This window comes from Cryobacterium sp. Hh11 (genome assembly GCF_004404045.1).
Classification (GTDB): Bacteria; Actinomycetota; Actinomycetes; order Actinomycetales; family Microbacteriaceae; genus Cryobacterium; species Cryobacterium levicorallinum.
In genome coordinates this window covers 1-40,951 of sequence record NZ_SOHF01000032.1, presented here as the reverse complement: position 1 = coordinate 40,951, position 40,951 = coordinate 1, and the positions used below count along the sequence as shown (strand labels likewise).

Annotated in this window: 40 protein-coding genes and 2 tRNA genes; 27 read left to right on the top strand and 15 right to left on the bottom strand. The window is 62.9% G+C overall.

Annotated features, from left to right (window positions below):
* The coding region (locus tag E3T46_RS15230; RefSeq protein WP_166790298.1) for an MFS transporter at nt 1-1,342 on the bottom strand (1,342 nt) is incomplete at its 3' end.
* A complete protein-coding gene (locus E3T46_RS15225; RefSeq protein WP_241980821.1) occupies nt 1,339-1,842 on the bottom strand; it encodes a MarR family transcriptional regulator in 504 nt (167 codons plus the stop codon). The genes E3T46_RS15225 and E3T46_RS15230, both read right to left, overlap by 4 nt.
* Before the next feature lie 72 nt (nt 1,843-1,914).
* Here E3T46_RS15225 and E3T46_RS15220 point away from each other — a divergent pair, with 72 nt between their 5' ends.
* Entirely contained in the window at nt 1,915-2,757 is an 843-nt protein-coding gene (locus tag E3T46_RS15220) for an alpha/beta fold hydrolase (RefSeq protein WP_134579203.1), read from the top strand.
* A gap of 9 nt (nt 2,758-2,766) precedes the next feature.
* Nucleotides 2,767-3,819 carry a biotin/lipoate A/B protein ligase family protein gene (locus tag E3T46_RS15215; protein WP_134579202.1) on the top strand — a complete coding sequence of 351 codons (1,053 nt, stop codon included), beginning with the start codon at nt 2,767-2,769 and terminating at the stop codon, nt 3,817-3,819.
* A 36-nt stretch (nt 3,820-3,855) separates the two neighbouring features.
* On the opposite strand, the gene E3T46_RS15210 is transcribed toward E3T46_RS15215, so the two are convergent.
* Nucleotides 3,856-4,194 (bottom strand): GNAT family N-acetyltransferase, encoded by a 339-nt coding sequence (locus E3T46_RS15210; RefSeq protein ID WP_134579201.1) that lies wholly within the window; start codon nt 4,192-4,194, stop codon nt 3,856-3,858.
* A 49-nt stretch (nt 4,195-4,243) separates the two neighbouring features.
* Here E3T46_RS15210 and E3T46_RS15205 point away from each other — a divergent pair, with 49 nt between their 5' ends.
* Nucleotides 4,244-5,140, top strand: coding sequence for a site-specific DNA-methyltransferase (locus E3T46_RS15205; RefSeq protein ID WP_134579200.1), 897 nt, complete (start codon nt 4,244-4,246; stop codon nt 5,138-5,140).
* Nucleotides 5,137-6,060 (top strand): LLM class F420-dependent oxidoreductase, encoded by a 924-nt coding sequence (locus tag E3T46_RS15200; protein WP_134579199.1) that lies wholly within the window; start codon nt 5,137-5,139, stop codon nt 6,058-6,060. Before E3T46_RS15205 ends, E3T46_RS15200 begins: the two co-directional genes overlap by 4 nt.
* A 123-nt stretch (nt 6,061-6,183) precedes the next feature.
* On the opposite strand, the gene E3T46_RS15195 is transcribed toward E3T46_RS15200, so the two are convergent.
* On the bottom strand, nt 6,184-7,599 hold the full coding sequence (locus E3T46_RS15195) for a GH1 family beta-glucosidase (RefSeq protein WP_134579198.1): 1,416 nt from the start codon (nt 7,597-7,599) through the stop codon (nt 6,184-6,186).
* A 172-nt stretch (nt 7,600-7,771) separates the two neighbouring features.
* On the opposite strand from E3T46_RS15195, the gene E3T46_RS18070 reads away from it, so the two are divergent.
* Nucleotides 7,772-7,909, top strand: a complete 138-nt coding sequence (locus tag E3T46_RS18070) for a hypothetical protein (protein ID WP_158251572.1) — start codon at nt 7,772-7,774, stop codon at nt 7,907-7,909.
* Nucleotides 7,910-7,930: 21 nt separating this feature from the next.
* The gene (locus E3T46_RS15190; RefSeq protein ID WP_166790297.1) at nt 7,931-8,641 is read left to right on the top strand and encodes an amidase domain-containing protein; all 711 of its coding nucleotides are present in this window, start codon (nt 7,931-7,933) and stop codon (nt 8,639-8,641) included.
* On the opposite strand, the gene pgm is transcribed toward E3T46_RS15190, so the two are convergent.
* Entirely contained in the window at nt 8,638-10,254 is a 1,617-nt protein-coding gene (pgm, locus tag E3T46_RS15185) for a phosphoglucomutase (alpha-D-glucose-1,6-bisphosphate-dependent) (protein ID WP_134579196.1), read from the bottom strand. The two genes, E3T46_RS15190 and pgm, sit on opposite strands and share 4 nt — an antisense overlap.
* A gap of 35 nt (nt 10,255-10,289) precedes the next feature.
* Here pgm and pheA point away from each other — a divergent pair, with 35 nt between their 5' ends.
* Entirely contained in the window at nt 10,290-11,246 is a 957-nt protein-coding gene (gene pheA, locus E3T46_RS15180; protein WP_134579195.1) for a prephenate dehydratase, read from the top strand.
* A 105-nt stretch (nt 11,247-11,351) separates the two neighbouring features.
* Here pheA and E3T46_RS15175 read toward each other — a convergent pair whose 3' ends face one another.
* Entirely contained in the window at nt 11,352-12,338 is a 987-nt protein-coding gene (locus tag E3T46_RS15175) for a diacylglycerol kinase family protein (RefSeq protein ID WP_134579194.1), read from the bottom strand.
* Between the two features lie 63 nt (nt 12,339-12,401).
* On the opposite strand from E3T46_RS15175, the gene serS reads away from it, so the two are divergent.
* From serS to E3T46_RS15150, 5 genes are all read left to right on the top strand, one after another.
* Nucleotides 12,402-13,682, top strand: coding sequence for a serine--tRNA ligase (serS, locus tag E3T46_RS15170; RefSeq protein WP_134579193.1), 1,281 nt, complete (start codon nt 12,402-12,404; stop codon nt 13,680-13,682).
* Nucleotides 13,679-14,494: an HAD family hydrolase gene (locus tag E3T46_RS15165; protein WP_255452965.1), complete on the top strand. Its 816-nt coding sequence runs from the start codon at nt 13,679-13,681 to the stop codon at nt 14,492-14,494. The genes serS and E3T46_RS15165 overlap by 4 nt, the downstream gene beginning before the upstream one ends.
* A gap of 122 nt (nt 14,495-14,616) precedes the next feature.
* Nucleotides 14,617-14,701 (top strand) — tRNA-Ser (locus E3T46_RS15160).
* Between the two features lie 86 nt (nt 14,702-14,787).
* Nucleotides 14,788-16,092 (top strand): LCP family protein, encoded by a 1,305-nt coding sequence (locus E3T46_RS15155; protein WP_134579192.1) that lies wholly within the window; start codon nt 14,788-14,790, stop codon nt 16,090-16,092.
* A 103-nt stretch (nt 16,093-16,195) separates the two neighbouring features.
* Nucleotides 16,196-16,284 (top strand) — tRNA-Ser (locus E3T46_RS15150).
* Nucleotides 16,285-16,515: 231 nt separating this feature from the next.
* Here the strand turns inward: E3T46_RS15150 and E3T46_RS15145 are convergent.
* Nucleotides 16,516-18,324, bottom strand: coding sequence for a hypothetical protein (locus E3T46_RS15145; RefSeq protein ID WP_134579191.1), 1,809 nt, complete (start codon nt 18,322-18,324; stop codon nt 16,516-16,518).
* Nucleotides 18,321-19,364: a site-specific integrase gene (locus E3T46_RS15140; protein ID WP_134579190.1), complete on the bottom strand. Its 1,044-nt coding sequence runs from the start codon at nt 19,362-19,364 to the stop codon at nt 18,321-18,323. The genes E3T46_RS15145 and E3T46_RS15140 overlap by 4 nt, the downstream gene beginning before the upstream one ends.
* A gap of 329 nt (nt 19,365-19,693) precedes the next feature.
* On the opposite strand from E3T46_RS15140, the gene E3T46_RS15135 reads away from it, so the two are divergent.
* The gene (locus tag E3T46_RS15135) at nt 19,694-20,080 is read left to right on the top strand and encodes a hypothetical protein (protein WP_134579189.1); all 387 of its coding nucleotides are present in this window, start codon (nt 19,694-19,696) and stop codon (nt 20,078-20,080) included.
* 2 nt (nt 20,081-20,082) lie between these two features.
* Here E3T46_RS15135 and E3T46_RS15130 read toward each other — a convergent pair whose 3' ends face one another.
* Entirely contained in the window at nt 20,083-20,406 is a 324-nt protein-coding gene (locus E3T46_RS15130; protein ID WP_134579188.1) for a hypothetical protein, read from the bottom strand.
* A 165-nt stretch (nt 20,407-20,571) separates the two neighbouring features.
* Here E3T46_RS15130 and E3T46_RS15125 point away from each other — a divergent pair, with 165 nt between their 5' ends.
* From E3T46_RS15125 to E3T46_RS18065, 11 genes are all read left to right on the top strand, one after another.
* Nucleotides 20,572-21,168, top strand: a complete 597-nt coding sequence (locus E3T46_RS15125; RefSeq protein ID WP_166790296.1) for a helicase associated domain-containing protein — start codon at nt 20,572-20,574, stop codon at nt 21,166-21,168.
* Between the two features lie 157 nt (nt 21,169-21,325).
* The gene (locus E3T46_RS15120) at nt 21,326-21,832 is read left to right on the top strand and encodes a helix-turn-helix domain-containing protein (protein ID WP_134579186.1); all 507 of its coding nucleotides are present in this window, start codon (nt 21,326-21,328) and stop codon (nt 21,830-21,832) included.
* Nucleotides 21,833-21,883: 51 nt separating this feature from the next.
* A complete protein-coding gene (locus E3T46_RS15115) occupies nt 21,884-22,279 on the top strand; it encodes a hypothetical protein (RefSeq protein ID WP_134579185.1) in 396 nt (131 codons plus the stop codon).
* A gap of 319 nt (nt 22,280-22,598) precedes the next feature.
* A complete protein-coding gene (locus E3T46_RS15110; protein ID WP_134579184.1) occupies nt 22,599-23,786 on the top strand; it encodes a Fic/DOC family N-terminal domain-containing protein in 1,188 nt (395 codons plus the stop codon).
* Nucleotides 23,787-23,891: 105 nt separating this feature from the next.
* Nucleotides 23,892-24,167: a hypothetical protein gene (locus E3T46_RS15105; RefSeq protein ID WP_134579183.1), complete on the top strand. Its 276-nt coding sequence runs from the start codon at nt 23,892-23,894 to the stop codon at nt 24,165-24,167.
* 19 nt (nt 24,168-24,186) lie between these two features.
* Nucleotides 24,187-24,402 (top strand): hypothetical protein, encoded by a 216-nt coding sequence (locus E3T46_RS15100; RefSeq protein WP_134579182.1) that lies wholly within the window; start codon nt 24,187-24,189, stop codon nt 24,400-24,402.
* Between the two features lie 219 nt (nt 24,403-24,621).
* On the top strand, nt 24,622-26,142 hold the full coding sequence (locus tag E3T46_RS15095; protein WP_134579181.1) for a class I SAM-dependent DNA methyltransferase: 1,521 nt from the start codon (nt 24,622-24,624) through the stop codon (nt 26,140-26,142).
* Nucleotides 26,139-27,338: a restriction endonuclease subunit S gene (locus E3T46_RS15090; protein WP_134579180.1), complete on the top strand. Its 1,200-nt coding sequence runs from the start codon at nt 26,139-26,141 to the stop codon at nt 27,336-27,338. The genes E3T46_RS15095 and E3T46_RS15090 overlap by 4 nt, the downstream gene beginning before the upstream one ends.
* Complete coding sequence (locus E3T46_RS15085; RefSeq protein ID WP_241980819.1) at nt 27,338-28,294, top strand: restriction endonuclease; 957 nt, start codon at nt 27,338-27,340, stop codon at nt 28,292-28,294. The genes E3T46_RS15090 and E3T46_RS15085 overlap by 1 nt, the downstream gene beginning before the upstream one ends.
* A gap of 75 nt (nt 28,295-28,369) precedes the next feature.
* Entirely contained in the window at nt 28,370-31,813 is a 3,444-nt protein-coding gene (locus E3T46_RS15080; RefSeq protein ID WP_134579179.1) for a DEAD/DEAH box helicase family protein, read from the top strand.
* Between the two features lie 213 nt (nt 31,814-32,026).
* Nucleotides 32,027-32,182 (top strand): hypothetical protein, encoded by a 156-nt coding sequence (locus E3T46_RS18065; protein ID WP_166790295.1) that lies wholly within the window; start codon nt 32,027-32,029, stop codon nt 32,180-32,182.
* A 173-nt stretch (nt 32,183-32,355) separates the two neighbouring features.
* Here the strand turns inward: E3T46_RS18065 and E3T46_RS15075 are convergent, their stop codons facing one another.
* Nucleotides 32,356-32,640: a hypothetical protein gene (locus E3T46_RS15075; RefSeq protein WP_134579178.1), complete on the bottom strand. Its 285-nt coding sequence runs from the start codon at nt 32,638-32,640 to the stop codon at nt 32,356-32,358.
* 190 nt (nt 32,641-32,830) lie between these two features.
* Here E3T46_RS15075 and E3T46_RS15070 point away from each other — a divergent pair, with 190 nt between their 5' ends.
* On the top strand, nt 32,831-33,049 hold the full coding sequence (locus E3T46_RS15070) for a hypothetical protein (RefSeq protein WP_134579177.1): 219 nt from the start codon (nt 32,831-32,833) through the stop codon (nt 33,047-33,049).
* A gap of 184 nt (nt 33,050-33,233) precedes the next feature.
* On the opposite strand, the gene E3T46_RS15065 is transcribed toward E3T46_RS15070, so the two are convergent.
* Together E3T46_RS15065 and E3T46_RS15060 are read right to left on the bottom strand one after the other, a co-directional pair.
* Nucleotides 33,234-33,482 carry a hypothetical protein gene (locus E3T46_RS15065; RefSeq protein ID WP_134579176.1) on the bottom strand — a complete coding sequence of 83 codons (249 nt, stop codon included), beginning with the start codon at nt 33,480-33,482 and terminating at the stop codon, nt 33,234-33,236.
* A gap of 381 nt (nt 33,483-33,863) precedes the next feature.
* Entirely contained in the window at nt 33,864-34,919 is a 1,056-nt protein-coding gene (locus tag E3T46_RS15060) for a DUF262 domain-containing protein (RefSeq protein WP_166790294.1), read from the bottom strand.
* A 183-nt stretch (nt 34,920-35,102) separates the two neighbouring features.
* Here E3T46_RS15060 and E3T46_RS15055 point away from each other — a divergent pair, with 183 nt between their 5' ends.
* Nucleotides 35,103-36,614, top strand: a complete 1,512-nt coding sequence (locus E3T46_RS15055) for a pentapeptide repeat-containing protein (protein ID WP_134579174.1) — start codon at nt 35,103-35,105, stop codon at nt 36,612-36,614.
* A 258-nt stretch (nt 36,615-36,872) separates the two neighbouring features.
* On the opposite strand, the gene E3T46_RS15050 is transcribed toward E3T46_RS15055, so the two are convergent.
* From E3T46_RS15050 to E3T46_RS18760, 3 genes are all read right to left on the bottom strand, one after another.
* Complete coding sequence (locus E3T46_RS15050; RefSeq protein WP_241980817.1) at nt 36,873-37,493, bottom strand: aconitase family protein; 621 nt, start codon at nt 37,491-37,493, stop codon at nt 36,873-36,875.
* Nucleotides 37,494-37,994: 501 nt separating this feature from the next.
* The gene (locus E3T46_RS15045; protein ID WP_134579173.1) at nt 37,995-38,690 is read right to left on the bottom strand and encodes a hypothetical protein; all 696 of its coding nucleotides are present in this window, start codon (nt 38,688-38,690) and stop codon (nt 37,995-37,997) included.
* 984 nt (nt 38,691-39,674) lie between these two features.
* Nucleotides 39,675-39,797: a hypothetical protein gene (locus tag E3T46_RS18760; protein WP_255411816.1), complete on the bottom strand. Its 123-nt coding sequence runs from the start codon at nt 39,795-39,797 to the stop codon at nt 39,675-39,677.
* A gap of 165 nt (nt 39,798-39,962) precedes the next feature.
* Here E3T46_RS18760 and E3T46_RS15030 point away from each other — a divergent pair.
* On the top strand, nt 39,963-40,951 hold a 989-nt coding region (locus E3T46_RS15030; protein WP_241980816.1), incomplete at its 3' end, for a multicopper oxidase domain-containing protein.

The following is a 40,951-nucleotide window of genomic DNA, read 5'->3' as shown; positions in this document are numbered from 1 at the left end:
CGGGCGCGGCCGGCGCCTGCTCCCGCTCCAGCACGGCGGACCGGCCTCGGCGCCTCGGCCGCACCGGCGGCGCCTCGCGCCCGTCGCCGGCGTGCAGAACGCGCACCCGGGGCGCCGAGAACGGATGCACCTGGACCCGAAGTCGGCGATAGCGCACCATCCAAAACAGCACGACCAGTGCGGCCAACAGGCCGGAGACCCCGGCGAGGCCGAGCGCCCAGCGGGGGCCGAAGGCATCCGCTACCCAGCCGACCAGCGGAGCGCCGAGGGGAGTGCCGCCGACGAAGATGGCCATGTAGAGCGCCATCACGCGGCCGCGCATCTCGGGGGCGGTCGTCGTTTGCACGTAGGCGTTCGCGGTCGTCATGAGCGTGAGTGAGGACACTCCCACCAGAACCAGAGATATGGCGAAACCGGTGTACGTCGGCATGATCGCCGACAGGGCGCAGGCCAGGCCGAACAGGGCGGCGCCGAGCACGATGAGCCGAAGTCGGGCGCGGCTGCGCCGGGCGGCCAGCAGGGCGCCGACGACCGCGCCGATGGCCATGATCGAGCTGAGCAGGCCGAACTCTGCAGCTCCCCGGCCGAACTCGATTGTGGCCATGGTGGAGGTGAAGATGGCGAAGTTGAGGCCGAAGGTGCCGATCAGAAAGACCGCGATCATGACGACGATGATGTCTGAACGGCCGCGCACATAGTGAAAACCGGCCAGGAGCTGCCCGCGCTCGCGGGAGATCTTCGGTTGGCGGCGCAGCTGCTGGGTGCGCAGCAGGGTCATCGCGAAGACGGTCGCGGCGAAGGTGACCGCGTTGATCATGAACACCCAGCCGGCACCGACGGCGACCGTGAGCAGGCCGGCGGCGGCCGGACCGATCAGGCGTGCACCGTGGAATGACGCTGAGTTGAGCGCGACCGCGTTCGACAGCTGGTCTTCGGCGACGAGCTCGGAGACGAAGGTCTGACGGGCGGGCGCGTCGATCGCTGCGACGACGCCGAGGCCGAGGGCGAACAGGTACACGTGCCAGAGCTGGGCCACCTCGAGCACGGTCAGAATGCCGAGGCCGAGCGCGAGCAGGCCCATCAGGGTCTGGGTGAGAATGAGCAGCTTGCGCCGGTTGAACCGGTCGGCGATAAGGCCGGACCACGGCATCAGCACGAGCTGGGGGCCGAGCTGCAGTGCCATGGTGATGCCGACCGCTGTCGCGTCGTAGTTGGTGAGCTGGGTGAGAACGATCCAGTCCTGGGCGGTGCGCTGCATCCAGGTTCCGATGTTCGACACCAAAGCCCCGGCGAACCAGATGCGGTAATTGACGACGCTCAGCGAGCGAAACATGGCACTCAACTGTCGGCGAGCTCCTTCATGATGATGGTCGCGTCGGCGAGGGTGCTGCGCTGGGCGGGACTGAGCTGGGCGACGCGTTGCACCAGCCAGGCATCTCGACGCTTGCGGGTCTCGGTCATCATCTCGCTCGCGGCATCCGTTGTGCGCAGCACAATCTTGCGGCCGTCGAGGGTGGAATCGGTGCGGGCGACGAGGCCGGCATCGACGAGGCATTTGACCGTGCGGGTCATTGACGGCGGGGTGACGCGCTCGAACTCGCTGAGTTCGGTGAGCGTTAGCGGGCCGTGCACGTAGAGCACGCCGAGGGCTGAGAACTGGCCGCTGCCGAGTTCGTTCTCGGCCTTCTCCTGGCGCAGGCGGCGGGCGAGGCGGCCGTTGGCCAGACGAAATTCGTGGCTGAGCTCGGCGGTGTTGTTCGCCGCGGCGGGCTCGCTGTTCAGGGGCGGCTGCGCCTTGATGACGCCGAGGGCCGCGGTCTTGGGGTGCATTCGTGATTCCATATATCCTTAGCATAGCAAATTAGCTATGCTAAGTATATTGGCAGCAGGCCCGGAACAGGGCAGACTATCCTCGTGCCCACATATACGGATGCCTCTGGCCTGGTCGTCACCTACTACGTCTGGCCGATCGACGCCCCCAAAGCCGTGATCCAGCTCGCCCACGGCGTCGGCGAACACGCCCAGCGCTACGCGGCGCTCGCCGCGGACCTGAACCGAGCCGGCTACAGCGTCTACGCCGACGACCACCTGGGCCACGGCCAGACCGGGCTAGCCCAGCATGGCGGTGACCACACGAAACTTGGTCGGCTCGGCGCCGGCGGGCTGCGCGCGGCCGTGGCCAGCGTGCATCAGCTGAGTGGAATCATCCGCTCAGAAAACCCGACACTGCCCCTCGTGCTGCTCGGACACAGCTGGGGATCGTTCATGGCCCAAATGATCGTGAACGCGCACGCCGCCGAGTACGACGCGATCGTGCTTTCGGGCAGCGCCTACCGCTGGCCGGGCTATCTCGACGGCGGCGACCTCAACCGCAAGCACAAAACACTCGGCACGACCGGAGTCGAGTGGCTCAGCCGGGACCCGGCCGTAGCTCAGGCGTTCGTGGCCGACCCGCTGACCACGGCGACGCCGCTCGCCAAGCTATTCGGCCTGCGTGAGGCTGCCCGACTGTTCGGCCGGCCAGCGAAAAATCTGCCCAGCGACCTGCCGATGCTTGTTCTGGTCGGCGGGGACGACACCGTCGGTGGCGAACGCAGCGCGCTCAAACTGGTGAACGCCTACGTCAAGCGGTCGGGGCTGCGCGATGTGCGTCTGATCGTGTACCCGGGTGCGCGCCACGAGGTCTTCAACGAGACCAACCGCGACGAGGTCATCGGCGACCTCGTCGCCTGGCTCGACGAACGATTCACGTCGTAGGCTGAAACCATGCATGGTGAATATAAGGTTCCGGGCGGCAAGCTGGTCGTCGTTGATCTCGATGTCGTCGACGATGTCATTGCCAATTTTCGTCTGGCCGGGGACTTCTTTCTCGAACCCGACGATGCCCTCGAGGACATCAACGCGGCGGTGACCGGCCTGCCCGCCGGCAGTACGGCCGCTGCGATCGCGGACGCCGTGCGTGGCGCGCTGCCGGCCGGCGCGATTCTGCTCGGCTTCTCGCCGGAGGCCGTCGCGGTCGCCATTCGTCGGTCGCTCGCGCAGGCGAGCACCTGGCGCGACTACGACTGGCAGATCATCCACTCGCAGACGCCGGTCGCGCCCGTGCTGCAGCTGGCCCTCGACGAGGTGCTCGCCATCGAGGTCGGCGAGGGCCGCCGCCAACCCACCCTACGCATCTGGGAGTGGAACGAACCGGCCGTGGTCATCGGCAGTTTTCAGTCGCTCAAAAACGAGGTCGACCCCGAGAACGCCGCGAAGTACGGCTTCACCGTGGTTCGGCGCATCAGCGGAGGCGGCGCCATGTTCATGGAGGCCGGCTCGGTCATCACCTATTCGATCTACGCGCCGACCGACCTCGTGCAGGGCATGAGCTTCGCCGACTCCTACGCCTTTCTGGACGAGTGGGTCATCACCGCGCTCAAATCGCTCGGCATCGACGCGCACTACCAGCCGCTCAACGACATCACGAGCCCGACCGGCAAGATCGGCGGGGCCGCCCAGAAGCGACTCGGAAGCGGCGCCGTACTGCACCACGTCACCATGAGCTACGACATGGACGGCGAAAAAATGGTGCAGGTGCTGCGCATTGGCCGCGAAAAACTCAGCGACAAGGGCATTACGAGTGCCGCCAAGCGCGTCGATCCGTTGCGCAACCAAACCGGCCTGAGCCGTGCCGAGATCATCGAACGCATGAAGGAGACCTTCACCGGCCTCTACGGCGCCTCCGAGGGCGACGTCACCGCCGAGGAATACGCCAAGGCCACCGAGCTCGTCGCGAACAAGTTCAGCACCGAGGAATGGCTGACCCGGGTTCCCTAGATGAGCGGATGCCGGCATCCGCTCACCCAGAATCGGCTATCGGCCGCGGGTCAGCAGGTCCTGGTACTCCGCGTTCGTGTCGATCCAATGCGCCACATACGAGCAGTCGGCCACCACGGCCAGGTCGGTGCGCACGCGCACGTCGTCGAGCGCCTGCTCGACCAGGATGCTCGCCAAACCGTGGGCGCGCCGGGTCGGGTCGACCTCGGTGTGCGTGAAATGCACCGCCGATTGCGTGGTGACGTAGTCGGCCAGGCCGACGCAGTCGTCGCCGAGCCAGACCGTGTACCGGTTCTGCTCGGGGTTGTGGTGCACCTGCAGAGTGCCGGCTTCAGCCAGATCCTGCGAGTGGATGGTAGCCGATTCAGCAGTCATCCCGACAGACTAAGCCGATAGACGGCGCGGAGGCTGAAAGAATAGACAAATGCCTTTCTCGTGGACACCGACCAGTCCGAGCCGTGTCATCCACGCCAACAACCTCAAGGTGTTGCCGAGCCTGCCGGACGGTGCCTTCACCCTGATCTATCTCGACCCGCCGTTCAACACCGGCCGGTCCCAGAAACGCCAGACCACCACGTCGGTGCGTTCGGTCGCCACCGATGGATCCCACGCGACCGGAACGATCACCGGATTCAAGGGCCAGCGCTACGAGCGCATCAAGGGCGACCTGCTCGGCTACGACGACCAGTTTGAGGACTATTGGGCTTTTCTGGAGCCGCGCCTGATCGAGGCCTGGCGGCTGCTGGCCAACGACGGCACGCTCTACCTGCACCTCGATTACCGCGAAGCGCACTACGCCAAGGTGCTGCTCGACGCCCTGTTCGGCCGGGAATGCTTTCTCAACGAGCTCATCTGGGCTTACGACTACGGTGCCAAATCGAAGAACAAGTGGCCGACCAAACACGACACGATTCTGGTCTACGTGAAGAATCCGGCCAGCTACTACTTCGATTCCACGACCGTGGACCGGGAACCGTATATGGCTCCTGGTCTGGTCACGCCCGAAAAAGTCGCCAAGGGCAAACTGCCGACGGATGTCTGGTGGCACACCATCGTCTCGCCCACCGGTAAGGAGAAAACCGGCTACCCCACCCAGAAACCGGTCGGAATCCTGCGGCGCATCATCCAGGCGTCCAGTCGAGAGGGCGACTGGGTGCTCGACTTCTTCGCTGGCAGCGGCACCACCGGAGTCGTCGCGGCCGCCCTCGGCCGTCGCTTCGTACTGATCGACCAGAACCCCGAAGCGCTCGTCGTGATGCGTGCCCGGTTCGAGCCGGTGCCAGGCGTCGAATTTCTAGAACTAACTCAGGAGAACCCATGAAATTTCGCATTTTCACCGAGCCCCAGCAGGGTGCCAGCTACGACGACGTCCTGGCCGTCGCGCAGGCCACCGAGCGGCTCGGCTTCGACGCATTCTTCCGCAGCGACCATTACCAGGTCATGGGTGACGGTGATGGCCTGCCCGGCCCGACGGATGCCTGGACCACCCTCGCCGGGTTGGCGCGGGAGACAAAACGCATCCGTTTGGGTACCCTGGTTTCCTCGGTGACCTACCGGCCGCCGGGAATTCTGGCCATCCAGGTCGCGCAGGTCGACCAGATGTCGGGTGGGCGCGTCGAGCTCGGCCTCGGCACCGGCTGGTTCGAGCAGGAGCACCTCGCCTACGGCATCCCGTTTCCGGACAAGCGGTTCGGCCTGCTCGAGGAACAGCTCGAGATCATCACCGGGCTGTGGAACACCCCGGTCGGGGCCCGCTACGACTTCGCTGGCGAGCACTACACCCTCGTCGATTCGCCGGCGCTGCCGAAGCCCACACAGGCGCGAGTGCCGGTGATCGTGGGTGGTGGCGGTGCCAAGCGCACCCCGAAACTCGCGGCTCGCTTCGCGACCGAGTTCAACCTGCCGTTTCCCGACTTCGCCGACATTGCGGGCAAGTTCGACGGCGTGCGGGCGGCCTGTGAGGCCATCGACCGCGACCCGGTCGAGCTCACCTACTCGGCGGCGCTGATCGCCGTCGGCGGATCGGATGAGACGGAGTTCGCCCGCCGGGCGGCCTCAGTCGGTCGCGAGCCGGCCGAGCTGCGTGAGCACGGCCTTGCCGGCACCGCCTCCGAGATCGTCGACCGGCTGGGCACCCTCGCCGATTCCGGCGTCGAGTGCGTCTACCTGCAGATCATGGATCTGTCCGACCTCGAGCACCTGGAGTTTTTGGCCGCCGAGGTGGTTCCGCAGCTGCGCTGAGGCGCGCCGAGCGGATGCCGCGGCGCCGGCATCCGCCGGTGGCACGCGTTGGGGGAGCTCGCACGTGTTCAAACCAGTGCCAACGTCCCAAACACGTGCCGCGAGGCCCGGGCGGCGCCCGGCTCAGCCCCCGTGTACCGCCCGAATGTGCGCCGCGTACATGCGCCCGCTGTCTTTCACCGTGCGTTCGAGCGTCTTGTAGTCGACCCGCACGATGCCAAACCGTTTCTCGTAGCCGTACGACCACTCAAAGTTGTCGAGCAGCGACCAGACGAAGTACCCGCGCACGTCAGCGCCGGCCGCGATAGCCTCGCCCACCTTGTTGATGTGCGCCGCGATGTACTCCGTGCGTTCCACGTCGTGCACGGCGCCGTCGGCGCTCACCCTGTCGTCGTAGGCGGCGCCGTTCTCGGTGACGTAGAGCGGCGGCAGCCGGTCGTACTCCTGACCGAGCCGCACCAGCAGCAGACGCAGGCCGTCGGGGTTGACCTCCCAGTCCATCGCGGTGCGCGGCAGTCCGCGACTGGGGAAGGTGATGTACTCCGATCCGACCCACGGCGAACCGACGGGCCGGTCGGCGCCACCGGCGTGACCATCGGTAGCCGAGGCATCCGCATGACCGCTCACGAGGTCGTCGTGATAGTGGTTGACCCCCAGAAAATCGAGGGGGGCCGCGATGATCTCAAGATCGTCGGCGTGGATGACCTCGGCGAGTCCAAACGGCTCGAGGTCGAGCAGGGTGTCCTCCGGGTAGGAGCCACGCAGCAGCGGGTCTAGAAAGATGCGGTTGGCGAGCGAGTCGAGTCGACGGGCCGCTTCAATGTCGATCGGGTCGGCGGCATCGCGCGGTACGGCATTTGTGAGATTAAGGGTGATCCCGAGGTTCTGCGCCCCGGCCGAGCGCAGCGCGTTCACCGCGAGCCCGTGCGCGAGGTGCTGGTGATGCACCGCAGCGACCGCAGCCCGGCCATCTTGCCGGCCCGGCGCGTGGGCGCCCGATCCGTAGCCGAGCAGTGAGGAGCAGAACGGCTCGTTGAAGGTGGTCCAGTGGGTGACCCGGTCGCCCAGCGCGGAGTAGACATCCCCTGCGTAGTCGACGAACCGGTAGGCGGTGTCGCGGTTCGCCCAGCCGCCTTCCTCCTCGAGGGCCTGCGGCAGGTCCCAGTGGTACAGGGTGAGCCAGGGCAGAATGCCGGCGCCGAGCAGCTCGTCGACCAGGCGGGAATAGAAGTCCAGCCCCTCGGGGTTCATCGCTCGATCGCCCGGGCGCACGCGGGCCCAGCTGGTCGAGAACCGGTAGGCGTCGAGGCCGAGCGAGGACATGAGCCGCACATCGGCCGGCATCCGGTGGTAGTGATCGACCGCTGTCTCGAGGTCGTCGTCGCCCGCGATGGCGCCCTTCACCCGCGCGAACGCATCCCAGATCGAATCTTCCTTGCCACCGGCGTGGCCGGCGCCCTCGATCTGCGCGGCGGCCGTCGCCGACCCCCAGAGAAATCCGTGCGGCCAGGTGAACGGTGTGGGCAGGGTCTGCGACATGACGTCACGCTACCCTGCGGCGAGGAATTCGACCAGTGACGAGGGCGTAACCGCGGACATCCGGTCGAACCGTCCCCGCAATCGGCTGCGAACCGGCCATCGTGTCGGAGATCTCCGCAGTTATGCACGCGGCACTCGGGGCTCTCAGATTCGGCGCAGCTAAGCTCGAAACATGTTGCAGAACAACGAACCCACCGAGGCCGATCAGCGGCGCACCCGGCGCCGGTTTTTGATCGGGGTTCTCATCGTTGGAGTGGTCGTCGCGCTCGCGGCGATTGGCCTTTATCTGAGCGCCGCGCTCAGCGTTTAAATAATCAGAAGTGAGTACAACGTGCAGTTGACAAGGTGGCAGCGACTCGGCCTGACGACGGCCGTGGGGGCCGTGCTCGCGGTCGGCGCGACGGCGCTCGTCGTGCAGGCCCTCGAAGGACCGGCCGACCCCACGAAGACGGCGCAGACACCGGATGCCGCCACCCCCGCCACAACGCAGGAACCGGTTCGCGCCACCCCCACCGACACGGCCGCTGTGGCCCCGGTCGAGGCGGAGCCTGCCCTCAGCGCCCCCGTCGCCGCGCAGATCGATTACCTCCTCGCGCACTGGAGCCTGGAGAACTACAACACAGCCGAGTGGGGCGTGCTCGGCGAGAACGACTGCGTCAACTTCGCCAGCCAGGCCATGATCGCCCGCGGCTGGACCATGGACAGCGTCTGGTCGAGCCCGAAGAACGGCAACGCCTACGACGCCTCGGCCGCCTGGCGCAGTTCCACAGCATTCATGAACTACATCGCGCAGACCGGCAAGGCCACCGCCCTGACCGATCAGCAACGTGACCAGGTCAAGGTCGGCGACATTGTGCAGTTCGACTGGGACAACTCCGGCGACCGCGACCACACCGGCATTGTCACCAGGGTCGAGAAGGTCGGCGACACGATCGAGATCTCGTTCGCCGGGCACACCCTCGATTCCGACTTCCGCTCGGTCGACACGGCAATCACCGTGGATCACCCGGGCGGCACGGCGTACTACTGGAGTGTTCCTTAGGCGATCGCGGCGTCGACGATCGCCTTGGCCTCGAGCTGAACCTGCGCCAGGTGGTCGTCACCCAGAAATGACTCGGCGTAGATCTTGTAGACGTCTTCTGTGCCACTCGGCCGGGCCGCAAACCAGGCGTTCTCGGTGGTGACCTTCACGCCGCCGATCGCGGCGCCGTTGCCGGGGGCAACGCGGAACTTGCCGGTGATCTTCTCGCCGGCCAACTCCGTGGCCGTGATCATCGAGCCGTCGAGCTTGGCCAGGGCGGCCTTCTGCGCGGGCGTGGCCGCGGCATCCACTCTCGCATAGGACGGTGCGCCGAAGTGCTCGGTCAGTTCCGCATACCGCTGCGAGGGCGTCTTGCCGGTGACCGCGAGAATCTCGGCGGCCAGCAGGGCCAACAGTATGCCGTCCTTGTCGGTGGTCCAGACGGTGCCGTCGAAGCGCACGAAGCTCGCGCCGGCGCTCTCCTCGCCGCCGAACGCCACCGAGCCGTCGATGAGGCCGGGCACGAACCACTTGAAGCCCACCGGCACCTCCCACAGGTCGCGGCCGAGAAAGCCGGTGACCCGGTCGATCATGGTCGACGAGACGAGAGTCTTGCCGACCGCGGCGTCGATCTTCCAGCCTTCGCGGTGGCTGTACAGGTAGTCGATCGCGACGGCCAGAAAGTGGTTCGGGTTCATCAGCCCAGCGTCGGGCGTGACGATGCCGTGCCGGTCGGCGTCGGCGTCGTTGCCGGTCAGAATGTCGTACTCGTCTTTGTGCGCGACAACGGATGCCATCACCGACGCGCTCGACGGATCCATCCGGATCTTCTCGTCCCAGTCCAGCGTCATGAATCGCCAGGTCGGGTCGACCTTCGGGTTGACCACGACGAGGTCGATTTCGTAGCGGTCGCGGATGGCGCCCCAGTAGCCGACGCTCGCGCCGCCGAGCGGGTCGGCGCCGATGCGGATTCCGCTGGTGCGGATGGCCTGCATGTCGATGATGTTTTCGAGGTCGTTCACGTAGTTGCCGCGAAAGTCGTAGGTTTCCACGGCGCTCGGCTCGCTCCGTAGCACGCCGTCGAGGCCGCCCGAGATGAGTTCGTTGGCGCGGCCCGCGATCCACGAGGTCGCGTCGCTGTCGGCCGGGCCGCCGTGCGGCGGGTTGTACTTGAAGCCGCCGTCCATTGGCGGGTTGTGGCTCGGGGTGACGACGATGCCGTCGGCCAGGTCGCCGTGTTCGGCGCGGTTGTAGGCCAAAATGGCGTGCGACAGCGACGGGGTGGGCACGTAGTCGTCGAACTCGTCGACCAGCACCCGCACGCCGTTGGCGACGAGCACCTCGAGGGCGGTCGTGTAAGCTGGCCCGCTCAGGGCGTGCGGATCGGTGCCGATGAACAGGGGCCCTGTAATGCCCTGGCCCGCGCGATATTCCACGATGGCCTGGGTGGTGGCGCTGATGTGGTCCTCGTTGAACGCGGTGTTCAGCGAACTCCCGCGATGCCCGGAGGTGCCGAAGACGACCCTCTGGGCTGGGACCCGGGCATCCGGTTTCAAATCGTAATAGGCCTTGACCAGCCCATCAACGTCGATCAGGTCAGATTCCAGGGCTCGGGTGCCCGCGCGTTCGCTCATGAGCACAGTCTGGCACCACCGGTAGGCTGTCAGCCATGCCCGACGCGCCGAATCCAGTCCAGACCCGCACCTACAGCTATCTGGGCCCGGCCGGAACCTTTACCGAAGCGGCCCTCGCGCAGGTGCCCGAGGCGCGCGGCCAGATCTGGCGCCCGGTCAACAACGTGGGCGAGGCCTTCGCTGATGTCGTCTCCGGCCGCAGCTTCGCGGCCATGATCGCCATCGAGAATTCCGTCGACGGCGGCGTCACCGCCACGCAGGACGCCCTGGCCAGCGTGCCAAACCTGCGCATTATCGGCGAATATCTGGTGCCGGTGAATTTCGTGCTCGTCGCCCGCCCAGGCGCGACTCTGGCCGACGTGCGGGTCGTTAATGCGCATCCGGTCGCCTACGGGCAGTGCCGCATCTGGCTCGAACAGACCCTGCCGAGCCACGGCCACATCCCCGCATCGAGCAACGTCGCCGCTGCCTCCGCCCTCTTAAACACCGATCAAGCGGATGCCGCGATCGCCCCGCCCGGAATCGACAAACACCACGACCTCGTCGTTCTCGCCTCGAATATCGGGGACAACCCCAACGCCGTCACTCGGTTCGTGCTGGTCGGCCGCACAGCCGAACTCACCGCACCGACCGGTGCCGACAAGACCAGCCTCATCATCGAGCTGCCAAGTGACCGCTCCGGTGCCCTGCTCGAAATGCTCGAGCAGTTCGCCACCCGCGGCGTGAACCTCAGCCTCATCCAGTCCCGGCCGATCGGCGATTCCCTCGGTCGCTACCGCTTTGTCGTCGATGCCGAGGGGCACATCCTCGATGAACGCGTCGCCGACGCCCTGCTCGGGCTGCGCCGATTCAGCCCCAAGGTGATCTTTCTCGGGTCGTATCCGCGGGCCGACAAGCGCCCGATCGAGTTCACCTCGCGCTACGACGACGGCATCTTCATCGAGGCCCGCGACTGGTTGCGCGGACTGATCGCCGGGGAGCCCGCCGAATAGGCGCAGCCAGCGGGGAACCCGTCGCTCAGCGGCGTGAGGGGTCGCGAATCGTCCTCAAACCGGCCGCGGGGGAGGAAATATTTACGACCCCTCACAGCCGACGTGCTATTCGGCCGGCACGCGCACAATCAACGCGCCGGCATCGGCGTTCAGCCGCACCTTGCACACCAGCCCGAACTCGTCGCCGTCGAGCTCGAAATCCTGCGGGTGCTCGAGCACGATGCGAATATCGGCCCCGCGCAGCGTCGTCATGACGCGTTCATTGGTGGATTCCGTGGTCTGAATCATGCGGCGACCCACCGCTGAACGGCGCAGCACGCCGTTCTCCCAGGTCACCCGTCGCCAGATGGTGAGCCAGCCGAGCACACCCTTGGGCTGCAGTACGGCAATGTCGAGAATCCCGTCGTCGAGGCGAGCGTGAGGCAGAAACTGAATATTTCCCGGCAGCAGTCCGCAGTTGGCGACGAGAATGGCGCTCACCTGCGCCGGGCGGTCGGTGCGTCCGGCAACGCTGTAGCGGATGCGAAATGGCCGCGCCTTCGGCAGCGCCCGCGCAACCCCGTCCACGTAGGCGAGCCAGCCCACCTGCTTCTTCAGGTCGTCGCGGGTGTGGGCGATCATCTGCGCGTCGAGGCCGACACCGGCCATGACCAGAAATACGTGTTCCTCGACCGCCCCGGCCTCGGTGGTGACACTGGCTACGCCGAGGTCGATGGACTTGTCCTCGCCACTGAAGGCGATCGCGGTGGCCGCGTCGATGCTGCCGAGCGGCAGATCGAGGTTGCGGGCGAGCAGGTTGCCGGTGCCCGACGGCACGATGGCCATGCGCACGCCGGAATCACGCAGCGCCTCGGCCACGGCGCGAACGGTGCCGTCGCCGCCGGCCGAGACGACCATCGAGGCTCCGCCGTCGAGTGCCTGTTTGGTGGCGGCCTGGCCGACGTCATCCTTGCTCGTTTCAAACCACTGCGTTTCGCCCCAGCCGGCAGACTGCTCGGCCGCGGCCACGCTCGCCCGCAGCTTGGCGAGGTCAACTTTCACCGGGTTGTAGACGACGGCGGCGTGCTGGTTGCGGCGTTCGGAGGCGGTCACGAGGCCTAGGCTACTGGGTTGACTCCGCGTTTGCCCGTCAGTGCGCACTTGTAGACTGGCCGGGTGATTGATCCGGTGCTGTTACGCGAAAACCCTGACCTCTTCAAGCGTTCGCAGGGGGCCCGTGGTGACTCCGTCGAAGCGGTGGATGCCGCGCTCGCCGCCGACGCCGAACGGCGTTCCACGATCACAGCCTTCGAAGACCTGCGGGCAGCCCAGAACCTGTTCGGGAAGCGTGTCGCGGCCGCGCCCGGTGCGCAGAAGAAGGCCCTCGTCGCCGAAGCGCAGAGTCTTGCCGCCGAGGTGAAGGCAGCCGGGGTCATCGCCGGCGAGGCCGATGCCCGCTTCACGGCAATCGTGAAAACCATCGCCAACCCCATCATCGACGGCGTTCCGGCCGGTGACGAGGCCAACTTCGTGACCCTGCGCACCCACGGCGAGGCCCCCGTGTTCGACTTCGAACCGCGCGACCACCTAGAACTCGGCGAATTGCTCGGTGCCATCGATATGCCCCGCGGCGCCAAGGTCTCCGGCACCCGCTTCTACTTTCTCAAAGGCATCGGCGCCCGCCTCGAAATCGCGCTCATGAACATGGCCCTCGACCGGGCGCTCGAAGCCGGCTTCGTGCCGCTCATCACGCCCACCCTCGTGCGCCCCGAAATCATGGACGGTACCGGTTTTCTCGGCGAGCACAACGATGAGGTCTACTACCTGCCCGCCGACGACCTGTACCTCACCGGCACGAGCGAGGTCGCTCTTGCCGGTTACCACAAAGACGAGATCCTCGACCTGTCCGAGGAGCCGCTGCGCTACGCCGGCTGGAGCACCTGCTACCGCCGCGAGGCCGGTTCGGGCGGAAAAGACACCCGCGGCATCATTCGCGTGCACCAGTTCAACAAGCTCGAAATGTTCACCTATGTGCTGCCCGAAAATGCCGAGGCCGAGCACGATCGCCTCGTGGCCTTGCAGGAGGGCATGCTGCAGTCCCTCGGCCTGAGCTACCGCGTGATCGACGTCGCCGCCGGCGACCTCGGGTCGAGCGCCGCCCGCAAGTTCGACATCGAGGCGTGGGTGCCCACCCAGAACGCGTTCCGCGAGTTGACCAGCACGAGTAACTGCACCACCTACCAGGCGCGTCGGCTGGACATCCGTTATCGCACCGAATCGGGCAAGACTGCACCGGTCGCGACCCTCAACGGCACGCTCGCCACCACCCGCTGGCTCGTCGCCATGCTCGAAACGCACCAGCAAGCGGATGGCTCGGTGCGCGTCCCCGAGGCGCTGCGCCCTTACCTCGGCGGCCTCGAGGTGCTCACGCCCCTCCCGGTGAAGGGTGCGAAGTGACCTCCGTGGTGACGACCGAGCCGTGGCTCGTCGCCCTCGACATCGACGGCACCACGATGCACGAAGACGGCTCGATCAGCCAATCCGTGATCGACGAGGTCGCCCGGCTCGCCTTGCAGGGCCACGAGGTCATGCTCGCCACCGGGCGCTCGGCCGCGGCCGCCCTGCCGGTGCTCGACCGGCTCGGAATCTCGCCGCGTTACGTGGTCTGCTCCAACGGGGCCATCACGATGCACCGCGACGCCACCGCCCCGCTCGGCTACCGCCGAGAATGGGTGGAAACCTTCGACCCGAGCGATGTGCTCACCTCGATTCGGGCGCACCTCGGCTCGGCCCGTTTTGCGGTCGAAGACGAGCATGGCTTCTACCGCTACACCGAACCGATTCCCGATGCCACGATCGGCATGGACAGTGAACGGGTCGACTTTGACGAGCTGCTGAAACATCAGGCGACCCGCGTGGTCGTCATCTCGCCCGACCACGACATGGAGGATTTTCTCCAGGTGGTCGAGCGCATGGGGCTGAACCGGGTGAGCTATGCGATCGGGTGGACCGCCTGGCTCGATATCGCCCCCGACGGCGTCAACAAGTCAACGGCGATGGAGCGGGTGCGCGTGGCCATGGGTGTGCCGCGCGAGCGCGTGATGGCCGTCGGCGACGGACGCAACGACATTGACATGCTGCAATGGGCCGCCGAATTCGGTCGCGGCGTGGCCATGGGCGAGTCGCCCGACGACGTTCTCGCCGCCGGGTCGGAGATCACCGGCAACGTGACCAGCGATGGCCTGGCCACGGTGTTGCGCACGCTCTGACTCGCGTCCAGCCGTTTTTCAGGCACCTCTGTCAGCCTGAGCAGTCTGCCATCGGCTAGAATCGGGCCAGTTCGCCCAATTCTTCCCGGCAGGGCATTTTCGTGCTGGGAATGGGCAAACCGGGAGGGCTGTCCGAGCGGCCGATGGAGCCAGTCTTGAAAACTGGTGGGCAGAAATGTCTCGTGGGTTCGAATCCCACGCCCTCCGCAGCACCAGTGAAACGCACCACCACCGGCGCACAATGATTGTCGCCTCAGGCTGACCCAAGCCCACAACCCGATGAGAGGACATGAGTGAGCGACCAACTTCGCCCCCGCAGTGCCGGTTCCAAGAACCTCAAAACTGTTGCCCGTCACGGCCGGCTCAAAAAGCCGAACGCTGCGGTTGCCGTTGCGAAATTCATTGCGGGCAGCGTGGCCGTCGTTCTGGTCAGCGGATTCTCCGTGGCCGCCATTGCCACCTACGACGTCGTGCAGAGCGCGTCACCGAGCGTGCACCTGGCCAATGAGGGCAACGGTCCGGTTCCGTCGATCGGCGCCATCGACGGGGGCGTGAACATGCTCGTCGTCGGCAGCGACAGTCGCGTCGGCCAGGAGGCCAGGTTCGGCCCGGAGGATTCCACCGGCGACCTCAACGACGTGACCATGCTGCTGCACATCTCCGAAGACCACAGCAACGCCTCGGTCATCAGCTTTCCCCGCGACATGTTCGTCGCCATCCCCTCCTGCCCAAAGGAAGACGGCAGCGGGTCGCACAGCGCAATGAGCAGCCAGAAGATCAACACCACGCTCACCTACGGCGGACTCGCCTGCACCGTGCTGACCGTCGAGAAACTCACCGGCCTCTCCATCCCGTTTGCGGCCGAGGTGCAGTTCAGCGGCGTCATGGCCATGTCCTCCGCCGTTGGCGGCGTTCCGGTCTGTGTGGCCACCCGCATCGAAGACGAGTACACCGGGACCTTCCTCGACCCGGGGGAGCACACGCTCGAGGGCTACGAGGCTCTGCAGTTTCTGCGCACCCGCCACGGCCTCGGCGATGGTGGCGACCTCACCCGCATCAACAACCAGCAGTTGTTCATGTCGTCGCTCGTGCGCACGATCAAGAGCGCTGACACGCTCTCTGACCCGACCAAGGTGTACGCCCTGGCCAAGGCGGTCACGGCCAACATGCGCCTCTCCGACAGCCTGAGCAGTGTGACGACCCTCGCGTCCATTGCTATCGCGCTCAAGGACATCGACCTCAACCAGGTTGTCTTCGCGCAGGTGCCCACCGGCAGTAGGACCGGCGGGGTGAAAGCCGTGCAGCCGGCGTTCGACAACCTGTTCGAGGCGGTTGCCGCCGACGAGCCGCTGACCCTGAGCGGAACCACCGGGCGCGGCACCGAGGCCGATCCGAACGCTCCCGTTGAAGCCGAGCCGGAACCGTCCGCGACCACCGATCCCGCGGCAACGGCCGATCCTTCGGCGACCGCCGATCCGACTGCGACCGAGGCTCCTGTCGCCACCGAAGACCCGGGCGTGGTGCTGTCGGAGTCGGTGACCGGCCAAACCGCTGGCGACTACACCTGCACCAGGGGCCGTACGCTCGAGAACCAGTAGCCGGGCCTGGGCATCCGTTTTCGGCCCGTGATTTTTCATGGTCAAAGCGGATGCTCGGGGTACGGCTAAGATGGGGGAGTGTGTTTGCGCAAGCGGACACCAAGGAGACGTCGCATAGTTCGGCTTAGTGCACCACCCTGCTAAGGTGGAGTACCCGCAAGGGTACCGAGGGTTCAAATCCCTCCGTCTCCGCAGTGAGGAATTCACGTAATTCCAGCGATTAGTTCATGAAATTCTTGCGGCAACAAAAAACCGGCGATCGTATCGCCGGTTTTCTGCGTTAAGGCGCCGATTTCGAGAGTGCTAGCCCCAAGAAACGCTGTGATCGGCGCGCGGTCGGTGGTTAAACGCCGAATCGCCCTGTTTTGGGCAGGGCGAAGCGACTTTTACTGCAGGTAACGGAATTGTTGACGACCGGGTGGCTTAGCTCGGTGGTGGTGACGGCGCCGTATCGGTGGGTGCCGTCGCCGAAGTGATGTCAGCGCTCGAGTAGTACGTGCTCGCGAAGGACTTGTTCTTCGTGGTGAGGGGCACTCGGGCCAGCTCGCTCTGAATGAACGTCAGAATCTTGCGGATGTTGGCTGAGACGAGTGCGAGTGTCACAGCCAGTGACGCGAAGGTGTTGCCGCGTGCACGCCGTTTCATGGGGGAGTCGATGTCTTCGGTCGCGGAGTCCTTGATGAACGCGTTCTGGGATTCGACGGTGTTGCGCAGGGCGTAGTAGTTCTTCCACACGGGACTTTTGTGGGGGTAGGTCTGCCCGTACTTGAGGGCCTTGTCCTTGGCGGGGTCTTTCCCGGCGGGTATCACGACGGTCTTCTTACGGATGGGCTCAATGAGTTCGCCGGTCTTGTGGTCGAAGGCCAAACCGTCGTAGTTCTTAGGGTCTGGGTAGAGGTATTGACGAGAGCCATCGGGCCGTCGCTTGCCCTTGGGCTTGGCGCGGTACTTTTCACGCTCAGCGATTCGCTGGTCGCGCAGTTCTTTGGCCTGACGCACGGAGTTTGAGTCGCTGGAGAGGATGGCGTCGTCTTCGGGCGTTTCCTCGTCGACGGGCACGCCGCTGGCGGCTGTCTTGCGGTCCTTTCGGTACAGGTCGAGGGCGTGGATGAGGTCCTGGGGCATGTAGTGCACGTACCACTGGCCGCCGACTTGGATGAGGTCCTCGTAGAAGGTTGTCTGGCCGTGCTCGTCTTTGTCGTAGTCGAAGACCGGCTTGGCGCCAATTTCGGCCAGCGTGGCCTGCAGGGTGTCGGCAGTGCTGCGGGGCAGGTATGCGCGGTCGGCCATGAAGTGCAGGATGGGGAATCCGGCGGCGAGAATCGCCTTGACCAACCGGTTTCCCTCGCCTGCAATCATGCCGGGTTTGTGAAAGCTGACGCCGTGAGCGAGGAGGGGAAAGGTTGCGCGTTCCCCCGGCGTGTTGGCGGTCATCGTGGTGATTTCAGCTTCGATAGCCCACGCTCGTTTGTCTTTATACGTCGTTCCGCTGCCGTCGTGATTGCCTTCACGAACGTACCAGCCACCGTCGTAATTGATGCTGCAGTGGGCCCCGTTGGGGTTCTTCCTGCTCGGGCCGCCGAGCCATCCGTTGAGAGGAATTTTCGTGGCGTCGAGGGCCGTGTTGCCCTTGAAACGGCGGCGGAGCGCTCGAGGCATGAGCGCGATGGACCCGTGTAACAGCCCGTTGCAGAGGGCCGAGAGGCGAGCCTGCTTGACGGCAGTGTCGGCTGGGTCGCGAGCGGCGAGAATCTTCTTGTAGTCCTCACGGGTGGGCATTTTGCGGCGGTTGCCGGGGAAGGGGTCGACGAGGCGTTGCAGCCGTGAGACGGCCCGCCAGAGGCGGTCGTACCAGAAGGCTTGCCCGATGTCGTGCACACGGATTCCCAGACTCTCGCGTTCTGCGTCCGTCAAACGCAGAATTGTCGAGGCCATGTTGTTGAAGCGGAGGTCGCCGTCGATGCGCATTTGGATGAGAATCACGGCGAGGGCGGCATGTTCGTCAATGGCCTGCTTGCGGCCTCGGGCAGACGTGAAGCCGGATTCGTGGCGCCATGTTTTGATGAGCACAGGAATCTGGGCAGCTGCGAGAATTCGCATGGTCTCGCTCACGTAGACACGGAGGGGGTCTGTCGTGATGCGGCGCATGTACATGGCGTTTGACATGCCAAATGCCTCGAGCATCCAGGCTTCAGCGTCGCGCACGCGCGCTTGGTCGATGCGCGGAATCACTTGTTCAGCTCCCCGCGCAGGTGCTGACGGTACGCGACGCTGTCCAGCTCCGGCACAAACTGCAGGAGACGGGCCAGATTCTCGAATTTGCCGACGCCGCTGGCGGTCATCAGCGCGCGCATGTCGGTGCGGGCGGTGAGATGTGTCACGAGCCACGTCGCTCGCATGCGGTTGGTCTGTGGCCGTGGCATTCCGGGCGGCTGAACGCTTTGCTGGATGAACGCGGTGACGAGGTTCTTGCTGTTGTTCTTGCGGGTCGGGCTGCCGAATACGCGGTCGCCGGCGTCGAGGCCGGCTACGGCTACGCGGAGCCATGGCTCCCAGCGGGCCAGAAGCGGCACTTGGCGGGCGTTGTTGCCGCGCACAAAGACAAGCACGCCGTGGGTATCGAATTGGATGTCCTCGCGCCGTGCTTCACAAGCCTCGTTGGACCACAGGCCGCCTCCGGCGCAGAGCGCCAACAGAACGGTGGCGTTGCGTTCCCGACCGGGCGTGTTCTGTCCCCTCGCCCAGAACTCGAGCCGGGTCAGGTCGGCCTCGGAGTACGGCTCCATGCTGACGCGTGAGTTCAGAGCCGTCAGCTCTGCCGCGGGGCTATCGGGGAGGAGTATTTCGGAGATGCGCAGCAGAATGGCTCGGTAGTTGCGTCGGGTCCCTTCTGCCTGGTTCATGACGTCACTGGTGTACCGAGAGATGAGTTCACGGCGAAAGAGAATCTGAGGCTGCAGCGGGAGACTGGCGATGTTTACCGCCCAGTCCACGTAGTGCGAGCAGACGATGAGCAGCCGAGACGTGGTGTACGCGCAATTGGGTGCGGTGACCGCCACGGCATCTTCAACGAATTCCCGGATACGTTCCCACCGCTGCGGTGACATCTCGGGCTGGTACCGAACCATCACGGTGACGCATTCCGCAGGAAGTGCTGAGTGAATGGCGGTCGCGATGTTTGTCGGGTCGTCGGTGAGGTTTGTGCGGCGGAGCTGGCCGATGAGGCTGCTGATGAGTTGGACGTCGAATATCCAGGGGTCGCTCCAGCACATCCTCGTGATGCAGGTCGAAGGCTGAAGAGGGCTGCGAGCCGGGGCATGGTATTTCCTACTGCTGACGCGGTCAGCCCGTGGGCGCACGCAGTGTTCGGTATTGATGGTCGAGTCGGCCGAGGCTGGGCGAGAAAACGGACGGCGGAATGTTGCACGAGTGGAGGCGGATGGGGACGAAATATGGGAAGTCATACTGTCTCTATGCGTTCACCCAGAAAACGGGTGGCGCACAAAGTGGTGTAATTTCAGTCCAGTTGCAATCTAAAGCTTTGTAATACTGCAGGAACAGCATTCATGGGTGATAGTCGATTGATTGATAGGGTCAGAACATGCCCAAAAAGCCCCTGCCAGGCGGTCACGTCTTTGAGCCGCGAGGCCGGTTTCTGGTCCCAAAAAGCTTCGGAAAGATGGGGGTTTTGGGGACTCCGGTGGGCAGTGCAGATGCGCAACTAGCAGCTGCCGAATTCCAACATCTCGTCGCCAACGCCATCCGAGAATGTGTGACCAGACGATCCGGCACGCTGCGATTGTTTTTGCAAGAAGCCGGCTTTCCAGCGGAAATGACCTACGACAGGGTCAGTCGCATCTTGCGTGGCGAAACCATGATGACCATCACCGATCTCCTGATCTGGAGCGCTGCCTTCCCAGAGGTTCGCGTTCTCGCGGCCGAGCTTCTTACTGCCGAGCCTCTAGCGCGCGGCAAGGGTTCCGTCTGAAGTTATGCCGGACGTTCCGAAAGGACTCGTTCGATTTTCATCACTAACGAGCTCTCGTGCCAGTAGTAGTCGACCGATTCTGACCATCCGTCGGTGTGCATGGTCCAGCGCCCGCCGAAACCCACTGTGAGGGTGTCGATGCTTCGAAGGGGCCGTGCGACATCGTTGAACCCGGGGGCGGCGCTTGTGCCGGGAACACGGGTCACGGTGCCTGCCTCCAGATCAAAGTAGTGCGTACTGTCGCGCGTTGAGACTCGCCACAGGCCACCTTCGCGCCCGCTCAGCATCGTCACTGTGCCGTCGGTGGGTTCTTCTGTCGTGCTCACGGGGGACCTCCGGCTCTTGACCCCCGAACTAGGGGCCAGAGATCGAGGCTAGATTTTTTTCCGCACGGATGTTCGCCGTGCAGGAATACATCTTTTTGTCAGCGCACGGACTTGCCGCGCATGACCTTTCCGGTACCGCACGCCGTGCGGGCCGGAAAGATGCTCATGACCGAACCAACGGCTCTGTCGACCCTGCATGCCGAGTACGCACGGCTTTGCCGACTCGGACCTGACGGGCTTACCGCTGATCAGACCCTCTCCCTCACCTACTTCCTTCGCGAACAGCAGCTGCGGGATGCCCAACCGGGTGACGCCCAGATCCCAGACGCCATCACAAGATGGTTCCAGAATGTTTTCGCGTTGGAGGACTTCATCGCGCGCCTGAACCGCATGCCTCGCGAGAACCGGCGGGTACCGGCTGGCACAATTCCGGTGGAAGAGAAAGCGCTAACCAGCTTCGTTCGTGCGCAACGCCGCGCCTTCGCTGGGGCACGCCTCTGCACATATCAGGAGCGTCGGCTCGCGGCCATCGGCGGGTTCAGCTTTCATCCCCGCGACGACGTGTGGACTTCACACCTCAGGGAGTATCGAGCCTTCATCACCGAGAACGGGCGGGTGCCCCGTCTCCGGAGCCACGACGACAACGAACACGCCCTCGCGGCGTGGGCTGCGAAACAGCGCATGGCTTATCGTCGGGGGCGCTTGTCGCGAGAGCGCGTGCTCGATCTCAGCGGCTCGGGTTTCTGGACATGGGGACGTTGACGAGACAAGCGAGACCAGCCGTCCCATTTGCCTGCGAAACTTCGCACTCGATCCCGACCAGGCCGGCGTGTGACGAACCGACACTGCCGCGTTCCGTGCCGGAATACACTTTCGGCGTCGTCTGGCTCCTGCCGGTCTGGCCGTGCAGAATCGAAACATGGCTGACGGTCACGACGGTGACGGACTCGACGCGACTGCCCCACGGAGCCGGTCGGACGTCATTGTCGCTGCTCCGGCACAGGCCGCGATGATTTCACTGGAACTCGCCTACAGCCTCTTCGCAACGGAAAACATGTGGCGGCTAATGGACGCAGAATTCGGGCTGCTCACGGAGCGGGAAGTCGCCCAACTTCTCCGAGTCCCACCAACGGCTCGTAATTGGTTCTCGGAACGTCGGAAAGCCGGCCAGATCATCGGCATTCGACGCGGGAACTCTTACCGGTACCCGGGATTTCAATTCGATCGGGAGCTGTCGGTTATCCTTCCATTTGTTGAGACCTTGCTCGATCTGGCCCGCGTCAACGAGTGGACCACCGAGAGCCTGAGTCTCTGGATGCTGAGTCCTTCCACGTCATTCGCAGGGGAAGGCCGGCCGGTGGACCACCTTCGGGAGCCGGAGACAGTCTTGGCGGCCGCGAAGCTCCAAATGGAGGAGCTATGGTGACGCGGACAGGCGATCTCGTCGGGGAAGCGCGCGTCTGGGGACGTCGTCCCCATGGCTGATCCGACAGGCGACGCGTTTGCGATGCCGTCAAGAACGATCACGCAGCGCGACCTGGTCTTTCCGGCACGCGGCGCCAACCCGGACCTGCTGCCGGCCTTCGCCCTAATCCCGGAGCAGTATAGGAACCCGGAGTCGTCGGGAGATCCCGAGGCGCTGAAACGGGCCGCGTTCCAAAGCCTGTGGTTCTTTCATGGGTTACTCGCCACCGTGCAGCTCTACCCGAGCCCCGGCATCAACCCGCAGCAGGCCTTCGACCACCTCCGCGTCGTGCAAGGCTGCTTCGGGTCACCGCACGAGCACAAGGCCGCAGCGGTCGCCTGGCTGGCCTCCCAGTGGTTTTCTGACTATGACTTCGACGGTGCGGCCGGGCCGGACCACAGCCCGTAGCCGCCCACGGCTTCGGTTCGCGGTCGGGCCGCTTCTCGGCGCACCCGCTTGGGGAGAGCACCGGCCAGGCGATCTCCGGTGAGGTGGGCACCGGCGTCTTGACGTAATAGGTCGTTATCGGTCACCCCGACGCAGCCGGAGCGTCCAGGGACCGTCGGCGCGTCGACGGCCGCTCCCACAAGCGGGCAGGCCAACAACACCTGCGGATTCCGCGAGCATCGCAATGAAAATTGACATAGTTATCCACAGAAGATCATTATTCTCTTCACTTTGACAATCAGTTGTCAATTGACAATGTTGTCCACAGATTGTCAAAAACATGGCTACTGTGACATTTATGGATATTGAGGCGCTCAAGCTGTCCCCCATTGGTAGCTTGATGCCGATCAGTGGATATGACTACCGGTTCGATCAGGCGTACGACACGTTCGCCTTCGCGCCAGACGTGCTTCCAATTTCTCTGGCACTCAGCGAAGAGACGGTCTACCAAATGTCTCTTGCCGACCGCGCGCTCGGGAATTTGAACGCACGCATCAAGTTTCTTCCAAATCCCACAGTGCTGGTGAGGCCCGCTCTCATGAGCGAGGCCAAAGCGACCAGTGCCATCGAAGGCACCTTCGCGACGCTGGATGAGATCTTGACGGCGGACTACGTGGACGCCAAACGGCCCTCAGAGATGCGGGAGATTCGGAACTACGTGACGGCGGCCCTAAGGAGCGTGCAGTTAATCGAGACCCTGCCGATCTGTCGGCGTGTGATCGAAGAACTTCACTTCATTCTGGTGACCGGAACCAGAGGCGATGGATCTGACGCGGGTGCACTTCGCAACAAGCAGGTCTTCATCGGGGCGGAAGAGGCCAAAGTGGGAGACGCTCGGTTTATTCCCGTTCCCAATGGGCCGACACTCGAGGAGGGATTCTCGCAATGGGAACGATGGGTGAACGCCGATCACCGCCTTCCACTATTGGCCAAAGTGGCTCTGACCCACTATCAGTTCGAAACCCTTCACCCATTCTCGGACGGCAACGGCAGACTGGGCCGCCTCATCATCACCCTCCAGCTCATGGCTGCGGGGGAACTCGAACACCCAATTTTGAACCTCTCGGCATGGTTCCAGCCGAGAAAGAACCAATATATTGATGCGCTCATGCACGTCAGCGTCACGGGCGATTTCAATTCTTGGATAACGATGTTCTGCCAAGCCGTTACGGACCGAGCCGGATCGTCGCTTGCAACTATCGACGCTCTCTTTTCCTATCGCGACGGCATCGTCGAGCGCGCGGCACTTCTCGGAATGCGGAGCATTGGCCAACAGATCGCTGACTTCGTGATTGGCCAACCAGTCTTCACTGTCGAAGAACTCCGAGTTGCCCTCGGCGTGTCGACCAATACGGCCGCCAGACGAGCACGCGAGCTCGAAGAATTAAATGTTGTCACAGAAGTGACCGGCTCCACCTACGGTCGCGTGTATCTCTCATATCCAGTGGTCCAACTTCTCGAGGGCTAGCTGTTCTGCCCAAGCGGTGTGTTCGGTAATAAGTGCCCGAGGGTCTGGAGGTCGCCCCGTTCACCCTGATCGACACTGCGACGCGCTCTGCGATGTCTGCAGTGGTTGCGGGGTCGTTCGGCGCGGGCAGCGTCGATCCTCGTGTTCGAGGGCGAGGTCCCGAGCGCACTTGAACGCATCCTGCTCCTGCGCCTCAGGTCCGATGAACGGGTCCTCGCGTTGGGCGACGCGTCCTGCTCTCGCTGGAACCTGCCCTATTCCGGCTGGGTCGTAGTGACCGACCAACGCGTCCTCATCACCAAGCAGGATTCCCTGTTGCGGGTGGGCGCGATCGACACCGAGCTTGTCGTCGACGACATCCGCTATGTACGCAGATCCTAAGAGAGACAAGGCAACCGTCGTGGAAGTCATCCCGCTGACCTCGAAGTTCCCCTCCTGGTCGAAGACGGGTCAGTCCCGAACGGATGCGCAGCGCTTGGGTGAGCTGGTAGCCAGCTTCATGCGCCTGCCGGATTCCGAGGTTCCGAAAGTGGAACGCCGTGAGCTCGACGCCGCTGTCGATCAGGCGACCAACGCCAGCATCGGCGCCGGTGCATCCGGTTCCACCCATCCCTAAGGATCCTGGGCGACATCAGCCTCGCGCAAAACGACGCCCCAACTGGCATTGCCTCACGCTTCGCCCCAGATCTTTCAGGTCTACGCTGTTCCTGCTCAGGGGCGCGAGTGCTGGTCTGCGATGTCAGCGGTCGCTCATAGTCTGAAAGACTCGACACAACGCAGTTGAGCGAGGAGCAAGCCTCGAGTACATATGCGTTTCAACAAGGGGAGCACCACAGTGGTTACTGGGGAACTGAAGTCACAGATCGATAAAGTTTGGGATGCTTTTTGGACCGGCGGCATCGCCAGTCCGCTCGCAATCATTGAGCAAATCACTTACCTGCTTTTCATCCGCCGGCTCGACGACCTGCACACCCTCGCGGAGAACAAGGCGAACCGCACCGGACAGCCGATTGAGAACCGCGTGTTCCCCGACGGCCAGGACGACAACGACCGTGCACCCCGCGACTACAACGACCTGCGCTGGTCGGTCTTCTCCAATCGTTCGTCAGACGAGATGTTCACCATCGTGGGTCAGCATGTGTTCCCGTTCTTGCAGCAGCTCGGCGAGAAGGGTTCCAGCTACGCCCGCAACATGAAGGACGCCCGCTTCTCCATCCCCACCGCCGCCCTGCTCGTGAAGGTTGTTGACCTGCTCGCTGCCATTCCCATGGAGGACCGCGACACCAAAGGTGACGTGTACGAGTACATGCTCTCCAAGATGGCGACAGCCGGCACGAACGGGCAGTTCCGCACCCCGCGCCACATCATCAAGCTCATGGTCGACATGACGGCGCCCACCCCCGCCGACACGATCATCGACCCTGCCGCGGGTACGGCTGGCTTCTTGGTGGTGGCTGGTGAATACCTGCGGGAACATAACCCCGAAATCTTCACGGATGCCGCCAGCCGCGCCCACTTCAACGGCCCGGCCTTCACCGGGTATGACTCCGACGAGGTCATGGCCCGCATCGGCAGCATGAACCTGATGCTGCACGGGGTGGACAACCCCACCATGGAGCGCGGTGACTCCCTCGCCGAGCTGCACCCGACCACGGAGAGCTACAGCCTCGTGCTCGCCAACCCACCTTTCGCCGGCAGCCTCGACTACGAGACCACAGCGAAGGACCTGCTCGACGTCGTGAAAACGAAAAAGACCGAGCTGCTCTTTCTCGTTCTCATGCTGCGCATGCTCAAAAATGGTGGACGTGCGGCCGTGATCGTTCCCGACGGCGTGCTCTTTGGCTCGTCGAAGGCGCACAAGGAACTGCGCCGCATCCTCGTCGAAGACCACAAACTCGACGCTGTCGTCAAGCTTCCCAGTGGTGTCTTCAAGCCCTACGCCGGAGTCTCCACCGCAATCCTGTTCTTCACGAAGACGAGCTCCGGTGGCACCGACAGTGTCTGGTTCTACGACGTGCAGGCCGACGGCTTCTCCCTCGACGACAAGCGCACCGAGCTGGATGCCGCCGTGCACGAGCAAAACAACCTGCCCGATGCCTTCGCTCGATGGTCGAGCCTGTCCGGTCAGGGCAGCCCAGAACTTACACGTGCCCGGACCGCCCAGTCGTTCATGGTGCCCAAGGCCGAGATCGCCGCCCAGGGCTACGACCTGTCCCTCAACCGGTACAAAGAGGTCGAGCACGAAGTTATTGTGCACCGTTCCCCGCTTGAGATTCTCGATGACCTCGCGAAACTTGATGCAGAGATCTCAGCGGGTCTTGTCGAGTTGCGGGTATCGCTGGGGGCTGACGTATGACCTGGCCTACCGCTCGACTGGATGAGATTGCGGAGATTGTTGGTGGATCGACACCGAGGACTGGCGTCGCAGCATATTGGAACGGGGACATCCCTTGGGTTACCCCTGCTGACCTAAGTAGTTTGTCTGGCCACTACATCGGTGAGACCCCGCGCATGGTTACGGCGGAAGGGCTCTCCAACTCAGGGTCGAAACTTCTCGCCGCCGGTTCCGTCCTCTTCAGCTCCCGTGCGCCGATCGGCCATGTCGCCATCAACTCCGTCCCGATGGCGACGAATCAGGGTTTCAAAAGTCTTGTTCCGGATCAAACGAGGGCTGATGCGAAGTACCTGTATTGGTGGTTGAGAGCGAATAAGACCTACTTACAGTCATTGGGCAATGGAGCGACCTTCAAGGAAGTTTCAAAAGCAATAGTTTCCCGAGTTGAAGTTCCACTTCCACCTCTGGCGGAGCAGCGTCGTATCGCGGCGATCCTCGATCAGGCTGACGAGCTGCGCACCAAACGCCGCCGCGCCCTCACACTCCTCGACGAACTCGCCGACTCTCTCTTCGTCGACATGTTCGGGGACCCGGTCCAGAACGAGCGCGGGTGGCCGCTCGCAGTCATGGACGAAATCCTGGACGGGATTGACAGCGGGACGAGCCCAGTTTGTCAAGATCGACGAGCGACCGATGGCGAATGGGGTGTGCTGAAACTTGGCGCCATTTCTACCGGTGAATATCTTCCCCGCGGCAATAACAAGGCGCTCTTGCCCAACGCGACACCGAATCGCCAGCACGAGGTGAAAGTTGGTGACGTTCTGTTCTCTAGGAAGAACACGATGGACTTGGTTGGAGCGAGCGTGTTCGTTGGAGAGACTCCAACACAAATGCTCCTGCCTGACCTCATGTTTCGCCTGGTTCTTCATCAAGCTGTCGCCATCGAAGCAGTCTTCCTTCAACGAATGCTCGCGCAACTCTCGATGCGAGACCGTATTCGTCGCCTCGCGAGCGGATCGGCAGCCTCGATGTCCAACATTTCAAAGAGCAAACTCTTGGGATTGAAAGTGCCCGTCCCGCCACAGACGCTGCAGCAGGAATTTGTCGAGAGAGCGGCAGTTTTGGAGTCTGCGCGTCAGACGGTCTTGTCTGAAAAGTCTCTTCTTGACGAACTCTTCGCGTCGCTCCAACACCGGGCCTTTCGAGGAGAACTCTGATGATCGAGTCATCTGCGACTGCTGCACGCGCTCCGATTGCGGGGATGCCGAAGTTCCCGCTATTCCGCGCAGCTACGCTCAGGGTGCTCAGTGACGGGCAGACCTGGGCTCGACGTCAGCTGGAAGAAGCAGCGCTCGATGAGATGCAGCTGAGCGAGGAGATTCGGGGCGAGCGGTTCAAGTCTGGCGGCCAGAGAGCGAATAACCGTGTGGGTTGGTCAATCTCGATGCTGCAGCGTGCCGGAGCAGTGGAACGACCCGAGCGAGCTCAGTTTCAGATCACGGAGTTTGGGCGCGAGCTTCTGGCGCGGCACCCTGAGGAAATCACGGATGCAACGCTCCGGGCTATCCCCGCCTTTCAGGATTACGTGGTCCGCCGTAATGGGAAAAAGAGTGGGAACGCGGTCCCGGAAGTCATAACGGATGCTCCGGTCGCAGACGAAGACCCGATCGAGCTGATCGAGGCGGGCATCGCGGCGTTTGAGTCCGAGGCGGCCTCCGAACTGATTCGGAAACTGCGGGAGAAGCATCCCGATTTCTTCGAGCAGGCGGTCGTGGATGTGCTCAACAAGATGGGTTACGGCGGTACCGAGGAGCGTGGGCGGCGTCTCGGCGGCTCTGGTGATGGCGGGGTGGATGGCGTGATCGACCAGGACGCTCTCGGCCTGAACCGCATCTACGTGCAAGCGAAGCGCTACGGCGAGGGAAACTCCGTGCAACGTCCCGAGATTCAGGGTTTCGTTGGTGCCTTGGCTGGCAAAGGGGCTGCCCAGGGGGTCTTTGTCACTACGGGCCTGTTCTCCAAGGGGGCCCGCGAATACGTGATGCAGATTCCGAGCCGGGTTGTTCTCATTGACGGGCCGCGTCTCGCGGAGCTCATGATTCGCTACCGGGTCGGTGTGCAGATCAAGCGCACGTATGAGGTCGTTGAGGTCGACGAAGACTACTTCGAATAGGCGGGAACCCAATCGGCGTCAGTGCTGGCCGATAGAGTCTGTTTCGTAGGGCATTGTGACCACGGGGGTGTGTGGATGGGTAACTTCGATTTTGTGACTGCGGCGTGGCCGGGCATCAGCGATGAAGCGCGGCGGGCCGAGCACTACGCCTTCGGCGAGCCCCGGTCATCGGTTTTCTACGCCCGTCGAACCCTTGAACTGGCCGTGCACTGGTTGTATCAGGCTGATGATTCGCTCAGCTTGCCGTACAGCAATGACCTCTCGAGCTTGTTGTTCGAGCCCACGTTCAAGACGTTGGTGGGTCCTGGTATCCACGCCAAGATGAACGTTATTCGCATGCGTGGCAACGATGCCGTGCACCGCGCCGGGGCGATGACTGACGCCCAGAGTCTGCCGGTGGTTCGGGAGCTCTTCCATGTGCTGATCTGGCTTGCTACCCGTTACGCTGCGACGCCGGAGCTTCGCCCAGCGCCGGGGGTTCCGTTTGATGCCGCCTCGATTCCGCGCCCGCAGCCCGGCGCGGCGGCTCGCACCCGGGAACAGCTGCAGAAACTCGCCGAAGGGAACGCTGCCAAAGACGCGCAGCTGGCGAAGGCCAGCGAAGACAACGACAACCTAGCCGCTGAACTCGCGGAGCTGCGCGCCGCTATAGCCGCCATCACCGCTGCGAACACGGTCATTCCCGACACGCATGATTACCGTGAGAACGAAACACGGCACCTGTTCATAGACCTGCTGCTCAGCGAAGCTGGTTGGCCCCTCACCGAGGATCGCGATCGGGAGTTTCCCGTCACCGGCATGCCCGCGGCGAAGAGCGACACTCCCGGCAAGGGGTTCGTGGACTACGTGCTCTGGGGCGATGACGGCCTCCCGCTTGGCGTGGTCGAGGCCAAGCGCACCACCCGTGATCCGAAAGTTGGCCAGGAGCAGGCCCGGCTCTACGCGGATGCCCTCGAGCAGCAGTTCGGTCAACGCCCGGTGATCTTCTACACGAACGGGTACGAGCACCACATTTGGGACGACACGATGTACCCGCCGCGACAGGTGGCCGGGTTCTTTACCCGCGACCAGCTGGCGCTGCTGGTGCAGCGCCGCACGGCGAAGCATCCTCTCGTTGCCTCGGGCAAGGCACCGGGCACGACGATCAACACCGACATTGTGGGGCGGCATTACCAAGTGCAGGCCGTGACCAAGATCGCCGAGAGTTTCGAGGCGGGCCACGAACGCAAGGCACTGCTGGTGATGGCCACCGGCAGCGGAAAGACTCGCACGGTGATTGCCCTCACCGACGTGCTCATGCGGGCCAACTGGGCCAAACGTGTGTTGTTCCTCGCCGATCGGATCGCCTTGGTGAATCAGGCGGCGGGGGCGTTCAAAGAGCACCTGCCGGATCCGGCCCCGGTGAACCTGCTCACGGACCGCGATACTGACGGGCGTGTGTTTGTCTCGACGTACGGCACGATGATGGGGCTGATCGATCAGGGCGGTTCCACGGGCGACGATGCGGGTGGGGGGCTGCGCCGGTTCGGCCCGGGCTACTTCGACCTGATCATCATCGACGAAGCGCACCGGTCGGTGTACCAAAAGTACGGCGAAATCTTCTCCTACTTCGACTCTCTGCTCGTGGGCCTGACCGCGACGCCGAAGGATGAGGTCGACCACAACACCTACAGTCTCTTCAACCTTGAAGACGGGGTGCCCACCGATTCGTATGAGCTCGGTCAGGCCATCGCCGACAAATATTTGGTGCCGCCTGTCGCGCGGCCGATCGCGCTGGGGTTCATGAACCGCGGCATCCGCTACGCCGACCTGAGTGCTGACGAGCGCGACCAATGGGACATGCTCGATTGGGATGACGGCCTCGTTCCCGACGCGATCGATGCGGCTGCGGTGAACAAGTGGTTGTTCAACGCCGACACCGTCGACAAGGTTCTGGAAGTACTCATGCGCGACGGCCGGCGGGTGTCCGGAGGTGACCGGCTCGGCAAGACCATCGTGTTTGCGAAGAACAATGCGCATGCCGAGTTCATCGCCGACCGGTTCAACGCCAACTACCCCGAGTTCGCCGGCCAGTTCGCCCGAGTCGTCACCTACAAGACCGAATACGTACAAAACCTGATCGGCAGTTTCTCCAAGACCGACGGGTCGCCGCAGATCGCGATCTCAGTGGACATGCTCGACACGGGTATTGACGTGCCGGACGTCGTGAACCTGGTTTTCTTCAAGCCCGTGTACTCGAAGACCAAGTACTGGCAGATGATCGGCCGCGGCACACGCCTCCGCCCCGACCTGTATGGGCCCGGCGCCGACAAGAAAGACTTCATGATCTTCGATGTCTGCGGCAACATCGAGTTCTTCAACGCGGAGATGACGGACGCTGCTGCCAGCCAGGTAGAGCCTCTGCACCAACGCTCCTTCAAGGCGCGGATTGGTCTGCTTCGGGCGCTCGACTGCCTCGCCTCACCCCACGAAAGCCAAATGGCTCTGCGGTTGTCGCTGGCCACCCGATTGCACGACACCGTCGCCGGCATGAATCACGGCAACTTCCTCGTGCGAAAGCACCTGCGGCAGGCTGAGCATTTCGCGGACGCCAGCGCCTGGAACACCCCGACGGTCGAAGAGTTGGATGCTGCCGCCGAGCACCTGTCGGGGCTGCCATCGAGCGTGCATGCCCTCGACACCGATGAAGACGCCAAACGCTTCGACCTGCTCGCGCTCCGGGGCCAGCTCGGAGTCGTGAGCCTAGAACCGGAAGATGTAGACGCATTTGCTCGTGCCAGGGTGCGGCTGCAGGCAATTGCGGAAGCGCTCGGTGAGCAGCGCAACATTCCGGTGATCAAGCAGAACCTTGAGCTGATTCAGGCCGTCGCTAGTGATGAGTGGTGGGACGGTGTGACCGTCGGCATGCTCGAGCTGATGCGGTTGCGCCTCCGTGCGCTCGTGCGCCTCGTCGACAAGACGAAGCAGGCCATCGTCTACACGGACTTCGAAGACACCCTCGGCGAGTTCGAGCCGGCAGAGGTGCGGATCGTGACGCCCGGTGTCGACCGGGAACGCTTTCGCGAGAAGCTCCTGGCGTTCCTCCGCGAGCACCAGGAGCAGGTCGTCCTGCACAAGCTGCGCATGGGGCGCCAGCTCACCGCCCTCGACCTGGCCGAGCTCGAACGCATCCTGACCGAAACTGGCGGGTTCTCACCCGCCGAGATCGCTGCGGGCGCCACCGAAGCCAACGGACTAGGGCTGTTCATTCGGTCGGTTGCGGGCATGGATCGCGGCGCGGCATCCGAAGCCTTGGACTCTTTCGTCGGCGGCGTGACTTTCAGCGCGAACCAGTTGGCGTTCGTCAAGCTCATCATCGATCAGCTCACCCAGCGTGGCGCCGTGGCGACGGGGTTGCTCTATGAAGCACCGTTCACTGATTACGCGCCGCACGGGCCGGATGAGCTGTTCACCAATGCACAGGTCACGAACCTGATCGACGTGTTACGGCATGTGGCAGCGACCGCTGCGGCGTCGTGAGGCTTTTTACCCGAGCCGTGGAGATCACTTCCGGAACTCGCAGCTGACTTGCGGCACGTGGATACGCGAAGTGACAGTCAGTATCCGTGACAACACGGCCATCGACATGGCGTCGAATTGGGCGCGGCGAGAGACGAGACCATTCTGAACGTCACCGAATCCATGCAGAATAGGGCCTTAGGGGCAGGACCCCTTTTCGATGAATCATCTCGAATGCGCAGCACCTGGCTGGTGCACCATGTGAATGCCAGCACGCCGATCCCCAACTTCCTAGAGGCGGCGGGGATCCAGTCGTTTGAGGCGTTGGATCGTTTCCTGGTCTTTGCGGAGAGGCCCGGCCGGGCGGCGGCGCTGCGTTCCCTGCGGTAGGAGGGTCCGGCCTTGACCCGGTGTCGTGGTGAGCGAAGTCACACGAGCGGCCCCGCAGAGTTCTGCCTAACATGCCAGTGTCCCTGAGGGTCACCCCCGTAAAGGTAGTCCGTCGTCGGGTCCCCAATCGGCGCATTTTCGAGGAAACATTAGAGCCGGCTGGGTCGGGTGAGTCACAGAGCGGCGATCATCGCGGTCCACAGGGAGACGGCACATACAAAGAGACTCACCCCAGCAACAACGAGTAGAAACACCGCAAAATTCGGGCTCAGCGGGAGCAAACAGAGACCTATCACGGTGAAGGGCAAAACCACCAAGAAACTCCAGCCAGCGACTTTCAGGAGCCGGTGCATCCAAGGACGGGTCGGCTTCCCGTTTACGGGGCGCGCGGCCATCGCTCCCACGAGAACACCGGCACCGAGAATACCCGCATCCAGTTTGCTTCTTCTTCTTGCCATAGGCGAAGGCTAGTGGACTGGGTGAAACACCGTGCGCGGCGTTGCCTCACTGTGAGCTTGTGCAGGGTGGAAACTGACGGTCCTGATTTCTGGTGGTCTCCCGTCGCCAGCGATGACGTGCCGACGGTCTTCCCATGGGCCAGCACCTCTAGCAGCGTGACGTGGCGTCGACGAGCGCGACCAATAGGGCATGACCGACTGGAATGACGGTCTTGTTCCTGACGATGCTGCTGCGTCGGCTGTGAACAAGTGGCTGGTCAACGCCGACACCGTGAACATGGTTCTTGACGTGCTCAGGTGCGAGAGCCGCCGTGTGGCCGGAGGTGACCGGCTCGGTACGGGGACGTCGCGCAACCGTGTTCATGTCGATCGGCGTCGGGAGCGACGCGCGGCCGTCGAGATCCGATGAGTTGCTCTGCCCGCCTCTGAATGTCGCCTGATGGAACAAAGGGCCTTTGGCCAGGCAGTGAGCCGAACATGGTGATCGCCGGATTAGCCGGGAGGGGACAGAGCAGAATCTGACATATGGACTGTTATCGGCGGTTGCTGAATTGCCGAATCGAGAAGCAACCCGAGCGACACATGGCCGTATTTCAGTTCACGACTGCGGCCGCCACGGCGCGGCAACCGTCCAAAAGGTCCACGAAGTGATCAGCACCCTGACGCTTGGCGCGAAGGTGCGACTTGAGGGTTAGGTGTGTCCGGGCCCCATATTTATGCAGCTTCTTGGCGTTCTCTTCGGTTTTGTGAGCGACGAAATTTCGGCAGGCCCGGATTTCACCGAGGGGATTCGCGATTGAGCCAGCACCCACGACTACCGACGTCACGCCGAGCCCGGTCATGACGGTTGTCCCGTTGGGAAGCTGGAGCGCTCTGATGACGGAGCTGAGGATTTGAGGACTGTGCCAGGTGGGTTCGCTGTACGAACCGCATAGTCCAAGCGTTTTGAGATGGCTGACGGCCTGTGTTTCGTCGCGTGGCGCTGCCGACGTATACGTGTTGCCGGCCAGTCCCGTGGACGCGCCAGAGCATGAGGTCAAGATAGCGTCACGAAGAAAACGGCCCCAAGCGTCCCATAACGCGACCAGGCAACCGTCCTCCAAGGGCGCGCTTTGATACGTGATCAAGCCGGCAAGTCCCGAGGACGCGCATGAATGGAAGGCAGCCTCGATGATGTCCGTCTCATCTACGAAACGGTCCAGGACGGCTTGTAGGCCCATTGGTCAGCTCAGGCCACCGGCAAGGGCCTTGCAGAAGAGATTGAACCGCACCTGACGAGACCGCATCCGTTGGGTGGAGGTTTTCGCCTCGGCAAAAGCTCCGACAGGAGCGCTCTCGACGTCGTCCGCGTTGAGGCTCTCGTTCAGCTGACCTAGGCCGTACCTAATCGCCTCAGTATCTCTCAGAAGAAGCTGGCGTGCAGGCACCTCTTCGAATGTAAGTCGACCTGCCGGAAGATCATCGTGCGCATAAAGGACCGCGGCGAACAGCATCGAGAAGTGAGGGCGTTGCGCGATTGGCGTCGCCTCGAGGCCTTCGAGGAGCGCCGCTGTTTCGCGCAACCGACTCTCAACCTTGCTGACGTCAGGTAGATCCCCTTCGCTGCAGTCCGCGGTCTTCTTGTAGAACTTGGTGATTCTAGCCTCACCACCGTCGGTGACGCCGTCGATGAGGTAGCTGACCAGTTCCGACATCAAAGATTGATCAAGCATTCGGACTCGCTGGCGCCCACTCATTACTCCCACGCCCCAGACGTAGGAGGCAGACTCTACCAGCGACTTCACTAGGTCGCTTAAGGGACTGTTATAAGTCGCGTTGCGCAACTCCGCTTCGTTGACAGGGACAGTGTAAGAGTTGATACGCAGGAACACCTCGAGGACATCTTCATCGGATGCTCCGAGGAGCTGCTCACACGTGAGCTTGTAGTTGAGGAAGGTGTCCTTATCCTCGGGCTCAAGAGTCTTGTATGACTTGCCGTCAAAATTTGGGGACTTGCGGCTTAGCGTCAGCTTGTTATCGGCAAACTGAAAGATCGTTCGCAGGCGTTGCTGTCCATCGACTACATCGCGCAGCGTCCTCCGTGTATCTCGGTCAACCGTCGTTCGGAAAAGCAACTTCGGGATTGGATAACCATTGAGAATGGAATCGATGAGGTACGACTTTGCAGGAGGTGACCAGACACTGCCACGCTGAAATTTCGGATTGAGGTCAACTTCGCCGTCCGATTGCCACTTCAGAATCTCGGCGATGGTGTAGGTCTGCGGTTCGCTTCCGAGCATCGCTTTTTCCTCGTCCGTTGGGCAGTTGATTGGTGGGACCAATATCATCCTGCCAGATGTTGAAAGGAGGCTCGGGCGCTCGCGGAATGTTTCCGCGGTTGCGGAATTGACTGCGGAGGTGGAAACGGAGTCAGACTTCCGCGGTGTGTTAGGTCGCAACGTCAAGCAACATCGAATTGGGCAGTGTGTGCCGCCCAGCGCGTGCGGGTAGATAAGCTCGCGGAACGTGGCACGGAAGACTTTAAGAGAACGGCGATTTTAGTGACGATCACAGATACCTCGAAGGACGATGGTCGGTACCTCTGGTTGTGGATTCTCCTCGCGGTACTCGGAACGATGGGCGTCGGCGCCGCAATCTTCTTTGGATTTGGGCTGCTCCTGCCACCCGCTACGGACCCATTGACCCAAGAACCCGCCTCGGTATTCAGCTCAGCAAGCGTCTATGACCTCAGTCGATCGACCCTGACTGCAACAGGCATTCTTGTAGGTGCAGGTGCCGCAGTGATTGCTTACAGAAACCAGCGGCTCAAAGAATCGCAACATTCGATAGAGAGGGGGCGACATTCGATCGAGCGGAGTGAACGCTCGCTGGCATTGCAACGGGAGTACCGAACTCGTTACGAAGTCGCCGCAAAGCAGATCGGAGATAATGCGGCAGTGGTTAGGTTGGCTGGCGTATTTGCGTTGGGCCAGCTCGCATCCGACTGGCCCGATCGTTTAGCGAGACAGTCGTGTGTGGATGTTCTGTGTGCGTACCTTCGAATCCCCGTTCGGGGAAGGGTCGCAACCGTTGCGGATGCAACTTTCGTCGAGGGAACGATGGTGATGGTTGAGGATGAACCGGACAAAGAAGTGCGAATGTCGATTCAGAGGCTCATCATAAATCACTTCAAACGCGACGGTGAGGACGTCCATTGGGGCGATGTCGACATCGATCTGACTGGGGCCACGCTAGTAAACGCTGACTTCAGCGGGTCAATATTTCCCGGCCGCGTGAAGCTCGATCGCGTGAGGTTTTCTGGGGATGCGACGTTCCAAGGCGCAAAGTTCAACAAGCAGGTTTCATTTGACGAAGCGGTGTTCACGAGAAACAGCATGTTTGGCTCAGTAACTTTCCTTGAAGGAGCTTCGTTTCGCAAGGTGCGTTTCAAGGGCCTAAATATGGCATCGGCACGTTTTGGCGCACATTCTCGGTTCGGTGGCGTCGAAGTCGACGGAGGTGCGAGCTTCTCAGGCACGCGTTTCTGGAAAGGAGTCAGTTTCCACAATGCAAAATTCAATGGACGTGTGACGTTTGTGAAGACTCGTTTTGCGGATCGAGTCTGGTTCGAGAATTCTCGGTTTCATGGGCGGACTTCCTTCGCGAAGGCCTCATTCCATTCAAGTGTGACCTTCGAGCTGGCTGAGTTTGAATCCGCTCCCGTCTTCAAGAGCGCGGGGCAAGCTCTAGAACCAAAGATCAACGGCGCGACTGTCGCGGGTGACTCTTGGAATGGGCCGGCGATTCTCAAAGCCGTGGATCCTCGTCCAGAACACGATGAGGAGTTGAACCCAATCCAGGTCACGACGACGCCAGCAGATCGACCGCGTGTCATGCGATTGAAGCGGCTGCTCCTCGTTCCTCGAAATTGGGCGCGCAGCTTGTGGCGACGTGTCCGACCGGCGGCGCCGACCGTGTCGAAAACGGCAAGGTGAGTGTATCTACGGGCCCCAATCGTGAGTGGCCTCGTTTTAGTGCCCTCGGTCACTCAGTGCCCTGGCGAAAACCGGAGTTGACTGGGAAGAGAACCGCAGACCGCCTTGGCAGCCTGATCACCAAACGCCCCAGTGCTGCTGTTTGCATGACCCGACTTGCTCTACTGCTCGCGCCATGGGACCGAGTGCCATTGCTCGGGCATCGGTTGTCCGTGTTGGGCTCGTGGAATTAACTCAGCAATGTGATGGAAAAGTGATCTAGCACGACCTGAGAGTCCCGCGCCAACACTGGGCAATCAGAATTACGTAAACTACCCGCAGTACAAGAAGTCCCTGATCAGCGGATTTTCGCTCCGATCGAGCACGCGTGGCCGATCGCATCACGTCGTAGGTTGCATCTTCGTCCGCGAGCAGTTCGGCGAGATCTCGCTCGCGCTGTTTCGCGCGCAGGAAGGTTCGCACTTGATCATCGGCCGGGAAAACGGTGGTGGTCGCGCCCAGTTCGGCGCCCATATTGGCGATCACGTGTCGATCCATCGCGGTCGGGGCTGCGAGGCCGGGGTCGTAGTACTCGACGATCCGACTGACGCCGCCCTTGACGCCATGCCGGCGCAGCATTTCGAGGATGACGTCTTTGGCGCGGGTCCACGGCGGCAGTTGTCCGGTGAGCTTAACGCCCCAGATTTCGGGCATCCTGATGTACAAGGGCTCGCCGGCTACGGCCGGGGCTACCTCGGTGCCGCCGACGCCGATGGCCAGCATCCCGACCGAGCCGGCGGCCGGGGTGTGGCTGTCGAAGCCGACCATCGTCTTGCCGGGGATGCCGAAGCGCTGCATGTGCGTGGGGTGTGTCACCCCCCCCCCCTTGCCGGCCTTCAAAAACCACAGGACGAACCGTTGGTAGCCGGAGCGAAGAAACTCGCGGTCCTCCGCGTCCCAACTCCAGCATGACTAAGGTCCCGGTCGCGTCCTGGGCGAGGGTCTGGTCGATCTGCAGGCCGATTTCGGTCCCCGGCACCATCTCCCCGGAGACCAGGTGCGATGCGATAAGTTTCTGTGACACGTTGTATGCCACGGTAAGCGCCCTGCCTCGATAGCGGTGCCCACCGACATCCGTCGGTATGAATTGGCCTCCGGGGCATGCCACTGATCCGAGGTAGGCCACTCGTGGCGCCGGGGCTAGCCTTCTCAGAGAGAATGGACGTCCGCCAGACCGGAATAGATGGGCGACTCAAGCGGACTACGCAGCTACCCGCTTGAGCGCATTTGAGCAGGCCTGGCGATCTTGATCATTCTGTCGACGGATGAGATCCAGGACCGTGCGGCACTGTGCGCGCTCGCACGGCGCCTGGACCTCATTTTTGAGCCGTTCGCTCGCGGCTAGTGCAGGACTCCGCAGGCAGCCGGGTCGGTTGCCTCGGCGGGGAGGGTGGGGTCCAGCTCGCTTACACCCTCGGGATCGCTGACGTTGTACGTTCCGTTGCCGTCGTGGTCGATTCCGTGGATCACGACAACACCTTCACCGTCACGGATGGCCTCGGCAATCTGCGCGGCGGTGCCGAGCCCTTCGGCTCCCGGGTAACCGGTTCCGGCCACGTCTGTGAATCTGATATTGGTCCGGAGGTAGTTATAGGAACCGTTTTTCGAGACGGGGAACCGCGACACATCCAGAAAACTGGCCGGCGTAGTGTCTCCACTGGTGTTCAAGGACACCACAACGGGGCCGTACGCCGGAACACCCTCAACGGTGTTCAGTCGTCCGTCACCGTTGCTGTCCAACGCGAGCGTGGGACACTCATTCAAGGCCTGTTCGCCGTAGTGGATGTGCTGTGCGTGCGGAGCATCGGGCGTCAAACCCCTCGCGCGGATCCCGATCGCCCGGATCGTCTCGCCGCGAACGACCGCGACCGCCGTTCCAGACGCTCCTGAGCCGTTAAGCTCTGTGAGGTGGGCGGTCAGCACCACGTTGCCGCGCACCGATTTTGGGACATGCGCTGATGCCGGCGCAGCGCCCAGTGACATGGCGATGAGCGCAGCTGCACTCGCGCCCAGCACCAGTCTGATGTTCTTCTTCACGATTCACTCCTATGTGTCCTCGCCCATCGGGACGATCCCGACGGTAAATGCGACAGCGTTGATACGTAGCCCTCAGCCGAATGCCTTGGCATTATTCGCACGCATGCACGCATGCCTGCGGCGAAGAGTATCCGCAAATCGGGTTTCCGGACAGTGGTGATTGCTGACTCTGTACGCTGCTTGCGCATGCCCCTTGCCGCTCCTCGCCGCACGGGTCTTGCCCCACCCTGCTCTGTGTCGGCCCGCGGTATCTCTGTGTGACGTCGCTGTTTATCCAGATCTCGTCATCAGAGCACTCAGCGCTAACACAAAGCGCGCGATCGGCGGTGGGCGACCTCCCAGACGTTGCCGGCGTCGCGGCGCGGGGGAGCATGTGGTGCCACTGCAGGATCTGATGCAGCAGGCTCCCATCGACGAATTCACCCAATCCGATACCGAAGATGGTGCCGGGTAGACCGATCCCGCGGGGCTGTGCGCGCGTCCCCCCGATCGGGGTCTAGATGGTGACGAACTTGACGCTAACAATGGCCTTCCGATTTCACCCGTTCGTCATGGCTTCACGCTATATCCCGCGACGCCGGGGCCGAGTTCGAAGCTGTCAAGTCCTCGCGTTGGGCCCTTTTTGTTGCGTGAGTTTCAGCCGGTTGCACCGGTGTGTGAGGTACGTGCCGTTTCACGTGCGCGGACGATCTACTCAGCCAAGACTTATACCTCTAGGGGTATGGTGGAGATGCGGATCAGTAAACGAAAGGAAGTAACTCAGATGATGTGGGGTAACGGAAGTATGGGATGGTCCTGGGGGTTCGGCCTGCTAGCTATTGCCGGTGTCGCCGTGCTCATTTATGTCATTGTTCGTTTTTTGTCGAACAAATCCGGAAGCGATGACACGCGATCTGCTCCGAGGCGAGCTAATTCGGCCGGTGCCAGGCAGATTCTTGAGGAGCGGTTCGCTCGGGGGGAGCTCACTGCGGAGCAGTTGCGTGATCAGCTGCGGGTGCTCGAGGAGGGCCGGTAGTGCCCGGTCTTAGTCGCCGTAGCGCCCTGATCCTCGGCGGGGTCGGGATTGCGGCCACGGCTGTGGGCGGAACGGGTTTCTTTGTCAATCAACGGAACTCCTCGACGACGTCACCGGCTATACCGTCCGGGAGCGACCTCGTCGAGCCCCCGGAGCTACGAAGCGTCAGCGGTACTCTCACCGTTGATCTCGAGTCTTCCCCCCAACAGGTGACCATTGCTGGTCGTGATGTGCGTGCGCTGAGTTACAACGGTGGCGTGCCCGGCCCCACGCTGCGCGTTCGAGCGGGAGACACCCTCAGCGTCAGCCTGCGCAATGGGCTGGCAGATCCGAGCAACCTGCACGTGCACGGCCTCCACGTTTCGCCTGAGAACAACAGCGACAACATGTTCGTCACCATCGCAGCCGGCGACTCCTTTGATTACCAGTACGAATTGCCTGCCAACCACCCGCCGGGCGTGTACTGGTATCACCCGCACCACCATGGTTTCGTGGCCGATCAGGTATTCGGCGGGCTTTACGGCGCCATTATTGTCGAAGACCCCGACCCCATCCCGGCCAGCCGGGAACGTGTCCTTGTCATCTCCGACATCACCCTTGATTCCGCGGGAACAATTCCAGCGGCCACAGCGATGGAGAAAATGTCCGGACGTGAGGGAGACCTCGTCCTGGTCAACGGTCAACTCACCCCCAGTATGACTTCCCGCCCTGGTGAGCGGGAACGATGGCGCATCGTAAACGCCTGCGTGTCCCGCTACCTGCGGCTGCGCCTCGACGGGCAGCAGCTGTCCCTCCTTGGAATTGACTCCGGACGGTTCGAAGCCGCGCACGACGTCGACGAGGTCGTGCTGGCCCCGGGGAACCGGGCCGATCTTCTCGTCACCGGCACGGCCGGCACCTCCGTGCTGCGTACCCACACCTATGACCGAGGTATGTCCGGCGGAATGATGATGGGAGGCGGACGCTCCACTGCCGCCGACGACGTCGCGCTGGCTTCCTTTATCGTGACCGGTGACGATGTCGCGACAGTCGCCGCCATACCCGGCCAGCCCGTTCCGCGTGACCTTCGCACGGCTACCGTAACCGCTCGACGCGAGTTGATCTTCGCGATGGGCATGGGCAGCGGCATGGGCGGGGACACGGGCAGTGGCATGGGTGGAAACATGGATGGCGGCATGGGCGGAGGAGTGGGTGGGGGCATGATGTCAGCCACGATCAACGGCCAGGTATTCGATGCCACCCGGGT

Coding starts and splice junctions, on each gene's coding strand:
- E3T46_RS15085 (WP_241980819.1), top strand. CDS start 27,338: ATGATCGAGTCATCTGCGACTGCTGCACGCGCTCCGATTGCGGGGATG.
- E3T46_RS15225 (WP_241980821.1), bottom strand. CDS start 1,842: ATGGAATCACGAATGCACCCCAAGACCGCGGCCCTCGGCGTCATCAAG.
- E3T46_RS18065 (WP_166790295.1), top strand. CDS start 32,027: ATGCGCAGCACCTGGCTGGTGCACCATGTGAATGCCAGCACGCCGATC.
- E3T46_RS15135 (WP_134579189.1), top strand. CDS start 19,694: ATGCCCAAAAAGCCCCTGCCAGGCGGTCACGTCTTTGAGCCGCGAGGC.
- E3T46_RS15215 (WP_134579202.1), top strand. CDS start 2,767: ATGCATGGTGAATATAAGGTTCCGGGCGGCAAGCTGGTCGTCGTTGAT.
- E3T46_RS15080 (WP_134579179.1), top strand. CDS start 28,370: ATGGGTAACTTCGATTTTGTGACTGCGGCGTGGCCGGGCATCAGCGAT.
- pheA (WP_134579195.1), top strand. CDS start 10,290: ATGCCCGACGCGCCGAATCCAGTCCAGACCCGCACCTACAGCTATCTG.
- E3T46_RS15210 (WP_134579201.1), bottom strand. CDS start 4,194: ATGACTGCTGAATCGGCTACCATCCACTCGCAGGATCTGGCTGAAGCC.
- E3T46_RS15075 (WP_134579178.1), bottom strand. CDS start 32,640: ATGGCAAGAAGAAGAAGCAAACTGGATGCGGGTATTCTCGGTGCCGGT.
- E3T46_RS15120 (WP_134579186.1), top strand. CDS start 21,326: ATGGCTGACGGTCACGACGGTGACGGACTCGACGCGACTGCCCCACGG.
- E3T46_RS15090 (WP_134579180.1), top strand. CDS start 26,139: ATGACCTGGCCTACCGCTCGACTGGATGAGATTGCGGAGATTGTTGGT.
- E3T46_RS15125 (WP_166790296.1), top strand. CDS start 20,572: ATGACCGAACCAACGGCTCTGTCGACCCTGCATGCCGAGTACGCACGG.
- E3T46_RS15140 (WP_134579190.1), bottom strand. CDS start 19,364: ATGTGCTGGAGCGACCCCTGGATATTCGACGTCCAACTCATCAGCAGC.
- E3T46_RS15205 (WP_134579200.1), top strand. CDS start 4,244: ATGCCTTTCTCGTGGACACCGACCAGTCCGAGCCGTGTCATCCACGCC.
- E3T46_RS15195 (WP_134579198.1), bottom strand. CDS start 7,599: ATGTCGCAGACCCTGCCCACACCGTTCACCTGGCCGCACGGATTTCTC.
- E3T46_RS15070 (WP_134579177.1), top strand. CDS start 32,831: ATGACCGACTGGAATGACGGTCTTGTTCCTGACGATGCTGCTGCGTCG.
- E3T46_RS15065 (WP_134579176.1), bottom strand. CDS start 33,482: ATGACCGGGCTCGGCGTGACGTCGGTAGTCGTGGGTGCTGGCTCAATC.
- E3T46_RS15115 (WP_134579185.1), top strand. CDS start 21,884: ATGGCTGATCCGACAGGCGACGCGTTTGCGATGCCGTCAAGAACGATC.
- E3T46_RS15110 (WP_134579184.1), top strand. CDS start 22,599: ATGGCTACTGTGACATTTATGGATATTGAGGCGCTCAAGCTGTCCCCC.
- pgm (WP_134579196.1), bottom strand. CDS start 10,254: ATGAGCGAACGCGCGGGCACCCGAGCCCTGGAATCTGACCTGATCGAC.
- E3T46_RS15200 (WP_134579199.1), top strand. CDS start 5,137: ATGAAATTTCGCATTTTCACCGAGCCCCAGCAGGGTGCCAGCTACGAC.
- E3T46_RS18070 (WP_158251572.1), top strand. CDS start 7,772: ATGTTGCAGAACAACGAACCCACCGAGGCCGATCAGCGGCGCACCCGG.
- E3T46_RS15060 (WP_166790294.1), bottom strand. CDS start 34,919: ATGCTCGGAAGCGAACCGCAGACCTACACCATCGCCGAGATTCTGAAG.